The following is a 54762-nucleotide window of genomic DNA, read 5'->3' on the forward strand; positions in this document are numbered from 1 at the left end:
GATGGACGCGGTTCTGGCGCACCGGCTCTATGGCGCGTGGCTGGGCCTGCCGCCGCTGGTCCATCACGAAGACGGCTTCAACGAGGATGAGGCAGGCGGCCTCAAGCCCTCGCGCAACGGGTTCCGGCGGATTGCTCTGGCGCGCGCTTCGGCGCTGGTGGTGCCTTCGCAGCGGCTGGAGGCGATTGCGCTGCAGGCCTGGCACCAGCCGCGCGCCCGGGTGCGGCTGATCATCAACGGCATCGATACGGCGGCTTGCAGGGGCGTGCCTTCGCCCGATGCGGTGCCCGGCCTGGTGAAGGCGCCGGGCGGGAAATGGGTTGGCACGCTCGCGGGCCTGCGCGCGGTGAAGAACCTGCCCCGGCTGGTGCGCGCCTTCGCCGCGCTGCCGGACGATTGGCGCCTCGTAATTCTGGGCGAGGGGCCGGAGCGCGGCACGATCGAGGCGCAGGCGGAAGCCTGCGGGATCGCAGAGCGCGTGCATTTGCCCGGTTTCGTATCCGCGCCGTCGCGGGTGGTGGGGCTGTTCGATATTTTCGCGCTCTCTTCAGACAGTGAGCAGTTTCCGATCTCGGTGGTCGAGGCGATGGCGGCGGGTGTGCCCATTGCCTCGCCCGCGGTTGGCGACGTGGCGGAGATGGTTCCGGTGGAAAACCGGCCTTTCGTCACGCCCGCGGGAGACGAGGCGGCGCTGGCGGATTCGCTGGCCCGGCTGGCGGCGGACGAAGCGCTGCGGGCCTCCATCGGGGCCGCGAATCAGGGGCGGGCGATGGCGGACTACGACGAAGGCACGATGATCCGCGCTTATCGGGAGACTTATGCCCGGGCGATGGGCCGCTCTGCCTTTCCTTAGCCGCATTCTCCGTTCAGGCGTGCTTCACGGCGGGGCATGCAGCGATCATCCCCGTTGAAAAGCCCTGTTCATACGTTAAACAGCCCCGCAACCCTTCAGACTACTGCGGAAAGCGCCCAAATTGGCCCTGCCTCCTGACAAGACCTCGAAAGCCGATGACAAGAAAGCCGCGCAGACGGCCGCCCAGCAGGACGTGTTCCTGCGAGAGGTGGACGATGCCTTGCGGCAGGATCAGGTCGAAAGCTTCATGACCAACTACGGCAAGCCGCTGCTGGCCGTGATCGTGCTCGGCCTCGCTGGCTTCGGCGGGTGGATCTATTGGGACCACCGCCAGACCCAGGAACTGGAAGGCCGCACCGAAACCTTCGTGCAGGCGCTGGACAGCGTGAAGGCCAGCAACTGGGACGATGCCAAGACCAAGCTGGAGCCGCTGGCGGCCAAGGGCACCGATGGCAACGCCGTTTCCGCCCGGCTGATGCTGGCCGCGATCGCGATGGAAAAGGACGATAAGGCCGGGGCGCTCAAGCTCTACCGGCAGGTTTCGTCCGACGCCAAGGTGCCGCAACCGCTGCGCGATATGGCGAAAGTGCGCGCCGTGGCCGCCGATTTCGATGCGATGAAACCGCAGGATGTGGTGACGCAGCTCAAGCCGCTGGCAGCGCCCGGCAATCCCTGGTTCGGGGTGGCCGGTGAACTGGTGGGCATGGCCTACCTCAAGCAGGGCAAGAAGGATCAGGCGGGCCCGCTGTTCAGCGCCATCGCCAAGGACGAAGGCGTCAACGAAGGCCTGCGCAGCCGTGCCCGCCAGCTCGCGGCCGTGCTGGGTGTGGACCCGCTGGCCAGCGTCGTCGACGATCAGGGCGAACCGCTGGACAAGCCGATCGTGAAAGTGATCAAGCCTGCGGATGCCGGTAAGAAATGAATATGTCTTGTGAGGATCTGCGTATGAAGGCACCTGCCTCGAACACCTGCCGCCCTGCCGTCCGAACGCCCGGCGCACGCAAGGTCGTGCCTTTGCTCGCCATGGCTCTGCTGATGGGCCTGTCGGGCTGCAAGCTGTTTGGCGGCGGGGGCAAGGGCGGCCCCAAGACGCCGACCGTGGGCGAACGCGTTCCGATCCTCTCGCGCATCGAAAGCGGGGCCAAGGTCGATCCGACGCTGGCCTCTATGGCGGTGATCCTGCCGCCCGAACAGGTCAATGCCGATTGGGCGCAGGGCGGCGGCACGGCCAACAAGGCCTATGGCCACCTGGCCCTGGCGGCCAATCCCACCCGCGTCTGGACCGCGCAGATCAAGGGATCGTCCAAACGCGCGCGCCTTGCCGCGGCGCCGGTGATCGGGGATGGCCGTCTCTACGTGATGGATACCGATGGCGTAGTGCACGCCTTCGACGCGCAGAGCGGCGCGCACCTGTGGACCAAGAGCTTCGCCGTGAAGGGCGATGGCTCCAGTTCGGTGTTCGGCGGCGGCGTCAGCTATGACAACGGCCATGTCTACGTCACCACCGGTCTGGGCGAAGTGGCCGCGCTGGAAGCGGATACGGGCAACCAGATCTGGACCAACAAGCCCGCAGGGCCGCTGCGCGGCGCGCCCACCGTGGCATTCAACGCCGTCTACGTGATGACGCAGGACAACCAGATCTTCGCGCTCGACGTGGCGGACGGCAAGCTGATCTGGAACGAATCGGGCTCGCTCACGCAGTCGGGCGTGTTCGGCGTGGCGGCTCCGGCTGCCGGGCAGGGCACGGTGATCGCCGGGTATTCCTCGGGCGAACTGGTCGCCTACCGTTACGAGAACGGCCGCCAGCTGTGGTCCGACGCGCTGGCGCGCACCTCGATTTCCACCGAGGTCGGCAGCCTGACAGACGTCGATGCCGATCCCATCATCGACCGGGGCCGCGTCTACGCACTGGGCCAGGGCGGCCGTATGGCGGCTTACGAGCTGGTGACCGGGCAGCGCATCTGGGAACTCAACCTCGCGGGTATTTCCACGCCTTCCGTCGCGGGCGACTGGGTGTTCACGCTGGACGATCACGCCGAGATTCTCGCGATTGCGCGCGAGACCGGCCGCGTGCGCTGGCTGACGCAGCTTACCCGCTACAAGAACGAGAAGAAGCGCAAGCATCCCTTCTTCTGGGTCGGGCCGGTGCTGGCCGGTGGCAAGCTGTGGGTGGCGAATTCGCACGGCGGCGTCGGCACGGTCGATCCGGCGACGGGCACGTACACGCCGTTCACCGAGCTCAAGGACGGCGTGATGCTGGAGCCGGTGGTGGCCAACAAGACGCTTTACATCCTCGACAATTCGGGGCGGATCTCGGCTTTTCGGTAATCGGGCCGGTAACCGGGACGCTAAGCGGAGCTGTGAAAGGGACGGGGCGCGGGCGCGCCTCGTTTCCGGCGCCTTAACCATTTGCGGCTAGGGCCTTGGGCATGAGCAATGCCCAGACCGCCGCGCGCGCCCGGCCCGCAAGTGACGTCTCGGCAGGCGTTGGCCTGTCGGGCGTGGCAGCCCTCTTCGTGTGGATCATGATCTGCCGCAACTGGGCATCGATTGCCGATGCCTTTGCGCTGCCCGGTCCCCACGCGCCGATGAGCGGGCCTTATGCCTCCGTTGCCACGCTGCTGGTCACAGGCACGGCCATGGGCTTGTGGTCGGTACTGGCGGACAAAGTGCACTTGCGCCCTTCCACCGGGATCGACTGGAGCCTTGCCCGCCCGCTGTCGCAGACGCTCGATATCTCGATCACCAAGATCGCGGGCCTCTGGGCGACATGGGCGGCGATCGGCCTCTTCTACTGCATCGCCCGCTGGTATTGGGAAGGGCAGTACCTGTTCGCGATGGACGTGATTTCCGCCGCTGCGCTGCCGCTGTTCCTGCTCTCGATCCCTTACGTGCTCTGGCTGGACCGCTACCTGAAAGAACCGCGCGATCATGCCTGGCACTTCGGCGCGATGTTGATCGGGCGGGAGGCCTGGGACGGCGGTGAAGTGAAGAAGCACTGGCGCGCCTGGGCCATCAAGGGCTTCTTCGGCGCTTTCATGCTCTCGATCCTGCCGCCGGGCTTCGCGCAAGTGGTGAACGCCGATTTCGGGGCGATGGAATACAACCCGGTCGCGCTCGGCTCGACGCTGATCGCGGGGCTTTTCGTGATCGACGTGCAGATCGGCACCGTCGGCTATCTGCTGACGTTCCGCCCGCTCGATGCCCATATCCGCAGCGGAAATCCGTTCCTGGCGGGCTGGGTGGCGGCGCTGATCTGCTATCCGCCGTTCGTGTGGGGCACGATGGGCCGCGCCGACGTGCTGGGCTATGAAGTCAACACGTTCGGCTGGGCCAATGTCCTCTCGACCCATCCCGCGCTGCTGTGGCTCTGGGCCGCCATGATGGTGTTCCTGACGGGCGTCTATGCCTGGGCGACATTCTCCTTCGGCATCCGCTTTTCCAACCTGACCTATCGCGGTGTGCTCACCAATGGGCCTTACCGTTTCACGCGCCATCCGGCCTATCTGTCGAAGAACCTGTTCTGGTGGATGTCCACCTTGCCGTTTCTGGTGCGCGATGGTTCGCTGACCGATGCGATCCGCAACACGGTGCTGTTAAGCGTGGTGAGTGCGATCTATTATTGGCGGGCCCGCACCGAGGAAGCGCACATGCTGGCGGAAGACCCCAAGTACCGCGAATATTACGAGTGGATGGGCGAGAATGCGCTGATCACGCGCACGCTTTCGCGGGTGGGCAAGCACTTGCGTCCGCAAAATCCGCCGTTGCAGCCAGCGGAATAGCGGCTCCGCTCAGAGCGGTTCGCTGGCCGAGACTTCGTGAAGTTCGATGCGCCGGCCGGTCAGCCCCAGTGCCGCGCGTTCTTCCTGCCAGCGCTTCATGTGCGGCCGTTCGAAGTGGGCTGAAAGCGCGGCGCGGTCGCGCCAGGCCTCGCTGACGCGGATGAGGCCCGGTTCCAGCACGTCGTGGGCATAGGTGTAGGACAGGCACCCGTCCTCAGCGCGGCTGGCTGCGATCACGCGCTCCATGGCTTCGCGCGCTTGCGCCAGCGCGGCCACGGGCATGCGGAATTCGCCGGTGACGACGATCATCTCAGAAGCTTTTCACGCCATAGATGCGCGAAATGTCGCCGCCCCATTCGCCGTGATAGAGATCGAGCAGATGCTGCGCGGGGACTTTGCCCGATGCCACGATTTCGGCCAGCGGTTCGAGGAAGCCGGTCTCGTTATCGCCGCTGGTGTTGAGCCGCCCGCGCGCCGCCAGTCCCGAACGGGCGATATCCAGCACTTCCCCGGCGATGTCGCGCAGCGTGCCGCCGCCCGGAACCGGTGCATCGAGTCCAAGCTTGGGCACCGAACCGCGCAGCAGCTCGCGCCCTTCCATGTCCCAGTCCTTGACCAGATCCCAGGCGGCATCGAGCGCACCCTGATCGTAGAGCAGGCCCACCCACAGCGCGGGCAGCGCACAGATCCGGCCCCAGGGCCCGCCATCGGCCCCGCGCATTTCGAGGAAGGACTTCAGGCGCACTTCGGGAAAGGCAGTGGAGAGGTGATCGTTCCAGTCGCTGAGGCGCGGCCGCTCACCGGGCAGGGCGGGCAGTTCGCCTTTCAGGAAGTCGCGGAACGATTGCCCGGCGGCGTCGATATATTTCCCATCGCGGAACACGAAGTACATCGGCACGTCGAGCATGTAGTCCACATAGCGCTCGTAGCCGAAACCCTGCTCGAACACGAAAGGCAGCATGCCGGTGCGCGCGGGATCGGTGTCCGACCAGATGTGGCTGCGGTACGAGAGATAGCCGTTGGGCTTGCCCTCGGTGAAGGGCGAATTGGCGAAGAGCGCGGTCGCCAGCGGCTGCAGGGCGAGCGAGACGCGGAACTTCTGCACCATGTCGGCCTCGCTCGCATAGTCGAGGTTGACCTGGATGGTGCAGGTGCGCAGCATCATGTCGAGCCCCATGGAGCCCACGCGCGGCATGTGCTGCAGCATGATCGCATAGCGCCCCTTGGGCATGACCGGCAGCGCCTCGCGCGTCTTGTCCGGCCACATGCCGAGGCCGAGATAGCCCTTGCCGATGCGGTCGCCGATGGTCTTCACTTGCGCCAGGTGGCGGCCGGTCTCGTTGCAGGTCTCGTGCAGGTTTTCGAGCGGCGCGCCCGAGAGTTCGAGCTGGCCCGCCGGTTCCAGGCTGACGGTGCCGTCTGCGCCTTTCATGGCGATGACTTTCCCGCCTTCCTCGATCGGCTCCCAGCCGAATTCGGTAAGGGCCATCAGCAAGTCGCGGATACCGCCGGGCTCGTCATAGGACGGCGCGTGGTGATCGGCGAGATCGTAGACGAACTTTTCGTGTTCGGTGCCGATCCGCCATTTTGCGCGCGGCTTTTCCCCCGCGGCCATCGGCGCGGCGAGTTGGTCCAGGCTCTCTACGATCGGATCGTCGCGATCCGACACCTCCCTTGTGCTCATGCGCCGGGAATTAGGGATGCGCAGGAGCGGATACCAGCAATATTTCGTTTGGGATGGTCAATTTCCAGCGGCGGACCAATCACCTGCCACGGCCATCCACAGCGCCGTGGCGGCAATGCTGGCGGTCTCCCCGCGCAGAATCCGCGGGCCGAGCGAGATTGGGCGTGCCTGCGGGTGGGCGCGGATCGCCGCGCGTTCCTCATCGTCGAATCCCCCTTCGGGGCCGGTGAGCAGAGCCGCCGGGCCTTTCGCGGCGGCAAAGGCGGCGGCGGCCGGTTCGCCGCCCTGTTCGTCGGCAAAGAACAGCACGCGGTCCTCGGGCCAGTCCCGCAGCAGGGCATCGAGCCGTTCGGCCGGGGCCAGTTCGGGCAGGGCGGTGCGCGCGCATTGTTCGGCCGCTTCGGTCACGATGGTCAGCGCGCGGTCCGGATTGAGCTTGTCCGCCACGCAGCGCCGGGTCACGATGGGCTGGATGCGGCGCACGCCCAGTTCGGTCGCCTTTTCGAGCACGAGATCGAAATTCGGCTTCTTGAGCAGCGCGGCGCAGAGCCGGAAATCGGGAACCTGCTCGCGTTCGCGCAAGCGCTCGCGCGGTTCCAGAACAAGGTCGCGTTTGCCCGTGGCGGTGACTTCGCAGGCCCATTCGCCGGTCCGGTCGTCGCACAGAACCACCGCATCGCCGCATGCGGCGCGCATGACCTTGAGCAGATAGTGCGCCTGTCCCCCGGCGATCGTCACGGGTTCTCCCGCGCTGAGCGGACCGGGTACGAAAAGGCGCGGGGCCGAGCGTGGCGGCCAGGCTGGGGTTGCTCCCATGGGCAGTGGTTTCCGTCAAGAATGGGTGGCCGGAACGGCGATGGCGGCCTTGTCGCGTGATCGTTTGCCCGGCGCAATGGGCAATCGCAGGCAGCGGCCGGATGCCTTCACCCATGACATGGAAGCCGCAATCGATTAGATAAGGGGGCGTGAATGAACCATCCTCTCTTGCGGACCTCGGCGTTCCCGATACTCAGCATCGCGGTCTGGTGTCCCTTTTGCCGGAGCCTTACCGCTCCTATGCCATGCTGGCGCGGTTCGACCGGCCGATCGGCTGGTGGCTGCTGTTCTGGCCTTGCGCATGGGGCGTGCTGCTGGCCGGGGGTGAGGAGCGCTGGGGTCTGGTGTTCTGGCTGCTGCCGGGCGCGATCGCGATGCGCGGCGCGGGCTGCGTGCTCAACGATATCGTCGATGCCGATCTGGACCGCAAGGTCGCGCGCACGGCCAACCGCCCCATCGCCAGCGGCCGGGTGAGCGTGCAGGCGGCCTGGCTCTGGCTGGGCGCGCTGTGCCTGGCGGGGCTCGTGGTGCTGCTGCATCTGCGCTGGCAGGCGCAGCTCGTGGCGCTGGGCAGTCTGGCGCTGGTGGCGGCCTATCCCTTCATGAAGCGCATTACCTGGTGGCCGCAGGCCTGGCTGGGGCTGGTCTTTACCTGGGGCGCGCTGGTCGGCTGGGTGGAGATTCGCGGCGATCATCTCGAAGCGCTTGCCGCGCTCTATGCGGGCTGCATCGTGTGGTGCATGGGGTACGACACGATCTATGCCCTGCAGGACCGGGAGGACGATGCGCTGGTCGGCGTCCGCTCCTCGGCCTTGCGGCTGGGATCACACGTGCGCGCGGGCGTGGGCGTGTTCTACGTGCTGGCCGTGGCGTTCTGGGCCCTGGCGTTCTGGGCCCTGCGGCCGGACTGGGTGGCGCTCGTCGCGCTCGCCCCCGTGGCCCTGCATCTCGGCTTTCAGGTCGTGACGCTGGATACGGATAGCGGGGAGAACGCGCTTGCCCGTTTCCGCTCCAACCGCGATCTTGGCCTTGTCATGGCGCTGGCCTGCTGGGTTGTCGGCAACGCCGGCGTGATCTGAGGCCGGGCGTGATCGGGGATACCGGGGGCGGCGGTGCCACGCCCCGGTCCAGGTGATGAGCGGCTCATTCATAGCTCACCACCTCGAATTCGATACCGTCCCAGTCGAAGAAATAGAACCGCCGGCCCGGATCGTAGTCGGCATGGTTCATCGGTTCGAGCCCGGCGCCGATCACGACCTGCTCGGCCGCATCGAGATCGTCGACAAGCAGCCCGACATGGTTGAGCGGAGCCCCCTTGGCGAAACGGTCATGCACCTTGTGGTCGGTGTAGACGGCGATGTAGCTGAACTCCTCGCCGACATGGATGGACTCGCCGCCGCTCTGCGCGGGGCCGCGCCAGCGCTCTTCCCAGCCCAGCAGATCCTGCAGTAGTTTCGACGAACGCTCGACGTCGCTCACAGTGATGTTCGCGTGTTCGAGGCGGCCTTTGGGTTTGGCTGGCGTAGCCATGATTTCAACTCCCTTGCTGTCCCGGCGAATCGACCGGCTTGGCAAGGATGCAATCTCAAGTTAGCTTGAGATCAAGAACAAAAAAGAGCCCCCCACTCGATGTCCAACGATCGTCTCATTTCCATCGGCTACCTTTCGCGCCGGACCGGCGTCGCTGTTTCTGCGATCCGGTTCTACGAGGAAAAGGGCCTGCTCACCGCGCTGCGCACCAGCGGCAACCAGCGCCGGTTCCTGCGTTCGGACATCCGCCGCGTCAGCTTCATCCTGATCGCGCAGAAGCTGGGTCTTGCCCTTGCCGATATCGAGCGGGAGCTGTCCACCCTGCCGCAAGGCCGCACGCCGACGCAGGCGGACTGGGAGCGGATCAGCCTGTCTATGCGCGAATCGATCGACGGTCAGATCGCGCTCCTGCAACGCACCCGCCGCAAGCTGGAGGAATGCATCGGCTGCGGCTGCCTCAGCCTCGCGCGGTGCCAGCTCTACAATGCGGGGGATGCCGCCGGTACGGAGGGAACGGGCCCGCGCTTCGTGCTGAAGAACTGACTCAGCCTCCGGACGGGCGGCAGTGCCGTTTGGAAATCCGGTTGAGCGAGAAAAGCGCCGCTACAAGCGGAATGATGGCCAGGTGGGCTATCCATCCCTGTCGGAAATGGCTGGCAGCAAGATTCGGCAGGCTTACCATGGTAAGGACAGCGGCAATGTGCAGGATTACGATGGCCCAGCCTTTCCAGTGGCAGGGCATGTAGCTCCACAGCCATTGCTCGAACCAGATTTCGGTTTCGGTCGGTCCCGTCATTCCGCCGCCAGCAGTTCTTCGGCGCCGACAAGATCGACGCTGACCAGCCGCGACACGCCTTTTTCGACCATGGTCACGCCGAACAGGCGGTGCATGCGGCTCATCGTCACCGCATTGTGGGTGACGATCAGGTAGCGGGTGTCGGTTTCCCCGGTCATCGCTTCCAGCAGGTCGCAGAAGCGCTCGATATTGGCATCGTCGAGCGGGGCGTCGACTTCGTCGAGCACGCAGATCGGGGCGGGGTTGGTGAGGAACAGGCCGAAGATCAGCGCCACCGCCGTCAGCGCCTGTTCGCCGCCCGAAAGCAGCGTGAGCGATTGCAGGCGTTTGCCCGGCGGCTGGGCGTAGATTTCGAGGCCCGCTTCCAGCGGATCGTCCGAATCGACCAGCGCCAGATGCGCCTTGCCGCCCTGGAAGAGCTGCTGGAACAGCCGTTGGAAATGGCCGTCCACCGCCTCGAATGCGGCGCGCAGGCGTTCGCGCCCTTCGCGGTTGAGATTGCCGATGGAACCGCGCAGCCGGTTCACCGCTTCGGCGAGTTCGGCCTGCTCGGTGACGCTGGTGCCCAGTTGCGCTTCGGCCTCGGCCAATTCGTCCGCCGCGACGAGATTGACCGGGCCGATGCGTTCGCGGTCGGCCACCAGCTTGTCCATGGCGGCACTTTCCGCATCCGCGCGGCCCACGTCTGCGGAGGCGAAGGCAAAGCGTTCGGGCAGGACCGGCGGCGGGCACTGGAAGCGCTCGCCGGAAACGCGCGTCATTTCCACGCGGCGTTCGTCCTCGTTCTCGGCGCGGGCGGCGGCGCCGGCGCGGCTTTCGCGGGCGCTGGCGAGCGTTTCCTGCGCGGCGGCGAGCGCGGCATCGGCCTTGCGCGCGTTTTCGGCGGTGGTGGTGACGGCGGCCTCGGCCTTGGTCAGCTCTTCGGCGAGGCGCTGGCGGACCGCTTCGCCTTGTTCGATCTGCTCCATCAGTGATGCGGGCTTGGCGGCGATCACGGCGCGTTCGGTCTCGATCTCCTCCAGCCGCCCGGCCATCTGTGCCAGCCGGTTGGTGGCATCGCCCGCGCGCGCCTGCCAGTTCTGGATATCGCCGCGCTGCGAGGCGGTGCGTTCGCGCGCGACGGCCAGCGCCTGATCGTGCGCGGCCAGCGTGGCGGTGGCGGCCTGCAACTTCGCCTTGGCGGCCTCGTTCTTCGCCTTGGCCGCTTCCAGCCCCGCGCGCCCGGCTTCCGGATCGGGCAGGGCGGCGCGCTTGGCCTCGGCGGCGGTCAGATCCTCTGCGGCGCCCTGGCTCTGTTCGGAAAGATCCTGCGCGCTGCGGTCCAGTTCGGCGCGGCGGGCCTGATGGCGGGCCTTGGTATCCTCGGCCTGATCGGCGGCGCGCAGGGCATTGCGTTCGGCATTGGCGGCATCGGCAATGGCGCGCTCGGCGGCGATGATCGCGGCGGAGAGGGCGGCCAGTTCCTGCTGCACATGGGCCTGCCGCGCTTCGGCGGCGCTGACCGCCTCGCGCAGCGGGGGAAGCTGGGCGTCCAGCTCGGCAAAGCGGTTTTCCGCTTCCAGCCGCGCCGCTTCCGCCGCGCCTTCGCCGCGCGCGACAAAGCCGTCCCAGCGGCGCAGCACGCCGCCTGTCGTGACCAGCCATTCGCCGGGTTTCAGCGCGCGTCCATCGTCTTCCGAGACGGCATGGACCAGCGCCAGCCGCGCGGCGAGTTCGGGCGGGCCCTGCGTGACATGTGCGGCCAGGCTTTCAGGCACGGAGGAAGGAGCTTCGGCCCCGGTCCAGAACCGCCCATCCGCATTCGCCACGCTGCCAAGCGGCGCCTTGGCGTCGCGCCCGAGCACGGCGGCCAGCGCGCGCTCATAGCCCGGCGCGGCGCGCACCGCATCGATGGCCGCCGTCAGCCCATGCGCGGCCTTGGCCCCTTTGGCGCGGGCCTCCCGGTCACGCAGCAGGGCGGCGTGCTCGCGTTCGATGCCGGTCAGATCGGCGCGGGCCCCGGCCAGTGCGGATGCCGCCGTATCGCGCTCGCCCATGAGTTCGCTCTTGCGCGCCTGCTGCGCATCGAGCCCTTCGCGTGCCCTGGCGAGCGCGGCGGTGGCGGTTTCGGCCTCGCTGCGGGCCTGCGCGATCGCGGCATCCAGATCGTCGATCGCGGGCAGGGCGGAAAGCTGCGCTTCCAGCCGCGCACTTTCCGCGTTCAGCCGGTCGAGACGACTCCGCGCCTGCGTCCGCTCAGCCTCGGCAATGCGCCATTCGGCCTCGACCCCGGCCTGTGCGGCGGTGGCCTGCGCCAGATCGAGTTCGGCGGCGCGCGCGGCCCGCTCCGCGCCTTCCAGCGTATTGGCGAGGCGGGGGCGCTCCGCCTCGTCCCGTTCGAGCTGTCTGGCGCCGTCCGCCAGTTCGCGTTCGAGCCGCGCCAGTGCCTCGGCGGCATCGCGGGTCATGCGGTCGGCGTCGCTGCGGTCTTCCTCCAGCCGGGTGCGCTGGCGTTCGAGGTCTTTGAGGCGCTGTTCGGCCGCTTCGAGCTGGCTGGTGAGCGTGGCCATGCGGTGGCCGTGCGCAGTGGCATCGTCGCGCCGGTCCGCCTGCTCGTCGCGCGCCGCGATCAGCGCTTCGGCAGCGGCGGCCTGCGCCTCCTGCGCGGCTTTTGCCGCATCCTGCGCTTCGCTTACGCGCGCCTCGGCGGCCTGCGCTTCCTTTTTCGCGGCTTCCGCGGCAGCGGCGGCATCGCGCCAGCGCGCGAAGACGAGGCGCGCTTCGGCCAGCCGGATCTGGTCGGACAGCGCCTTGTACCGCTCGGCGGCCTTGGCCTGCCGCCGCAGCGCCGCGACCTGCTTGTCGAGCCCGGCCATGATGTCGTCCAGCCGGGCGAGATTGCTTTCGGTGGCGCGCAGTTTCTGCTCGGCGTCCTTGCGCCGCACGTGGAGCCCGGCAATGCCCGCCGCCTCTTCCAGCATGGCGCGGCGTTCGGCGGGCTTGGCGGCGATGACGGCGGCGATGCGCCCCTGGCTGACGAGCGCCGGGCTATGCGCGCCGGTGGCGGCATCGGCGAACGTCAGCGCCACGTCCTTGGCGCGCACGTCGCGCCCGTTGATGCGGTAGGCACTGCCCGCGCCGCGCTCGATGCGGCGCACCACTTCCAGCTCCTCGCGCGTGCCATCCTCGCGCGGGGCGGTGTCGGCCTGCAGCACCACTTCGGCGAAAGCGCGCGGCGGGCGGCCCGCGGTGCCCGCGAAGATCACGTCCTCCATGCCGCCGCCGCGCATCGACTTGGGCGAGCTTTCGCCCATGACCCAGCGGATCGCTTCGAGCAGGTTGGACTTGCCGCAGCCGTTGGGGCCGACGACGCCGGTCAGCCCCGGTTCGATGCGCAGTTCGGCGGGCTCTACGAAGCTCTTGAATCCACTGAGCTTGAGCCGCCTTATGCGCATCGCGTGACCTTAGCGGAGCAGGCGCATCAGCGTGCGCCCGCTTCCTGCAGCTTGGCCTCGATTTCCTTCCACACAGCCGAGCCGATCTTCGAACCGTTGAGGAAGAAGGTCGGCGTACCGGTGATATCGTATTCGCTGCTGGCCTTCTCGGTCTGGTCGGCCAGTGCCTTGGCCTTGGCCGTATCGGCGAGGCAAGCCTTGGCCTGATCGCGCGAGATCCCGCGCGAGGAATAGAATTCGGTCATGCCCGACAGATCGGCGATGGCGCTGATCTGCTGTTCCTTGGGCATTTCGCCCAGAGCCTTGAGCTTGGCATCGCCTGCGGCCTGCACATTCGCGAACATGTTGGGCTGCCAGGCCCAGAACTGCTCGCTGAGCGGGATCACCGCCTCGGTCGACCCGCAAGTGGCGAGCAGCGAGGCAGGGATGTCATAGGGATTGAGCATGAAATAGCGCAATTCATAGCTGACGCGGCCACTGGCGATGTAATCGTCGCGCAGCTTTTCGAAGCTTTCCTTGGCGAATTCGGCGCAGTGCGAGCAGCTCAGCGCGCCATATTCCACCAGCTTGATCGGCGCCTTGGGATTGCCCATGCGATAGCCGCCCTCGGGCGTCTTTTCGACGACATCGGCCCAGGCCTTGCCTGCGGGAGGCGCGATCTTGGCGATCGGTTCGCTGGATTTGGGCGCGCCGTCGTCAGCCTTCTTGTCACAGGCGGCAAGGCCAAGCGCGAGGGGCAGGGCCAGCATGCCAAGGGCGAACTGACGGATGGGCGTGCGGGTCATCGTGGCGAATCCTTTGCGAAGAGGGGAAAAGCTAGCTCAGGGCTGGGATGGAACAAAGCGGGGGAGGGGGAAGCCGGGGATTCTCTCCACAGCTAAACCGCCAGATTCCGGGGTTTCAGATGGCTCCGGCGCGTTCTTCGGCGATTTTGCCGGTGATGGCCTGAGAGACGGAAGCCCAGTCATGGCCATCCAGCACTTCGCCATTGAGCGTGAAGCTGGGCGTGCTGCGGATGCCGAGGTCAGCCGATTCCTTCTGCTGAACCTTCAGCTTTTCGAGCATCGCGGTGTCGGCAAGGCAGGTATTGGCCTGGGCGCGGGTGATGCCCCAGGTGGACATCTGGTCATAGAAGCCAAGGTCGCTGGCGATCGCGCGCATGCGTTCGGGCAATTCGCCCTGATTCCAGCGCTGCAACTGGGCCGGGGTCATTTTCTCGGCCTTGGCGAGCCATTTTTCCTGCGTGGCGAAAAAGGCATTGTGCCGCACGAAGAAGCGCTTGGGATCGCCGCAATTGGTGAGCATCGCCAAGGTCAGGTCGACCGGGTTGCGCAGCAGGTTGGTCACGGTGACCGAAACCTGCCCCTTGGGAACCACGGTGAGGCGCAGGACCGGGGCCGATTCCTTCTGATAATGGGCGCAATGCGGGCAGGTATAGCTGACATATTCGGTCAGCTTGACCGGTGCTTCGGGGTTGCCGAAGCGGTGGCTGCCATTGGCGGTTACGGCGATCGTGCCGTTCCAGTTGCCCGCCGGGGTTTCCAGGCTCTTGCCCGGTTTTCCGGTGGCGGCGATGCACAGGGCGGCTCCGGCGGCGAGGGCAAGCGGCGCCAGTGCGCGCCGCGCGGTGTTCATTCTGGGGGGCTTCATTACTGCTCGTCCTGATTGCTCTTTGCGCTCATGCTGCGCGCCAGCGATTCGAGCACGGCACGAAGTTCGGGATCGCCGATATCACGCAGCGATTCCCCCAGTTCCATCGGTACCGGCTTGAGCGAAGGCGGAGCAGCCTGCGGCTTTGAAGCAGCAGGCGCCTTAACCGCACCTTGCCGGATCTTCACTTTGCCCACGGCATTGTAGCCGAAGAAGCGGTTCACCCGGTCGATGATTTCGGGGATCACGTGCTGGATCATCGGCGCATGCGCGGCGACGACGACGAGCTGGAGAATGCCCTCGCTCTTTTCTCCGGGCGGGAAGCGGATCGATTCGGGGCTGCAGATGCGGGCATGGCGGGCCCCGACGATTTCCGGCCAGCGGGTGACGACGCTCGACTGCACGAAGCCGAAACGGCGAAAGGCCGTGCGCCCCACTTCGGGCATGAGGTCCGAAATCGCGCGGGCCTGCCCGCCGCGCGGGCGCTCGTAGCGCTTGAGGCCGGAGGGGGCACTTTTTTTGGTGCCCGATTGTTTGCGATCGTCCCGTTTCATTACCGGCGCTGCAATGCCATAGGCGCGGCATGGATGCCAGTTCGGATACCGGTTGTGATGCCGTTGGGCACGATCTTCTTGCCTGGTACGATGCCCATGCGCGCGTCTTGCCGTGGCGGTCTCCGCCCCATACTCCCGCGCCCGAGCCGTACCGGGTGTGGCTGTCCGAAGTGATGCTGCAACAGACCACCGTGGCGGCGGTGAAGGACTATTTCGCAAAGTTCATCGCGCGCTGGCCCACAGTAGACGCGCTCGCCGCCGCTGCCGATGAAGAGGTCATGGCCGCATGGGCGGGGCTGGGCTATTACGCCCGCGCCCGCAACCTGCTGGCCTGCGCGCGCGCGGTCGCGGCGCGGGGCGGGCGCTTTCCCGATACAGAGGAAGAGCTGCGCGCGCTGCCGGGGCTGGGCGCCTATACGGCGGCGGCCGTGGCCGCGATCGCTTTCGGGCGGCGCGCGGTGGTGGTCGATGCCAATGTGGAGCGCGTGGTGGCGCGCCTCTTCGCGATCGAAGAGGCGCTGCCGGGCGCGCGCGGAACCATCCGCGAAAAGGCGGATGGGATCACTCCCGAGGCGCGCAGCGGAGACTTTGCGCAGGCGATGATGGATCTGGGCGCGACCGTGTGCACCAGCCGCGCCCCGCGCTGCCTGCTGTGCCCGCTCTCCGCCCACTGCGCGGCGCGGGCCATGGGCGCGCCCGAGCGCTTTCCGGTCAAGGCGCCGAAGAAGGCCAAACCCGCCCGAAAGGGGCAGGCTTTCTGGATCGAGCGCGGCGATGCGGTCTGGCTGGTGCGCCGCCCCGGCAAGGGCATGCTGGGTGGCATGCGCGCGCTGCCCGACGATGGCTGGTCCGCGCGCGCGGATGGTTCGGGCGAGGGGCCGCTGGCCGGGCCATGGGAAAGCGCGGGCAAAGTCACGCACACCTTCACCCATTTCGGGCTCGACCTGCATCTGTCGGTTTACCTCGGGGCGGATTGGACTAGGTTGCCGCCCGGCGGCGGCGAGTGGTGGCCGCTGGACCGGCTGGACGAAGCCGGATTGCCCACGCTTTTCGCCAAGGCGGCGAGCCTGGCGCTGGCCGGAACCGGAGACTGACCTAATGATCGAATCGCGTGCGGCGCTGGAACGGGTTCTCGACCGGCGCATGCTGCTCAGGCTCGGGGCTTTCGCGGGGGTGAGCGCCGCGCTGATGCCACGGCTCGCTTTCGCGGCGGCGGAGCCGGAACTGCTCCCCCATGTCCGCACGCTGGTCGACAAGTGGGTGGGGCCGGGCAAGTTTCCCGGCATGGTCGCCTCGCTCGGCCTGCCCGGCAAGGAGCCTGAATACGTCGCCAAAGGCACCGAAGGGTTCCTCAACCTCGATCCGATGTCGGACGGCAGCCTGTTCCGCATCTATTCGATGACCAAGCCGGTCACCGGCATGGCGGCGATGCAGCTCATCGCGCAGGGCAAGATGGCGCTGGACCAGCCGCTCTACGATATCCTGCCGCGCTACCGGCACATGCAGGTGCAGAATACTTATGACGGCTCGATCACCGATCTGCATCCGGCCAGGAGCCCGATCACCATCCGCCATCTGCTCACGCATACGGCGGGGCTGGGCTATGCGATCATCCAGAAAGGGCCGATCCGCGATCTGCTCAACAAGAAAGGCCTGACCGGCGGGCAAGTGAGCCGGATGCCGCTGCCCGATATCTACAGCGGCCCGCAGGCGCCCAGTCTGGAGGCCTTTGCCGACCGGCTGGCCGAAGTGCCGCTGGTCTACGATCCGGGCACCAAGTGGAGTTATTCGCTGGGGCTCGATCTGATGGGCCGGGTGATCGAGGTCGTCTCCGGCAAGCCGTTCGATGCGTATCTGAAGGAAACGATTTTCGAGCCTTGCGGGATGACGAGAACGTTCTTTCAGGTGCCCGCCGCCGATGCCGGTGACTTGACGACCAACTATGGTGTGATGGGCGGTGTCTTCATCCCGATCGACAAGGGGGAAAATTCGGTGTTCCTCGATCCGCCGCCGTTCCCGATGGGCGGTTCGGGGCTGGTCAGCTCGCCGCGCGATTACGACCGTTTCCTGCGGATGCTGGCGCAGTACGGCACGATCGGCGGCACCCGCGTGCTGGACGAGGCGGCCGTGCGGCAGGGCACCAGCAACTTGCTGCCGCCGGGCGTCGCGGGCCCGGCGATGGATGCGGCCCCGGCGGATTTCGGCGCGGGCGGGCGCGTGGGTATCGGGCCGGAAGCGGGGATTTACGGCTGGGCCGGAGCGGCGGGCACGATCGGCATGGTGGACATGGCCCATGCCTTGCGCTCACAGCTTTTCGTGCAGTTCATGCCGCCCCAGTCGCTCGATCTGCTGCCCGAATTCCAGACCGCGCTCAAAGCCGATGTCCTCTCGCTGCTACAGGTGAAACCCGCATGAATTCCGCCGCTATCGCTTTTTCCGGTTCGCATATCGACCGCGCCGATCTGGTCCGCAACGACCCGGCGGCGCTCGAAGCGCTCAAGACATGGCAGGCGCGGCTGCTGCGCATGGACGGGCTCGATCCGGTGCTGACGCCGGACAACACGCTTGACTGGGGCAGCCTCTCCGATGCGGCGCCGGACAGCGAACTGGTGTTCCTCGGCCTTGACGGGGAACGCGGCTGCTTCGCCGAAGTGCGCCCCGCCTATCCCTCGGGCAGCCCGCATGCGGGCCCTGCGAGCTGGAATGCCATGGCCGTGCTGGAAGCGGGGGAACTGGCCGCCTACGGCGGTGCCCGCTCGCTGGTGAACTGGCACGCGCGGCACCGTTTCTGCGCCGTGTGCGGCAGCGCGACCATGCTTGCCAAGGGCGGCTGGCAGCGTACCTGCACGAACGAGGCCTGCAAGTCCGAACACTTCCCGCGCGTCGATCCGGTCACGATCATGACGGTGGAATACGATGGCAAGCTGCTTCTCGGCCGCCAGCCGCGCTTTCCGGCTGGGCGCTATTCGGCGCTGGCCGGTTTCGTGGAGCCGGGCGAGACGATCGAGGAAGCCGTGGCGCGCGAAGTCTTCGAGGAAGCCGGCGTGCGCGCCCGCGACGTGGAATACGTGGTCAGCCAGCCCTGGCCGTTCCCGTCCTCGCTGATGATCGGTTGCCACGCCTTTGCCGACGATCCCGCCATCGTGATGGATGAAACCGAGATGGAAGACGTGCGCTGGTTCACCCGCGAAGAGGTGACAGAAGCGGTGGAGGCGGCGGAGCGCGGCGAACAGGGCCGCGCTTTCGGGGCTCCGCCGAAGACGGCTGTGGCCCACGCCCTGCTGCGCTGGTGGGTGGAACGGGGCGCTTAAGCGGGGCCCGGCACATAAATTCCTCCCTGTTCCGCTTGCGGAATGGGGAGGTGGCAGTCGCCGCAGGCCGCTGACGGAGGGGTTTCTCCCCCTCCACCACCCGCTTCGCGGGCGGTCCCCCTCCCCATCGCTGCGCGACAGGGAGGAGTGGAAATGGCAGCTTGGTCAGGCCTGACCGGTACGTTCCTTCCTTATTGATCAGCAGACGTTGCGGCCTGCGCTGGTGCCAGCGTCCGGGTGAAGAAGGCGGTCACGTCCGCATCGAAGCTGCGATGGAAGGCGGCGCGGTCGAAGCCGGGGGCGCTGGTGCACAGGGCGGGGATGGATACCGGGCCGTCGCAGGGGGCCAGGAAGTCGAAGTGTCCAGCATGGGGCACGGTGTGGAATTCCGGCGCGGAAGGCAGGGCATCGCGCACGGCGTCGGCGTATTCGGCGGGGGGCAGGACCTTGTCGTCATCCGCACGCCAGAGTTGCACGGGCATGCGCACGGCATCGAGACCGCCATCGGCGAACGTGAAGCCCAGTGCGGGGGCGGCAACCGCCAGCGCCTTGATCCGCGCGTCGCGGCGGGCGGGCCAGGACTTCGGGGCCTTGGCGGGGGCGTCGCCGGGATGCTTGGCGATCAGCTGGCAATCGAAGCGGCCGGGATGGGCGGCGCAGTGAGCGCGGATCAGCGAGAGATCGGGAATGCCCCCGGCGGCCGTCAGTACGGTGAAACCGCCCGATGAGAATCCGAAAGCGCCGATCCGGCTGGCGTCGATGGCCGAATGGCCGCTCCAGCCGCCGAGCATGAAGTCGATCAGGCGGGAAAGCGCTGCGGGGCGGTTCGCGATTTCGGTGGCCTTGCTCTGATCCTTCCAGTTGTCGCCCGGATGGGTGAGCGCCGCCACGACGAAACCGGCCTTGGCCAAGGCGACGGCCGTATCGGCATGACCGGCGAAGGAGCCGCCTGTCCCGTGCGACATCACCACCAGCGGCAACCGCTCTCCGCTGACGGGGCCGCCCGGGATGACCTGTTGACGGTTGAGCCCCAGCGGGATGTCCCGCTCCTCACCTTGCGAGGGATACCAGACCCCCACTTCCACGCCATCGGGCGTGGTGAGGCGCTGGAACCCGGCATGGCCAGTTCCGGAAGCGGCATAGGCCGGGCTGACAAGGCAGATCAGAATGGCCGCGAACAGGGCCTGAAAGAAACGCATGATCAGAAACTCCATTGACGATGTGAGGCCTGTCTTTCCGCGGTTTCCGGGGGTGGCCAAGGGCCCATTCGCGAATGGGCGAACGGGTACGCGGCCCGGCAAGCGGCCCATTCTGCCGGGCGGCGCTTCACACTCGCGCGCGGCGGCGATAGAGACCGAAGGGATGAACCGGGACTGGACTTTCTTTGTGCGCGCCATCGTTCTGGCCACATGCGGAGGCCTTGCGCTGGCTTTGCTGGGGCCGTTCGGCACCTACCTCAACGGGCCCTTGCCGGAGCGGCTGCTGTTCTGGATGACGACGTGCTGGGCCGGGCTGCTGCTCTATGGCCTGACCGTGCATTTCCTGCTGGTGCGCTGGCGCGGCACGGTGGTGGACTGGCTGGCGCTGTTCTTCGGCGTGCTGCTGGCCAGCGCACCGGAAGCGTGGATCTCCCGCACGCTGGCCCTGTATCTGTGGCCGCACCTGGAGACGAAGTTTCCGGCCATGCCGCTCTGGTATGGCCAGACGGCGGTTCTGGGCTGTGTGTTCACCCTCATCGGCGTGCAATGGCGGCTGCGGCGCCAGCGCGCGGGAAAGGCCGCGGCACCGGCAGCAGAGCCCGCGCCGCCTGAGCCGGAAGGCGCCTTTGCCGATCCCCGGACGATCATCGCCTTGCAGATAGAGGATCACTATGTGCGGGTGCACCGCGCGGAAGGCTCGCAGATGGTGCTCATGCCGCTCAAGCACGCGATCGGAGCGATGGACGGGGTGGAGGGTTTGCAGACGCACCGCAGCTGGTGGGTCGCCCGGGCCGCCGTCTCCGAAGTGCAGGGCACGGCGCGTTCGATGCAGTTGCGCCTTTCGAACGGGCTGCAGGTGCCGGTGGCGCGTTCGGCCGTGATTACCCTGCGGTCGGCAGGCTGGCTTCCCGATTGAGCATTCGCGCCCATGGTACAGGAGTGAGTACGGATCAGGTGCGGGCGGTATCGCTGCCTGCGGCGATATGGCGCAGCTTGTCCGGGTTGCGGACGATATAGACCGCGACGACTTTGCCGCCGCGCAGGTCTACGGCCGTCGTTTGCAGGTTCCCGTCGTAGTCCCGGCTGATGAAGCCGGGCAGTCCGTCTATCCAGGTGCGCTGTACCAGTTCGCCGCCGCCGAACTTGCGGGCGATGCCGGTCAGCAGGCGCAGGGCGCGGCCGGCGCCGCGGATCGTGTTGGGGAAAGCGATCACCTTGCCGCCGCCGTCGGCCTGCAGCATCACGTCTTCGGCCAGCAGGGTGGAAAGCGTGGCAGTGTCCCCCTCCTGCACGGCGGTGAAGAAGGCGGTAACGATGCGTTCCGCCTCGGTGCGTTCCACGGCATGGCGCTTTTGGCTGACCTGCACGCGTTTGCGCGCGCGTGAGGCAAGCTGGCGGACGGCGGCAGGCTTGCGCTCCAGGCTTTCGGCCACTTCGGTCAGCGGCACGCCAAAGACGTCGTGCAGCAGGAACGCGGCCCGCTCCAGAGGCGAAAGGCGTTCCAGCGCGAGCATCAGCGAATAGGTCACGTCGCTGGCGAGCGTGTCTTCGGGGCTGGCGGCTTCGATCAGCGGATCGGGCAGCCATGATCCGAAATAGGTCTCGCGCCGGGCGCGGGCCGATTTCATCCGGTCCAGGCACAGGCGCGTCACCACGCGGTGCAGCCAGGCGGCAGGTTCGGCGATTGCGGCCGTGGAGGCGGACCAGCGCAGCCAGGCATCCTGCACCACGTCCTCCGCCTCGCTCACCGAGCCGAGCATGCGGTAGGCGAGACGCTGCAGCCGGGGACGCAGCGCCTCGAATGCATGGGTATCGCGGTCAGGCCGCGGCACGCAGTTCAGTCTCTGGATGCGGCTGGCGAAAGCCCGCCATCAGCCGGTTCCAGGTGTTGATTGCGCCAATGGCCATCGTCAGCCAGACCTGTTCGCTCTCGTTGAACTGTTCGGCCAGCGGGGCATAGACGGCATCGGGGGCGTGGGTATCGGCCAGCCGCGTCAGCGATTCCGCCCAGCCGAGTGCGGCGCGCTCGCGCGGCGAATAGAGCGAGGCTTCGCGCCAGGCGGGCAGCATGGCCAGGCGCAGTTCGCTTTCGCCATGGCTGCGCAGGTCCGCCGAATGCATGTGGATGCAAAAGGCGCAGCCGTTCATCTGCGAGATGCGCAGCTTCACCAGTTCCAGCAGGGTATGGCTGAGGCCCGACTGGGCAAGGCTGGATTCCAGCGCGGTCATGGCCGCCGTGGCTTCGGGGGCGAGGGTGAGCGGGTCTTTGATACGGGGGTCGAACATGCCGTGTCTCCATGCGCGCACCATGCGCGCTTGCAGGCATGACGAGCCGGACATGCCGGGTGTGACATCGTCATGGAAAAAATGTTTGCTCAGACCGTTACACCAGCCCCAGCTTCATCAGTTCGCGCGCCAGCTTAGGGGGCATCACGTCGCCGCTGCTTTCGCCGTCGCCCAGATCGCGCGGGGCGTCTTCCTCCTTGAGGTAGCGCCAGCCCTGATGCGCGCGTTTGGGCTTGGTGACGACGGGGATCAGTTTGGGCGCCAGATGGATGTGCCAGCGCCCGTCGTCGCGCTGGGTGAAGCGCAGGATGGGCGAGCGGCCGATCAGCGCATGCTCGAAAATCCAGTAGAGCGAGCCGCCCACCATCTCCTCATGCCGCTTGGGCAGATAGCGGGTGGTCATCAGCGCCTCGTCCGGGTGGCTTTCCAGCCAGGCGCGCAAGCTGGCCGGGCTTTCGGCGGAATAGGCGATCTTGGTCATGTGCAGCGGCATGCAGCGAAGATAGGCAATCGCACAGGCTGGGGAAAGGGTGGCGATAGTCAGCTTGTTCTTTCTGATCTTGTCCTGTTAGTCCTTGACCACGATGGAATTTCTCTTCGAACTCCTGTTCCAGTTCTTGGGCGAACTGCTGTTGCAGTTCCTGGTCGAACTGTTCGCCGAAATGGGAATGCACGCGATGGGGCAGGTCTTTTCGAGGAGGCCCAGTCCCCGTCTTGCCGTCGCGGGGTTCACGTTGTGGGGAATTGTCGCGGGCGCGATCAGCCTTGTGGTCTTTCCCCATTCGGCCATTCACAATCCGGCGCTCCGGCTGGCCAACCTCTTTCTCACGCCCTTGCTGGCGGGCGGGGGGATGCTACTGTTGGGGCGTCTGCGTGCAAAGAAGGGGCAGGATCTCGTGCGGCTCGACCGCTTTGGCTACGCGTTCCTGTTTGCCTTCACGATGGCGCTGATGCGTTACAACTGGGCGGGCTGAACCGGCCTGTCAGGCCAGTCCGGTAAGGACCGCGAGGCCCAGGAACGAGAAGAAGCCCATCACGTCGGTGGCCGTCGTCACAAACACGGCCGAGGACACGGCCGGATCGACCTTGAACCGGGTGAGCGTGACCGGCACGAGAATGCCCGCGAGCCCGGCGACGAGGTTGTTCACGACCATGGCCGCCGCGATCACCGCGCCGAGGTGCGGGTTGGCGAACAGCAGTCCGGTGCCAAGCCCGGTCAGCATGCCGAGCGCGGCGCCGTTGGCCAGCGCGATGCGGAATTCGCGCAGGATCATCCGCACGGTGTTCGAATCGGTCAGCTGGTTGGTGGCGATCGCGCGCACCACCACCGCGAGCGTCTGGGTGCCGGCATTGCCGCCCATGCCCGAAACGATCGGCATCAACACTGCGAGCAGAGCGAACTTCGCGATCGCGCCCTGGAACAGGCCGACCACGGAGGAAGCGAGAATGGCGGTCGCGAGGTTGACGACCAGCCAGGTCAGGCGGGCGCGCACCGTCAGCAGGATCGGCTCGTTGATGTCGCCGTCACCTGCACCCGAGAGCAGCAGGGTATCCTCGCCCGCTTCTTCCTGAATGATGTGGACGATGTCGTCGACGGTGATCTGGCCGATCAGGCGGCCCGAATCGTCGGTCACGGCGGCGGAGATCAGTGCGTATTTCTGGAAGCGCAGCGCGACTTCCTCCTGATCCATGCCGACGGGGATCAGGGTTTGGTCGCGCTTCATCACGTCGTAGAGCGGGATGTTGCGCGGACAGCGCAGGATCCACGACAGCGCGCATGTGCCGACCGGGTGATGCAGCGCGTCGACGCAGAACACTTCCCAGAATTCGGTGGGCAGTTCGCGGTGTTCGCGCAGGAAGTCTATCAGGTCGCCGACCGTCATCGTTTCGGGCACCGCGACGAATTCGCGGCTCATCAGGCGCCCGGCGGATTCCTCGGGATAGGCCAGCGCCGATTCGATGGCGGCGCGGTCTTCCGGCTCCATTTCGGCGAGGACGGCCTGCTGGTCGTCCTCGTCGAGGTCCTCCAGCATGGCGACGGCGTCGTCGGTTTCGAGCTGTTCGGCGATGTCGGCGACGACATCGGCGGGCAGCGCCTCGACCAGCAGTTCGCGAACCCAGTCGTTGAGTTCGGCAATGACCTCGACGCCCATGAGGTCGCGGATAGCCCGTGCGAGGGGCAGGCGTTCGTCGGCGTCGACCAGCTCGAACAGGTCGGCGATGTCGGCGGGGTGCAGCGGTTCGACGAGGTCGTAGGCGCGGTCGAAGTCTTCCTCGTCCAGCGCGTCCTTCACGGCGCGGACGAATTCGCCCTTCAGCCGGTTTTCCTCGTCGTGGCTTTCGCTTTCGGCTTCGCTGTCCGGACCGGGCTCGGCGCCGTGTCCGGACGCGGCGCGGGTGGCCTCGTCTTCGATCACGTCATCCTTGAGGTCCGCATCGCCCATAGCAGCCGGTCTACGCAGCAATTTCGCAATTGCAACAGCGGGACGGCGCGCAGTGGAAATGGTCCGGGGGATTTCCGCCGGGAGTGAGGGCGGGGCCTATCGAAAACGTGACATTGGCGGCATGGGCCCTATATCGGGCGCCAAGACGATCCGCGCCCCTGGCCGGGGGCAGGCAACAGGAGATATATGATGGCCGACGAATTTCTGACGCTCACCCTCGACACCGGCGAAAGCCAGGGCGACGTCAAGATCAAGCTGCGCCCCGATCTGGCCCCCGGCCATGTCGAGCGGATCAAGGAACTGGCAGGCGAAGGCTTCTACAACGGTGTGAAGTTCCACCGCGTGATCCCCGGCTTCATGGCGCAGGGCGGCTGCCCGCACGGCACCGGCACCGGCGGTTCGGACAAGCCCGACCTGCAGGCCGAATTCAACGCCGAGCCGCATGTGCGCGGCGTGTGCTCGATGGCCCGCACCAGCGCGCCGCACTCGGCCAACAGCCAGTTCTTCATCGTGTTCGACGACGCTACGTTCCTCGACAAGCAGTACACCGTCTGGGGCCAGGTGGTCGAAGGCATGGAACTGGTCGACGCGCTGCCCAAGGGCGAGCCGCCGCGCGAGCCGGGCACGATCGTCAAAGCGACCGTTTCGGAAGGCTGATCCCTTTCGCAGGCGAACAGAAAAGGGCGGTCCGCAAGGGCCGCCCTTTTTCATGATGCGGGTTTCGTGGCCGGGGACTTACTGCCCCCTGGCCGCTTCCTGCTTTTCCAGCTCGGTTTCGGAAAGGCCGAGGATTTTGGCCAGCTTCGTCTTTTCCGCTTTGCTGAGATCAGCGAACTTGCGCGGTTTGGGCAGGTCGGCGGTGGCGGTTTTCACCTTTTCCATGATCGCGGGCATCTGCTTCATCATCTTCGGCATGAAGGCCTGCATCTTTGCCATGACCTGCGGCGACATCATGATCAGATAGGAATCGGCGGCATATTCCTTGCCCGTGGGTGTGGCGAAAAAGGCATTGAGTTCGCCGAGCTGCTTCACGTCGAACTTCTCGGCATAGGCCTGGGCGAGCCCGTCGCGGATGTCCGGCTCGAACTCGGTCATGATCCCGGCCATCTGGGACATCATCGTATGCGTGATGATGCTTGTCCGCTCCTTGTAGGAGGGATCGTAGATCTCCATGATTTCCGCCATCGAGGCCGAGCTGAGCTTGCTGGTATCGACACCGCCGATCCCGGCCAGATCCTTGAGTGGCATCTTGAGCATGGAATCCATGATGGAATCCATGATCTTGTCCATCGTGCCGTTCATGATCCGGGCGTAGGTTCCTGCGGGGAAGACATAGTCGACCGTCTGCCGCGCGGCGGCGAGGCGTGCCGGATCGGCCGGAACTTCACTGACTGTGGCAGGGGCTGTGGCAGGAGCCGCTTCGGCAGCGAGGGCAGGAGCGGCCGCAAGCAGGGCGGGCACAGAAAGAGCAGCGAAGAGCCGGGACATGGTAATTCTCCAAGGGGGCAGGGGAGCCTCGATTGGCGGGGGATACTATCAATTCATTGTAAAACTGCGACAATCTTCCCGGTCAGAGAGCGGCCTGCAGCAGCCACTCGTGGAAGATCCGCACGGGGCGGGATTCCAGCGCCTTGGGCTTGCAGATGAACCAGTAGCGGTAGGGGCTTTCGATATCGATATCGAACAGGCGGGCCAGCCGGTTGTCGTGCGACCGGCGAAAGTGATCGTCGTGCATGATCGCGATGCCGAGGCCCTGTGCCGCCGCTTCCAGCACCAGCTGGCCGGAATCGAACTTGTCGATCGCGGCGGGCTCCAGGCCGGGCATGCCGATGGCCTTCTTCCAGGCATCGAGGCTTTCGGGCAGGTCCTGATGGATCAGGAAGGTCTGCTTCGACAGCGATTTCTCATCCGGCACCGGGCCGATCTCGGCGGCCATGTCGGGCGAGACGATGCCGTAGACTTTGTTGTGATCGAGCTGGATGCGGTAGAACGCGGGATCGGGTTCCTTGGACAGCACGATTGCCGCGTCCAGCGTGTCGCCCACGCGGTCTTCCGAATGGGCGGCAGTGTCGATGTCGATGTGCAGGCGCGGGTGCAGCTTGCGCAGTTCGGGCAGGCGCGGGAACAGCCGCTGGCCGCCGAACAGCGAAGGCACGCCCAGATGCAGGCGCAGCACCTGCCCGCGGTCGATCTGGGCTTCCACCGCTTCGGCCAGCTCTTCCAGCTTGGGGCCGATGGCGTTGTAGAAGGCCTGGCCTTCGTCGGTCAGCTTCATCGACTGGTGCTGGCGCGTGAACAGGCGCTTTCCGGTGAAATCCTCCAGCGCGGCCACGCGGCGCGAAAGGGCGGAGGGGGACAGCGCCAGTTCATTGGCCGCGGCTTTGGCGGAACCGAGGCGGACAACACGCACGAAAGCTTCAAGCGCGCGCAGGGGGGGGAGTCGGCGTACAGGCAAGATTCGTCTTTTCGTCGGGGTTGCTGGATACGCAATCTGCGATGCAGATCATGCAACCATATGTGCGCTAATCCGCCGCGTTTTCCAAGTCCCACTGTGGCGGATGGAGGCGCAAACGCGTCACATGACGCTCATTCCCGTCGATAACTTCGATCTGCCAGCCGCTCTGGTGGGTGAGCACGGTGCCGACTTCGGGCACCTTTTCGGCCAGCACGAACGTCAGGCCGCCCAGAGTGTCGACCGATTCTTCCACTTCGGCAAGGCGCGGGTCGATTCGTTCGGCCACGTCTTCCAGCTCGGCACGGGCATCGGCTTCCCACACGCCGTCTTCCAGCGGGACCAGCAGGTCTTCCGGCGCATCGTCGTGCTCGTCCTCGATCTCGCCGACGATTTCCTCGACCAGATCCTCGATGGTGATGATGCCGTCGGTGCCGGTATATTCGTCGATCACCACGGCGAGGTGCACGCGCTGGGCGCGCATGTCGGCCAGCACGTCGAGCGCGCCGCGCGATTGCGGCACATAGAGCGGCTGGCGCAGCAGCGTGATCCAGTCATCCGGCCGGGTACCGCGCGCGAGGTGCGAGAACACGTCCTTGATGTGGAGCATGCCCTTCACGTCATCCAGCGATTCGCCGTAGACCGGCATGCGCGAATGGCCATGCTCGGCAAAGGCCTCGACGACGTCTTCCCACGAAGCGGAGGCAGGCAGCGCGATGATCTCACCGCGCGGGATCGCCACGTCGTCGGCATCGTGCTCGCTGAAATGCAGCAGGTTGCGCAGCATCTGGCGTTCGAGCGGCGAAAGGTCGCCGTTGGCGGGGCTTTCGCCGTCCGCCTCGCCTTCGTGCTCGTTGATGACATCCTCGATCTGCGCGCGCAGCGACTGATCGCCTTCGGGATGGAACAGTCTCTTGATGACACGCAAAAGCGTGCCGCTACTGTCGCCTTCTCCCGAGCCGGTCTCGGTGTGGCGGCCATTGTCGGCCATCGTATCTGGTTATCCCCTGAAGTCTAAGTTCGGTCCCCATATGGGTCGGCAATGCCCAGAATCGCAAGAGCCTTTGTTTCAAGTGCTTCCATTGCCTCGGCATCGGCATCGGAAATCTCGTGATCGTGGCCGGCCAGATGGAGCAATCCGTGGACGATCAGGTGGGCAGCGTGGTGCTCCACGCAAACGCCCTTTTCCGCCGCCTCGCGCGTGCAAGTCTCATGCGCCAGGGCAATATCGCCCAGCATTTCCGGCGGCCCGTCGGGGGCTAGATCGAGCAGGTCCGCGCGTTCCAGCATGGGGAAGGAAAGCACGTTGGTGGGCTTGTCCTTGGCCCGCCATTCGCGGTTGAGGACGTGCACTTCCGCGTCCGAAGTGAACAGCACGCTGGCGATCAGGCGCGGATTGCCGAGTTCGGGGGCGGCCTGCTGGAGCGCTTCGAGTGCACCTTCGGCAAGGTCGGCCCAGTCGGTCCCAGCGGGCCAAGGGGCTTCGATATCGATTTCGAGGGTCATCGGGGATGGCTTTACTCATGCGGCAGGGAGAAGAGAAGCGGGATCCCCGCCTTCGCGGGGATGACGGTGAATTAATTTGCCGACAAAGGCTTCCCATCCGCAAAACACCTCCGTCGCCCCCGCGAAGGCGGGGGCCCCGCTTTTCTTCAGGACGATGCAGTGCCCAAAGGCGGCTGGCTATACATGACGAGCGACCGCTATCGTGGCGGCATCTACACCGGCGTCACCGCGCATCTGCAACGCCGCATCTGGCAACATCGGGAGGGCACTGGCTCCCGGTTCGTGCGCCAGTACGGCTTCACCCGCCTTGTCTATGCGGAACGGTATGACGAAATCGAAGATGCGATCCGGAGGGAAAAGGCGATCAAGAAATGGCGGCGCGACTGGAAAATCCGGCTGATCGAGACGATGAACCCGGATTGGGAGGATATGTTCGAGTGTCTCGGAGGCGTTGTGTAAGGCGCAAGGAAACGGGCCCCGATTCCGCAATGTGACGACGAAGTTTTTGAATTCGTCTGCCTTCGTATCCCCCGCGCCCGGATGCCTCGCCCGTCAGTCGGGCTTCAGCGCTTCCTCGATTTCAGCGGCCCATTTCTGGGCCAGCATTTCGATTTCGTCCGGGTTGAGAACCCACGTGCGGGTCTTCTGGCCCGGCCGGAAAGCCGGACGGGTCAGCAGCACGCGCGCCTGCGCTTTGGCGAAGGGCTTGAACAGGGAGAAGTGCGTGGCGCAATCGAAGATCGTGCCGATGATCGGTGTCTTGCCGTCCAGATCGATCAGCGTCGCGGGCTGATCCCAGGGGATGTTCATCATCAGACGCGCCTATCGTGCGATGACCGCAATGCAAAGCATGAAAGGGCAAGATAGCGAATGCAGGCCCGGGAAGCGCCGTTTCAGCCGCGACTACTCCGCCTTGCTCTCATACGCCTCGACGATCCGCCCCACGATCGGATGGCGCACCACGTCGGCGGCGGTGAAGCGGGTGACGGCGATGTCTTCCACGCCTTCCAGCCGTTCCACCGCGTCGGCAAGGCCGCTCATGCGGTCGCCGCCGGGGATGTCGACCTGCCGCGGGTCGCCGCAGATCACCATGCGGCTGTTCTGGCCGAAGCGGGTGAGGAACATCTTCATCTGTTCGCGCGTGGTGTTCTGCGCTTCGTCGAGGATGACGAAGGCATCGGCCAGCGTGCGGCCGCGCATGAAGGCAATGGGCGCGATCTCGATTTCGCCCGCCGCCAGGCGGCGCTCCACCTGTTCGGGCGGCATGCAATCATAGAGAGCGTCATAGAGCGGGCGCAGGTAAGGATCGACCTTGTCCTTCATGTCGCCGGGCAGGAAGCCCAGCTTCTCGCCCGCTTCCACGGCCGGGCGCGAGAGGATCAGGCGCTGCACCGATCCGGTCATCAATTGCGAAACCGCTTGGGCCACGGCGAGGTAGGTCTTGCCGGTGCCCGCCGGGCCGAGCGCGAAGATCACGTCGGCCTTGGCCAGCGCGCGCATATATTCGATCTGCGTGGCCGAGCGCGGCACGATCGTTTTCTTGCGCGTGCGGATCATGATCGGCGGCGCGCCCGCATCGCCGGAAATGATGCCTTCCAGTGTGGGTTCGGAGGACATGGCGATCAGCGATTCGATGGCGCCGGAATCAAGATCCTGCCCCATTTCCAGCCGGTGATACATGCCTTTGAGCGTGTCGCGAGTGCGGGCCACGGCATCCTCGGGCCCTTCCACCTGGATCTTGTTGCCACGCGCGGAAATATAGACGCCGAGCCGGTTTTCCACTTGCACGAGATTGGAGTCGAACTGGCCGAACAGGGCCCCCAGCAGTGTCGGTTCGTCGAACTCAACCTCGACACGCGCCCGGCGATGGGTCTCGGGGCGGAACTGCGCCGTATTATCGGCACGGGCTGCTTTTCGGGCCATGTGCTCCTTTCGAAACGAAGGAATTGTTCCTGTATTTATAGATACGGTCATGGCTGGCGTGCGCAAGCCATACTACGGCGCGGGGCAGTGGATAAGTCTGGCGCGTCTCTGCGGGCCGGATCGGGGCCGGGCCGGGCTGCAACCGGGGCGGAACGTGGCGGCATGCGTCCATTTTCCTTGCGGTTTTCTGACGGGCAGGCCTAACCTGCTGGCATGATGAAGCGGCTGAATATCCTCGTTATGCCTCTGGCGGCGATCCTCGCGCTGGCAGGCTGCAAGAAGAGCGAACCGGATGCCGGGCCCACCGCCCAGCCCAGCGAAGAGCCGGTGAAGCAGAGCGCCGAAAACTGGATCAAGGCCAATTATCAGGACATGGGCAAGCTGCTCTATGCCCAGGCCGAGACCGACCTCGATGGCGACGGCACGCCGGAGGTTCTCGCTTATGTCGGCGGGCCGATGATGTGCGGGACGGGCGGCTGCAATCTCGTGGTGCTGAAGCGCGATGGCTTGCAGTTTCGCAAGGTCAGCGAACTCAGCGTGGTGCAGCTTCCGGTGGGCGTGCTGGACAGCAAGAGCAACGGCTGGCGCGACCTGGCCGTCACCATCGCGGGCGGCGGCGTGCCCGCGCATATCGTGCGCCTGGCGTTCGACGGCAGCGGTTATCCCGATAACCCCACCGTGTCGCCGGCAGAGGAAACCGATTCGATCGGGAGGGAACTGATCCCGCTCGAACCGCTCAAGCCAGTCGAATAGCGCAGGTCAGGCGGGCGCGGTTTCCAGCAGCTTCGCCGATATCGAATTCGGCCCCGCTTCGGTCAGTTCCACGCGCACGAGATCGCCCACTTGTGCCTCGCCGGTGAAGTGGACCGATTGCAGCCAGGGCGATTTGCCCAGCCACTGCCCGGGATGCTTGCCCTTGCGCTCCACCAGCACATCGCAGGTCTTGCCCACGCTGGCCGTGTTGAAAGCGAGCTGATCGCGGTTGAGCGCGGCCTGCAGGCGCTGCAGCCGCTCGTCCATCACGGCGGCCGAAATCTGCGCGTCCATCGCCGCGGCGGGCGTGCCGGGGCGCGGCGAATACTTGAAGCTGAAGCACTGGGCATAGCCCACGGCATCGACCAGTTTCAGCGTATCCTCGAACTCGGCATCGCTCTCGCCCGGGAAGCCGACGATGAAGTCGCCTGAAAGCGCGATATCGGGCCGCGCGGCGCGGACCTGCTCCAGAATGCGCAGATAGCTTTCCACCGTGTGGCTGCGGTTCATCGCATTCAGCACCCGGTCGTTGCCCGCCTGCACCGGCAGGTGGAGGAAGGGCATCAGCTTGGCCACTTCGCCATGGGCGGCGATCAGCCCCTCGGTCATGTCGTTGGGGTGGCTGGTCGTGTAACGGATGCGCGCCAGATCGGGAATTTCCGCCAGTTCGCGGATCAGCCCGTCTAGGCCGATGGCTTGCCCTTTCGCGTTCTCGCCAGTCCAGGCATTGACGTTCTGCCCCAGCAGCGTGATTTCGCGCGCGCCGCCATCGACGAGGCGTTTGGCTTCCTCGATCAGGTCCGCGTGCGGGCGCGAGACTTCGGCGCCGCGCGTATAGGGCACCACGCAATAGGTGCAGAACTTGTCGCACCCTTCCTGCACGGTGAGGAAGGCGGTGGGGCCCGAGCGGCGGCGTTTGGGCAGCGCGCCGAACTTGGTCTCGGCGGGCATGTCGGTATCAGTGACGCGCTGGCCGGCGGAGGCATCGCGGATCATCTCGGGCAGGCGGTGATAGGCCTGCGGGCCGACGACCATCTTCACCGATGGCGCGCGCGCCATGATCTCCTCGCCCTCCGCCTGCGCGACGCATCCGGCGACGGCGATCAGCGGGCTGGAGCCATCCTCGCGCCGCAAGCGGCCGATATCGGAATAGACCTTCTCGGCCGCCTTCTCGCGGATGTGGCAGGTGTTGAGCACCACGAGATCGGCATCCTCGCCCTCGGGGGCGGGCGCGATGCCCTGTTCGGCCAGCAGTTCGGCCATGCGATCGCCGTCATAGACGTTCATCTGGCAGCCGAAGCTCTTGACCCGGTAGGTCTTGGGAATCTGGTTAGGACGCATCGCGCGCCCGTACACGCGTTTGCGCCGGTTTTGAAGGGGCGGGGAACGGTCGGCATGTTCCCCGCCTTTGCCGGTCAGGCCTCGAACAGGAACTCCGGCTCATAGTGTACCGGAAAGTTCACCGATCGGGCGATGAAGCAGACGCCGTGGATCTTGTCATGCAGCGCGGTGGCGGCGGCGATATCCGTTCCGGGGCGAACCGTGATGCGCGGGTGCAGCGTCGCCGCGGTGAAGCGGCCCGCGCCGCTCTTTTCCACGATGCCGGTCCCGACGGGATTGTCCTCGTACCCGCTGACGACGATGCCCGCATCCGAGGCGAAGTGCAGATACCAGAGCATGTGACAGGCCGAGAGCGCGGAGAGCAGGAGGTCTTCGGGATTCATCTTGCCCGGATCGCCGCCCAGCAGGGGATCGTTCGAGCAATGAATGACCGGCTTGCCCGGAACCGCGACATCCCAGCTCCGGTCGTAGCTGCGGTAGCTGGCCGTGCCTTCGCCTCTGTTTCCTGTCCAGACGACGGCTGACACATAGTGGTGTTCCATGGGATTGCCTTCCTGCCTTGCGAGTAGTATACATGTATACACATCGAAAGGGGCAGGTGAAATGGATATTGCCGGGCAGCTTCGAGCGGCCATTCTCGGCGGGAAATACCCGCCCGGCACGCTGCTGCCGCAAACGGAACTGGCGCGGGAATTTTCCGTCAGCCGCATACCGGTCCGCGATGCGCTGCTCAGTCTTGCGGCGGACAGGCTGGTTGAAGTGGTTCCCGGCAAGGGGGCGCGGGTGATCCGCCTCTCTGCGAAGGAACTGGAGGAGGTGTTCGCGCTGCGCATCATGCTGGAGTGCGATCTTCTGCGGCGCGCCGTCCCGAACGCGGGCGATTCGGAGAAGGCGGAGGCCGAATATGTACTTCGCCGCTCTTCGCTGGAGGCCGGAAGGCCGGGCTGGCATGTCGGGGACCGGGATTTCCACCGCACGCTCTACAGCGCTGCGGACCGCCCTCGGCAGATGGCCATTGTCGACGAACTGCGCCAGATCTGCGTCATTCACGCCAGCGGATATCACGCGCTCGCCGCCGGCACGGCCCGATGGCTGGACGATCACGGCGCCATGACCCGGGCCTATGCCGACGGGCGCGCGGAGGAGGCCGCCGCCTTGCTGGCCGGGCATCTTGAGGCCGCGCGGGACAGCTTGTTGCGGCTCCATTCCGAGTGACGGGGGGCGGCAAACCGTTTTCCTACAGGGTGAGGCTTGCGGTACTGTCCGGGCATGGTTCCACGCCGCCGATCTCCTGCCGGTTGCGCCGCGCGCAAGGTGACACTTCCGCCACAAGGTGACACATCATGCGCAAGGTGACACATTTCCCTCAGGACCGTGTCACCCGTGTCAACCGAAGTGTCACCTTGCGCGATGACGGTGCCTGTTCCCCTTTCCCCCCACATCGGCTATCCGCGCGCCACTATGAGTGAGAACCAGACCCTTTACGCCGCCTTTGCAGGCCATCTTTCCGCCGCGCTCGATGCGCTGGAAGCAGCGGGCACGCTGCCGGGCGGGCTGAAGCGAAGCGCGGTCACGGTCGAGCCGCCGCGCGATCCTTCGCATGGCGATCTGGCGACCAATGCGGCGATGGTGCTGGCCAAGCCCGCCGGTATGAAGCCGCGCGATCTGGCCGAAGCGCTGGTGGCCGAGCTTTCGAAGCTCGACGAAGTGACTTCCGCCGAAATCGCCGGGCCGGGCTTCATCAACATGCGCCTTGCCCCTGCCGCATGGCTCACCGAACTGCGCGCGATTGCCGCGCTGGGCGGGGCCTATGGCCGTTCCGCGCTGGGCGGCGGCAAGACGGTGAATGTCGAATACGTCTCGGCCAATCCCACCGGGCCGATGCACATGGGCCACTGCCGCGGCGCCGTCGTCGGCGATGCGCTGGCGACGCTGCTCGAATTCGCCGGGCACAAGGTGACGCGCGAATACTACGTCAATGACGCGGGCGCGCAGGTGCAGGTGCTCGCCCGTTCGGTGCATATCCGCTACCGCGAGGCATTGGGCGAAGAAGTCGGCGCGATCCCCGAAGGGCTCTATCCGGGCGATTATCTGGTCCCGGTCGGCAAGGCGCTGGCCGAGGAATTCGGCGACACATACGCCAAGGCGCCCGAATCGGAATGGCTGGTGCTGTTCCGCGAAAAGGCAGTCGCGGCGATGATGGACATGATCCGCGCCGATCTCGCGCTGCTGGGTATCGAGCACGAAGTGTTCTCGTCCGAAGCCGAACTGCAGGCCTCGGGCAAGCCGGACGAGGCCGAGGCGTGGCTGCGTTCGAAGGGGCTGGTCTATGACGGCGTGCTCGAAGCGCCCAAGGGCAAGACGCCCGAGGACTGGGAGCCGGTGGAACTGCCGCTGTTCAAGTCCACCCAGTTCGGCGACGATCAGGACCGCCCGATCAAGAAGAGCGACGGCACCTGGACTTATTTCGGTGCCGACCTCGCCTATCACTACCAGAAGGCGCAGGAAGCCGATGCGCTGGTGGACATCTGGGGCGCGGACCATGCGGGCACGGTCAAGCGCATCAAGGCCGCCGTCGCCGCAATGACCGGTGCGGATGGCGAGCCGACACCGTTCGAAGTGAAGCTGGTGCAGATGGTCCAGCTTCTGAAAGGCGGCCAGCCGTTCAAGATGAGCAAGCGCGCGGGCACGTTCGTGACGCTGGCCGATGTCGTCGAGATGGTGGGCAAGGACGTGGTGCGCTTCACCATGCTCACCCGCAAGCCCGACGCGCAGATGGACTTCGATTTCGACAAGGTGGTCGAAGCCTCGAAGGACAATCCGGTGTTCTATGTGCAGTATGCGCATGCCCGCGTCTGCTCCACGCTGCGCAAGGCGGCGGCGGAAGGCTTCGCGCCTTCGGCGGAACATCTGGAGCTGCTGGGCGAGGAAGAGCTGGAGCTGGTGAAGCTGGGCGCCCAGTTCCCGCGCATCGTCGAGGCCGCGGCGGCCGCACGTGAGCCGCACCGTATTGCTTTCTTCCTCCACGATCTGGCCGCCGCGTTCCACGGCTACTGGAACCTGGGCAACGACCGCGTGGAGAAGCGGTTTATTAACCATGACGACGCTAACCAGACCGGCGCGCGGCTTTTCCTGGCCGTGCAAATCGGGCAACTTGTCCGCAACGGGCTGGCGCTGCTGGGCGTTGAGGCGGTGGAGGAAATGTAATTATGGCGATCTCGGACATGGGCCGGGAAGACCTTAACGGGGATCCCAATTCCGGCGGACAGGAAGGCACTGGCGAACGTCCGTTCGATGCGCCCGCGTCCGAAACGCCTGCCGCGCCCGGCGCGGACTTCGAACAGCCGCCGCAGCTCGAACTGGGCGACGACGATGTGCGCCTGCCCTGGCTGGAAGGCGACGACGAGGAATTCGAGGACGAGGGCGGCTCGGGCATCGGCCAGGGGCTGATGCTGGCCGTGCTGGGTCTTGTGGCCATTGGGCTGATCGTGGGCGGCCTGTTCTGGGTCATGCGGGACAAGCCGGACCAGCCGCTTGTGGCCGATGGCGGCGTGATCGCCGCACCCAAGGAACCTTACAAGACCAAGCCGGAAAATCCCGGCGGTGAAGTCGTGGCCGGAACCGGCGATACCAGTTTCGCGGTTGCCGAAGGGCAAACTCGCCCCCCTCAGATCGAGGACAAGGAAGAGCCCGCCAAGCCCGGGTTCGAATCGGTCGGGAAGACGGATAATTCCAAGCCCGCAGCCAAGCCTTCCACTGCATCTGCGCCTGCCGGGGTGGGCGTGCAGGTTGGCGCCTATTCGACGAAGAAGACGGCGGAGGCGGGCTGGCTTGCGCTCAAGTCGCAGTATCCGGCGCTCGCCGATGTGCCGCACCGTGTGCTGCAGGGGCAGGCCGATATCGGCACGGTCTACCGCTTGCAGGCGGTGCCGGGCGATCTCGCGGCGGCCAAGGCGCTGTGCAGCGGGATGAAGGATGCCGGGCTGAGCTGCCAGGTGAAACGCTGACCTGACGGGAAGGGGCTGCTGCGCCGGCCCCTTCGGGTTTTGCACACCCCATGCACCGGGGTTTCTTGCGGCTTTCGCGGGTTTCTGCGACGAATTTACGATGATACCCGCGATTTTCGGCCTTTCGGGCCTTACGCTGACAGACGATGAGCGCGCGTTCTTCCGTGACGCCGATCCGGCCGGATACGTCATCTTTGGCCGTAACGTGGAAAGCCGCGATCAGCTTCGCGCGCTGACGGACGATCTGAAGGCGATCCATGGGCGCGAGCGGCTCTATATCTGCATCGATCAGGAAGGCGGGCGCGTCGCGCGGATGAAGCCGCCGGTGTGGCCTGCCTATCCGGCGGGCGAGCCGTTCGACCGGCTTTATGACGTGGCGCCTGCTTCCGCGATCGAGGCGGTGCGTGCCAATGCCGAGGCGCTGGGGCTCGACCTCGCCGAGGCGGGAATTACCGCCGATCTCTATCCTTCGCTCGACCTGCGCCAGCCCGGCGCGCATGACGTGGTTGGCGACCGGGCCTTCGGCAGCGAACCGATGCGGGTCGCCGCGCTGGGCCGCGCCGCGCTGGCGGGGCTGGCGCGAGCAGGCGTCGCCGGCTGCATCAAGCACATGCCCGGTCACGGCCGCGCCATGGCGGACAGCCACAAGGAATTGCCTACCGTCACCGCCAGCGAGGAAGAGCTGGAGAGCGATCTGGCGCCCTTCCGCGCGCTGGCGGATGCCCCCGTGGGGATGACCGCGCATGTGCGCTACACCGCGTGGGATGCGGACTTGCCCGGCACGCTGTCTCCCTTCGTGGTCGGCGATGTGATCCGTAAGCGCATCGGTTTCACCGGGCTGCTGCTGACCGATGATCTCGACATGGAAGCGCTGTCCGGTTCTGTGCCTGAGCGGGCCGCGCGGGCGCTTGCCGCAGGCTGTGACATCGCGCTCAATTGCTGGGCGAAGATGGACGATATGGCAGGCATTGCCCGTGCCGCGCCGGTTATGCCCGAAGAGACGGCGCAGCGTCTCCAGCGCGCGCTGGAGGCGGCGGATGGCGCGTCCCCGGGCGATCAGGCGGAACTCGTGGCCCGGCGCGATGCGCTGCTGGCGCAGGGCGTGGCCTGAGCGATGGAGCAGACCGGGGCCCTTTCCGATCCTTCCGGCTTTGCCGGGGACGAATGGGAGGGAGCCGCTGCGGCCGAAGCGCGCAAGGAAGCGCTCTATCTGGAGATCGAGGGCTGGGAAGGCCCGCTCGATCTGCTGCTCGATCTGGCGCGGCGGCAGAAGGTCGATTTGCGCAAGATCTCGATCCTCGAACTGGTCGGCCAGTACCTTACGTACATCGAAGAGGCCGAAGCGCTGCGGCTGGAACTGGCGGCGGATTACCTCGTGATGGCGGCCTGGCTCGCCTATCTCAAATCCGCGCTGCTGCTGCCCAAGGACGAGCAGGAAGACCCCAGCCCCGAGGAATTGGCGCTGCGCCTGCAGCTGCGGCTGCAGCGTCTGGGCGCGATGCGCGAGGCGGCGGCGCGGCTGATGGGGCGCGACCGGCTGGGCCGCGATGTATTCCTGCGCGGTGCCCCTGAAGGGCTGCGGGTGGATCGCAAGCATGTGTGGCAGTGCCAGTGGTATGGTCTGGTCCGCGCCTATGGCGATGTGAAAGTGCGCAGCGAACCCGTCGTCCACATGGTGCGCGAGCGGATGGTGATGACGCTCGACAGTGCGATTCAGCGGGTCTCCTCGATGCTGGGCGTAGCGATCGACTGGATCGAGCTGCGCGATTTCCTGCCGCCTGCACAGGATAGCTGGGCCAATCCCCAGTTGAGGAAGTCCGCGCTGGCCTCCAGCTTTGTCGCCGCGCTGGAACTGGCGCGCACCGGCAAGGCGGAACTGGCGCAGGAAGAAACGTTCGGGCCGCTGCGCCTGAGGGCCGTGAAACCGTGACGCCGGAAGAAGAGCAGGCTCCCGGCGATCTCGTCCGTGCGGTGGAGGCGACGCTGTTCGCGGCGGAACAGCCAATGACGGTGGAGCAGATATCGGCGCATCTCGGGCAGGCGAGCGTGCGGCCTGCGCTGGCCGAATTGGAGCGGCACTATGCCAGGCGGGGCGTGCGTCTGGTCGAGCGGGGCAAGCGCTGGCACTTCGAAACCGCGCCCGATCTGGCCCACCTGCTGCGCCGGGAAAAGGAGGAGCCGCGCCGCCTGTCGCGCGCGGCCACCGAAGTGCTGGCCATCGTCGCTTATCACGAGCCGGTCAGCCGGGCCGAGATCGAAGCCATTCGCGGCGTGCAGACCGCCAAGGGCACGCTCGACGTGTTGATGGAGGCGGGCTGGGTGCGCGTGGCCGGACGGCGCGAAGTGCCCGGACGCCCGGTGATCTATGCGACGACACCTGAATTCCTGGCGCACTTCGGCCTGAAATCGCTGAAGGAACTGCCGGGCGTTGATGAACTACGTGCGGCCGGCCTGCTCGATCCGGTCGATGACGAGATGATCGAGTCCGCCCTGCGCCCTGGAAATACGGGCGGGGAAAACGAGGATGACAGCGATGCGACAGGTCAGGGTCTTAACGATGACGGACTGGCAAGTTCGGGGGAAAGCGCCTAGATGAACCGGGTGGCGCGCTGAATCGATTGGAATCGGCGCAACCAATTTGGAGTAGGGAATATGGGTAGCTTCTCGATCTGGCATTGGCTGATCGTTCTGGTGATCGTGCTCGTGCTGTTCGGGCGCGGCCGCGTTTCGGAAATCATGGGTGATTTCGGCAAGGGCATCAAAAGCTTCAAGGAAGGCATGAACGAGGACGAGAAGAAGGCGGCCGAAAAGGATTCCACGCCGCCCGCGCAGATCACCTCGCAGCAGGGCGATGCCAGCCCGGCGCCGTCCGAAACCAAGAACGAGCAGGCCTGAATCTGGCCCGGAATTTGACAAGGCCGCACACCGGCGATGTTTGACATCGGTGCATCCGAACTGCTGATGGTCGTCGTTGTGGCGGTCGTCGTCATTGGCCCCAAGGACATGCCGATGGCGATGCGCACGGCTGGGCGCTGGATTGGCAAGATGCGCAAGATCTCCGGCCATTTCCGCTCCGGCATCGATGCCATGGTCCGCGAGGCGGAGCTGGAGGAGATGGAGAAGAAGTGGCGCGAGCAGAACGAGGCGATCATGAAGGCCGCCCCGCAGCTCCCCACGGCCGAAGAGATGCAGGCGCCGGCATCTCCGGCCCCGGATTCCCCAGCTCCGGATTCTCAGGCCAGCAACGCCGCCGCCGCGCCCGAAGCCTCTTCACCGGAAGCGGCCGAAGCGGCTTCCGGGGCGGAAAGCGCCACTCCCGATGACACCCGGCAGGCGGAACTGAACCTTCCGCCGCCGCCGCCCTGACCGGTCCCGCATGGCATTCAGCATTCCCGATATCGACGAGACGCAGGCTCCGCTGCTCGAACACTTGATCGAGCTGCGTACCCGGCTGCTGCGGGCCTTCCTGGCTTTCGCGGTGGCCTTCGGTGTGTGCTTCTATTTCTCCAGCGACATCTTCAGTTTTCTGGTCCGCCCATTGACCGAGGCCTTTCCCGCCGGGCAGGGCAAACTGATCTACACCAAGCTTTACGAAGCCTTTTTCGTGGAAGTGAAAGTGGCGTTGTTCGCGGCTTTCTTCGTCAGCTTCCCGGTGATTGCGAACCAGATCTGGGCCTTTGTGGCACCGGGGCTCTACGCGAAGGAAAAGAAGGCCTTCCTGCCGTTCCTGATTGCAACGCCGGTGCTGTTCACGATGGGGGCGGCGCTGGCTTACTATGTGGTCATGCCCACGGCCTTCCATTTCTTCCTGGGCTTTCAGGGGGACAAGGGCGGGCTCAAGCTGGAAGCGCTGCCCGGCACCGGTGACTATCTGGCGCTGGTGATGCAGTTCATCCTGGCCTTCGGGATCAGCTTTCTGCTGCCGGTGCTGCTGATGCTGCTCAATCGCGCGGGAATCGTGAACCGGACCCAGGTCGCTGGAGCCCGGCGTTATGCCATTGTCGGCATCTTCATCGTCGCTGCGGTGGCGACGCCGCCGGACGTGATCTCGCAGCTCATGCTGGCTTTGCCGCTGATCGCGCTGTTTGAAGGCACGCTCGTGGTCATGTGGTTTACCGAAAAGCGCGATGCCGAAGCGAAAGCGGCGGAGCAGCAGACGGCGAACGAGCCCGCCGCCTGATCCGCAAGCAGCGCGGGAAAACCGGTGCTGGTGCCGCGTGGCGCTATGTGTTTGTACTTTGAAGCGTCATTGCGAGGCCCGCAGGGCCGTGGCAATCCAGAGCGTAGTGGCACCACTCTGGATTGCTTCGCTTCGCTCGCAATGACGCGTGTTTGTTCAAAGGTGATTACACTTCAACGCTGCCGGAACACGAGCAGCAGCCCGATCACGACCAGGCCCAGCCCGAAAATCGCCAGCACGGACATCGGATTGCCCAGCAGCAGCCAGTCCATGGCCGCGGTAACGCCCGGGACAAGATAGAACAGGCTCGTCACGTTCACGAGATTGCCGCCCGCGATCAGCCGGTAGAGCAGGAACGTGGTGCCCACGGAGATCACAAGGGCAAGCCACAGCACCGGCAATATGAAGCCGGGGTGCCATGAGGCGTGAAACGGCGCGAAAGGCGTCGCGGCGCCCGCCAGGGCAAGACCAACGGCGTATTGCGTGGGCAGCACGACCCACGGCGCCTGCGTTTCGCGCTTCTGGAGGATCGATCCGGCGGTGATTCCCAGCAGTGCCAGCCCGGCGAACAGCAGGCCAAGGGCATGGAACCGCATGGCCAGGAGGCCGTCCGACACCACCAGCGCTAGACCCAGAAGGGCGCAGACCAGCCCGCCAAGGCGCAGCAGCGTGACACGCCGTTCGGTGGCGAAGATGGTCAGGATCGGCTGCACGCCCAGCAAGGTCGCCAGCGCGCCGGGGGTTACGCCGTGGCTAAGCGCAAGCAGATAGCAGGTGGTGTAAAGACCCGCGATCGAAAAGCCGGTCAGGACCGCCCGGCCGCGCGTGCCGCGTTCGGGAAGCAGTTGCCGGTTCCATGCGGCAAAGCCTGCCAGCGCGATGAAGGCGATGATGTAGCGCAGGATCAGCACCGCGAAGGGAGAGCCGTGCCGGAGCGCGATTTCGGAAACGATGGCGCCGCTGCTCCACAGCAGGACGAAGGCAGTGGTCGGCACCAGCGCCGACAAATGACGATAAGTCATGAAATTTCACCTGAAAGAATGTCGTGTCGCCTGCGCCGATGACGCAGGAGCAAAGGCCAGCTGCTTAGCTGACGGTGCTGACAGGCGGAGGGGCTACTGCCCCTGCCAGCCCCAGCCTGACATTCAGGTGAGGAGGTGAAACGGCGAACGCGGCTGCAACCGAAGGAAGCAGCGGAAAAGACAGGAAAAGAGGATCGTTCGCAGTCACGGAAGGTTGGATAGTCCATTCACGCTGCGGCAGCAAGCCTTTGGTGAGGGCCGGGCGTTTTACTGTTCTCCGGGCTTGGCCTCTGCCGCTGGGCTGTCCTGCGCGGCGGCCCAGGCGCGCTGGCCGCCGATCCAGGTTTCCAGCACTTTCGTTTTGCGGATCTGGCCTGGCGTGGCCAGCATCGGGTCGGTGTCGACGAACAGGAAGTCCGCGTCATAGCCCTTGGCGATGCGCCCCAGCTTGTCTTCGGCGAACATCGCATAGGCTGCGCCGGTGGTGTAGGCGCCGAGCGCGGCTTCGCGGCTGAGCGCTTCCTGCGGCTGCCATCCGCCGAACGGCTGCCCGTCCGCCCCCTGCCGCGTGATGGCGACGGCAAGGCCTTCGAAAGGATGGGCAGGCTCGACCGGGGTGTCCGAACCGAAGGCCAGCGTGGCCCCGGCCGCCGCGAGCGACTTCCACGCATAGGCACCTGCCAGCCGGTCCGGCCCCAGCCGGGCTTCGGCCATCAGCCGGTCCGAGGCTTCGTGCTGTGGCTGCATCGAGGCGATGATCCCGTGTTCCCCGAAGCGGGGAATATCCGCCGGATCGACGATCTGGGCATGTTCGATGCGCCAGCGCCGGTCGCCCTTGTAGGTCTCGGACAGTTCGTCGATAGCATCGAGCACGGTGGCATTGGCCTTGTCGCCGATGGCGTGGACGGCAACCTGGAAGTTGTCGATCGCCGCCCGGCTCATCAGGTTGCCGAGCTGCGTCTGGTTCATCTGCGGCAGGCCGGAGGTTTTCGCATCGTCGGCATAGGGCGCTTTCAACCACGCCCCGCGCGATCCTAGCGCGCCATCGAGAAACAGCTTGAGGCCGTTCATCTTCAGCCGGTCGTGATAGAGCCACGGCGTCGGGCCGGGGCCGCCGATCAGGCTCATGTTCTCCACCCCATCGGCATAAGCGACGATGCGGATGCGCAGGTGGCCAAGATCGGCGGCGCGGCGGAAAGCCTGCCAGTCCTCGATCGAGGTGCCCATGTCGGCAATCGCGGTGACGCCTTGTGCCAGCAGCGCGATCTGCGCTTCGCCGAGCGCGGTGTCGCGGTCTTCCGGGCGGGGCTGGGGGCGCTTGCTTTCGATCAGCGCGGTGGCGGCATCGATGAAGACGCCTGCGGGTTTCTTTCCGCCCGCGATCCGCAGAATTTCGCCGCCTGCGGGATCGGGCGTGGCTGCGGAGATTCCGGCGGCCTCCATCGCGGCGCTATTGGCCCAGCCCGCGTGGCCGTCGATCCGTGTAAGCCAGGCAGGCTTGCCACCGGTCACAGCATCGAGTTCGGCGGCGGTGGGCATGCGGCCGAGCCCCCACTGCACCTGATTCCACCCCGTGCCGAGAATCCACGGCGCATCGGGATGCGCAGCGGCCCAGGCGGCAATGCGCGAGAGCGCTTCGTCCAGCGATGCCGTGGCCGAAAGGTCCAACGTCATTCTGGCGAAGCCCGTCGCCATGACATGCCCGTGCGCGTCGATCATGCCGGGCACGACCACGCGGCCTTTGCCGTCGAGCCGGTAATCCACCCGCTGCGGGCGCTTTTCGCCGCTGTGATAGACTTGCGCCACGTGCCCGTCAGGCGCGATCAGGAAGCCGTCGAAGTGCTCGATACCGCCCTTGCCGTCCGGCGTGAGGCCATCGACATTGTCGATCAGGGTTCCGGCAACGGCCGGTTCGGGTTCGGGCCGTTTCTTCTTTTTCGCCAGCGCCGGAGTGGCGGTGAGGGCGAAGGCCAGCGCGGCAGCCAGGGCTGCCCGGGTTGCAAACGTCACTTCCTGCCCTTCTTCGGGAGCCTCTTGATGATCGCGCTGGTGTCGAGACGGCCGCCGCCCATGGCCTGGATTTCGGCGAAGAACTGGTCGATCAGCGCGGCCACCGGCAGCGAGACGCCGAGCCCGCGCCCTTCGTCGAGGCTGAGGCCCAAGTCCTTGCGCATCCAGTCGATCGCGAAGCCGAAGTCGAAGCTGTCCTCGTCCATCGTCTGCCAGCGGTTGTCCATCTGCCAGGACTGCGCGGCGCCACCCGAGATCGCCTCGTAGACCTTGTCCATGTCGAGGTGCGAGGCCTGCGCGAAGCGCACCGCCTCTGCCAGCGCGGCGACATTGCCCGCGATGCAGATCTGGTTGGCCATCTTGGCGATCTGGCCCGATCCCGGCTTGCCGACATGGACGATGCGCTGCGAATAGGCCTCCATCACCGGGCGCGCGGCCTCAATGGCATCGTCCCGCCCGCCACACATTAGCGTGAGCGTGCCGTTCTCGGCCCCGATCTGCGATCCGGTCATCGGCGCATCGACGCAGTGGACCTGCAAGTCGCGCGCTTCCACCGAGATCTGCCGGGCAATGCGGGCGGAAACGGTGGTGTGATCGATGAACACGCCGCCCTTTTTCAGCATCCTGAACACACCGTTGGGGCCCAGCACGACATCCGCCAGATCGTCGTCATTGCCGACGCAAGTGATCACGACATCGGCATCTTGCGCTGCGTGCGCCGGATTGGCGGCGATGCGGTGGGCGAGGCCGGGATTGTCGTCGGACCATTTCTTCGCGCGTTCGGGCGTGCGGTTATAGATTGTCAGTTCGTGGCCTGCCTTGGCGATGTGCCGCGCGATTGCGCCGCCCATCACGCCCAGGCCGATGAAGGAAACCTTGCGGCGTTCGTTCTTGCTCTGACTCATGGGCAGACTTGTAGACGGTTTTGCGCGAATGCAAACAGCAAGAAGCGCCCTGTCATCAGTCTTTCCCCCCAAGTTCGCTTTCAATTTACCGCAGATTCCGGTACGCGCGCCTGCCTATGAACAAACCTGCACTCGATATCGCTCCCGGGGCCGATGACGCCCTGCTGACCGCAGCCGACGTACGCGCGGCGGCGGAGCGAATTAAGGGTGCCGTGGTCCGGACGCCGACGCAATACAGCACCACGCTGAGCGCGATTACCGGCGCGGATATCTGGTTCAAGTTCGAAAACCTGCAGTTTACCGCCGCCTACAAGGAGCGCGGCGCGCTCAATGCCCTTCTCCAGCTTGACGCGGAACGCAAGGCGCGCGGCGTGATCGCGGCGTCCGCCGGCAACCATGCGCAGGGGCTCAGCTATCACGGCACCCGGCTGGGTGTGCCGGTGACCATCGTCATGCCCAAGACGACGCCGTTGGTGAAGGTCATGCAGACCGAAAGCGTGGGCGGCACGGTCGTGCTCGAAGGCGAGAGCTTCGATGAGGCCTATGCCCATGCCCTCAAGCTGGAACAGGAGCTGGGGCTCACCTTCATTCATCCGTTCGATGATCCGCACGTGGCGGCCGGGCAGGGTACCGTGGCGCTCGAATTGCTGGAGGACGTGCCGGAGATCGATACGCTGGTCCTGCCGGTCGGCGGGGGCGGGCTCGGGTCCGGCATGGGCACGATCGCGCGCGACATCCGCCCCGATATCAAGCTGATCGGCGTCGAGGCGCAGCTCTATCCCTCGATGTACAACCTGCTCAAGGGCACCAGCCTGCCGATTGGCGGGGATACGCTGGCAGAAGGCATCGCCGTTTTCGCGCCGGGGAAGTTCACATCGAAAGTGCTGCGCGGCCTGCTCGACGAGTTCCTGCTGGTCAGCGAGCCGAAGATCGAAAGCGCGCTGGCCCTGCTGCTCCAGATCGAAAAGACGCTGGTCGAAGGCGCAGGCGCCACGGGGCTGGCCGCGGTGATGGATAACCCGGACCTCTTCAAGGGGCGCAAGATCGGCATCGTGCTGTCCGGCGGCAATATCGATACGCGTCTGCTGGCCAATGTGCTGCTGCGCGATCTGGCGCGCGCGGGCCGTCTGGCGCGGCTCAAGATCGGCTTGCAGGACCGTGCGGGTGCGCTGTTCAAGGTCGCCAAGGTGTTCCACGAGCACAATGTGAACATCATCGAGGTGTTCCATCAGCGCATCTTCACGCACTTGCCCGCCAAGGGTCTCGTCACCGAGATCGAGTGCGAGGCGCGCGACCGCGAACAGCTTGAAACGCTTGTCGCGGCCCTGCGGCGCGAAGGCTACGAAGTGAAGCAGGTCGAAACCGACTAGGCGGGGACGGCGCGGGCTGTTTGCCCGAGTCTTCCGGCGGGAAGACCTGCTGCGACGGCGGGGATGCCGTTCCGCTGGAAAGGATGCTCTCGGCAAGTGCTCCGAATTGGCACGTTGGCAACCGATTGCATCGCCGCATGCGCGTTTTCGCCCCGCCTTGGCCGCATTTCGTAGTTAAAAGACTTTGAAGGTTCGGGGGTGCCGTGCATATTTGAAGGCAGACGCACAGACGGCATTGCAAGAGAAAGAGGAAGTTTCAGCTCCGTGACGGCCCAGGTTCGCTTTCCCCGGTTTTTCGTGACGAGCCCCGCGCCGTGTCCCTATCTGCCGGGGCGCAACGAGCGCAAGGTCTTTACCGAGCTGAAGGGCCCTCACGCGGATTCGCTCAACGATGCGCTGGGCCGCATTGGCTTTCGCCGCAGCCAGACCGTCGCCTACCGTCCTTCCTGCCTCGATTGCGCCGCCTGCGTTTCGGTGCGCGTGGCGGCAGAGGAATTCGTGCCCTCCGGTTCGCAGAAGCGCGCGCTCAAGGCCAACGCCGATCTGATCGCCACTGTCTGCCGCCCGTGGTCGACCAGCGAGCAGTTCGAACTGCTGCAAAGCTATCTTTCCGTGCGCCATCCCGAAGGCGGGATGACGACGATGGACGAGACCGATTTCGCGGACATGGTCGAGCATACGCCCGTTACCAGCTATATCATCGAATACCGTGAGCCTTCGGCCGATGGCGTAACGCCCGGCCGCCTGATCGGCGCCTGCCTGACCGACAAGCAGTGCGATGGCCTGTCGATGATCTACAGCTTCTATGATCCGCACCATGAAACGCGCGGCGGACTGGGCAATTATATCATCCTTGATCACATTCGCCGGGCACAGGATCTGGGGCTGCCCTATGTCTATCTCGGCTACTGGGTCGAGGGCTCCGCGCGCATGCAGTACAAGGTGCGCTACCGGCCGCTGGAAAAGCTGGGGCGCACCGGCTGGGAACGCCTGGATGCGAAGGAACAGGACCGGCTGATCGCCGCCGCTGCCGCCAATCCACGCAGCCGCGCCGAGGCCGGGCAGAAGACCGGCGGCAAGGACGGCTTGCCCTCCATCGCCAAGGTCTGACGGTACGAACAACGGTACCGGCTCTTCCCGGAAGGGGACTTGACCTGCACGGCGGCGCACGGGACTCTCTGCGGCAACACTGCCGATGGGGGAGTTCATGACGCTGGAAGACATGCTCGCCCGTGAGGCGATCCGCGATACCTTGGCGAAATACACCATGGCGGGTGACCGGTTGCGCATCGGCGATTTCGTTTCGTGCTTCACCGAAGATGCGGTGATCGAAAGCGAGCGTGTGCCGGCCGATCGCCTGTTTCGCTACGAAGGGCGCGCGGCGATCCAGGCGTGGCAGGAACGCTGGCTGCGCGGAGAAGGCGGCACGCATGGCGCCACGTTCGTGCGGCATCACTTGTCCACGTCGCGGATCGTCCTGGAGGGCCCGGATAGCGCCAGTGCGCGCACGTACTGGGCCGCCTGGACCGACATCGGCCCCGATCACGCCGGGTATTATCTCGATACCTTCCGCAAGGCCGGGGAGGACTGGCTGATCGCTCATCGCCGCGTGCGGATGGACTGGGAGGCGGAAAACAGCCTGTTCAGGAAAGCCGTGCCGAATTCGAAGGGGTGAGGTTCGTGTCCGGCATGCTGGTCAACTCCCCGGAGCAGCGGCGCGGTGCATCAATTCTAAGCCGGATCGCATGGCACGATGGATGCTGAAACAAGTTCAGCATAACGTGTAAAAACGCGCTGCCGTGGCAGTGTCGCGTAGTGTCACCGCCCCGGCGTTGTGAGGGGCATTTACGTGTTACGCCGTAGTCCGCGATGATCCCGGGTAAACGGATATTACCGTACTTGAAAAGGCATAAGACAAGCCGCGAAAGGCGGAAGGGAGAACGTCAGATTTCTGACCGCGGATGATCCTGCAGGCATAGTGACCAAGAACAAGCCGCACGGGGAGTACTATGCAGGATCAAATCATCGATCTGGCGCTTGAACTGACGACAGTGACCAAGGCCAAGATCGCCGATCTCGATCAGATCATGTTGCGCACGCAGATGCTGTCCATGAATGCCCGGCTCGAAGCGGCCCGTGCCGGCGAGGCGGGCAAGAGTTTTGCTGTCGTCGCGCAGGAAATGGGTTCCGTTTCGCAGGAGGTGACAGCGCTCTCCGCCTCGCTCAATTCGGCGATTACCGAGAATGCGAACCGGATTCAGGATGCCGGGCAGGAGATGTCGCTCAGTTTCAGGGGCAGCCGTTATGCCGATCTGGCGCGCAATGCCGTGGAGATCATGGACCGCAATCTCTACGAGCGCTCTTGCGACGTGCGCTGGTGGGCGACGGACAGTGCCGTTGTCGATGCGGCCGAAAATCCGGGCGCCGAAGCCCTTCGCCACGCGACATCGCGGCTCGCCACGATCCTGCGTTCCTATACCGTGTATCTCGATCTCTGGATCGCCGACCGCTCCGGCCGGGTCATCGCCAATGGCCGGCCCGGGCGTTACGGGAATGCCGTTGGAGCCGACGTGTCGCGGGAGGAATGGTTCCGGCAGGGCATGAAGACGGCCGATGGCGACAGCTTCGTGGTGTGCGACGTGGAGACCGCCCCGCGTCTGCAGGGCGCGCAAGTCGCAACATATGCCACGGCGATCCGCGAAGGCGGGGCCGCACAGGGCAGGCCGGTTGGCGTGCTGGGCATCTTCTTCGACTGGGAGCCGCAGGCGCAGGCCATCGTTGAGGGCATTTCGCTTTCCGAGGAAGAGCGCAGCCACAGCAGAGTCATGCTGCTCGATTCCCGTTTCCGGGTGATCGCGTCGAGCGAGAAGGGGGCATTCGGCAAGAGCTATCCGCTGCAGGCAGACAATCCCTGGGGCTATTCGCTGCAGGATGGCAAGATCGTGGCCTATGGACTGACGCCGGGCTATGAGACCTATCGCGGGCTGGGCTGGTTCGGCTGCATCGAAAGCGCGGCGGGGGCGGGCTGAACACCGCCGGGTTTTGTTCCAATAGGAAGTATTGCAAGAATAAGTATTTTGGACTCGAAGTACTGTTCCTGTTCCGGGCGGCTTTCAGGATGCCGCGGAACTATGCAGACGGCGGCCAGTCATGACTCCAGCGGAATCCCGGGTGGTCTGACGTTGCACTGTGCCTGTTGCCGCTGTGCGCCGATCTTGATGCCGCGTTTCAGAGGTATACTCTCCCAAACTGAGAACGATGTTTCCATATTTTAATCAGTGGATTTCATCGCAAATGAGGGAGAGATCTGATGAATTCCGCGTCCATCCGAATCCTGCTGTGCGCGACGTCCGCGCTTGCCTTTGCAGTACCCGCCTATGCCCAGGATTCGGCCCAGGCCACCGTCGGCACCAATGACATCATCGTGACGGCCCGCCGCAGCGAGGAACGCCTGCAGGACGTGCCGATCTCGATCACGGTCTTCAATCAGGAACAGCTGTCCGACAAGAACGTCGTTAATGCCAACGATCTTGCGACGTACACGCCTTCGCTTTCTTCGAACACGAACTTCGGTTCGGAAAACACGACATTCGCCATTCGCGGCTTTGCGCAGGATATCGGCACGCTGCCGTCGGTCGGCACGTATTTCGCCGAAGTCGTGACGCCGCGCGGTGCCTCCAACGGCCTGCCGACCGGAGACGGCGTGCTGCCGGGCAACTTCTTCGATCTCCAGAACGTCCAGGTGCTCAAGGGGCCGCAGGGCACACTGTTCGGCCGCAATACCACGGGCGGCGCCGTCCTGCTCGTTCCGCAGAAGCCGACCGACCTGCTCGAAGGCTATATTGAAGGGTCCTACGGCAATTACGACATGCGCCGCCTGCAGGGGGCGATCAATATTCCGCTGGCCGATACCTTCAAGGTCCGCCTTGCCGGAGACCGCATGCTGCGCGACGGCTATCTCAAGAACCAGAGCGGCATCGGCCCGAAGGACTTCAACGATGTCGATTACACGGCGCTGCGCCTCAGCGTGGTGGCGGACCTGACGCCCGATCTGGAGAACTACCTGATCGCGTCCTACATCCATTCGGATACCAACGGCCCGCTGACGAAGCTCGTCGCCGCCGATCCTGCAGAAGGCCTCGGCGGCATCTTCGCCGGGCAGCTCGCGCAGCAGGGCACCGGCTTCTACAACGTCATGAACCCGCTGGAGAAATCCTATTCGAAGATCGACCAGTGGCAGGTGATCAACACCACGACCTGGCTCACGTCGGATAATCTCACGGTCAAGAACATCGCCAGCTATGCCGAATACAAACAGACCATTCATGCCGGTCAGTTCGGCACCAATGCCACGATCGATTTCGATGCGCTGACCGGCGGCGCGCTGCCGATCGGATCCTACGACGTCAATTTCACCCAGATATCACCGCCGCCGGGCCTCAAGACCGCGGACCAGTACACGTTTACCGAGGAGTTGCAGCTCCAGGGCAAGGCCTTGGACAACCGGCTGGACTGGCAGGCCGGCGGGTATGCCGAAATCAGCCGCCCGCTCGGCTATGCCGGCAGCCAGTCGCCGTTCCTGGCATCGTGCACCGATGCAGGCGCCGATTTCCAGTGCTCCGATCCGATCGGCTTCCTGACGTATCTGGGTGCGGTGCAGCAAGTGATGGCGGCGGGCGGCGATCCCTCCACCGTGCCGCCGATCCATGTCGGCTCGGTGAACTACACGGTCGGCAAGACCTACTTCCAGGACTTCGGCCTTTACGCACAGGCGACTTATGCGCTGACGGACCAGCTCAAGCTGACCGGTGGCTTCCGTTATACCTGGGACAAGCAGCGCAACGAAAGCCTGCGTCAGACCTACACACTAATGTATCCGCCGTCCTACGGCCTGTTCCCGAGCCTGCCCGGCGCTCCGAACCCGCGCTGCACCGATCCCACGTCGGATGCGAACGGCTGTCTGGTGACGCTGCGCCAGAAGTCGAACAAGCCGACCTGGCTGATCGATCTCGATTACAACTTCACGCCCAATATGATGGCCTATGCCAAGTATGCGCGCGGCTATCGCGCGGCGACCATCGCGCCCAACGTGGCCGCGCCGCTGAACCTGGTGGGGGCCGAAAAGGTCGACAGCTACGAGATCGGCTTCAAGAGCAGTTTCCATGGCGCGGTGCCGGGCACCTTCAACATGGCCGCGTTCTACAACGACTTCTCGAACCAGCAGTTGCAGGTCGGCTTCAACGCCAGGGACGGGAGCGGCCAGGCATCGACGGCGGCGCCGGTGAATGCCGACAAGTCGGAGATCTACGGCTTCGAAGCCGAAGCCTCGATCACTCCGTTTGAAGGGCTGATGCTGGCGGGAAGCTACACCTATCTTCACACCGAGATCAAAAAGATCCCGGACTTTTCCGCCTTCAACGATCCCAACTTCATCCTGGCAGCGCCCTTCGATGTGGGTGATCCGGAAGTCCTTTCGCCCAAGCACAAGTTCACGGTTTCGGCCAAGTACACGCTGCCGCTGGATGAAAGCATCGGGAGGATCTCGTTCGGGGTGGACTACACCTACCGTTCGAAAATGCTGGTCAACTACATCGACCGCGAGAACCCGAATCCCGCCATCGCCGCGTTCAGCACGCTGCCTTCGCTGGGACTGCTGAATCTCAACTTCGGCTGGAATTCGATCGGCGGTTCCCCGGTCGACCTATCACTGTTCGCCACGAACGTGACCAAGGAGAAGTACTATACCTATGCGGCTGGTCTCGGCTCGCCCGAAGTCGGGTTCGAAACGGCATCGGTGGGCGAACCGCGGATGTACGGCCTGCGCCTGAAGGTCCATTTCGGCGGCTGATCTGGCTGGCTCTGCCCGCAGAAGGTGTGGGCCGCTAGGACGGATCGACATTCAGCCCTGACGGCCTGCAAATGGCGTTTTGCACGCTTCCGGTGCTCACGTACATGAAGTACGCTGCGCTCCGGCTCGCGCAAAATCACCATTTTCGACTCGCCATCTTCTGAATGTCGATCCGTCCTAGTTCGCAAAGAGGTCCGGCAGCCGCGGCATGCCGGGCTTTTTGCCTTTACAGCCCGGCGAGCACGTCCAGCATCGCGCTGGAGAACCGCGCGGTATAGGCCGTGTTGACCGCTGCGGGCTGGAAATCGGAGGCGTTCACCAGGAAGATCGCGTAGCCGAATGCCAGAAATGCCGCATATTGCCGCATCAGTTCGTCCAGAGGCGGCAGGCTGTGCCCTTCGGCCGCAATCGCGGCACGGTAGCGCGCCACCAGATCGCGTTCGCGGGTCTGCCGGTCCGCCATGTCGAGCGCGCAGGCCACATGATAGGCGACCTCGGCCATGACCGGGTCGAGGTGCGGCTGACTGTCGAAGAGCCCGGGTTCGCCATCGGTATCGATATAGAGATTGCCAAGGTGCGTATCGCCATGCAGCCGCGCCTGCGGCACCATCCGGCCGAAGCGTGAAAGCTTGCCGAGTGCGCCGAGAAACCAGTTCAGGTCATGGAACCGCACCGATGCCGCGGCACCCCGCGCGCTCCGAACAAACTCTTCCCAGACCGTCGGCGTCAGGATCGTTTCGCTGTAGCGGTGGAAGCCGTCGATCAGGCTGCCTGCCCATCCGAACCGCGCGTGCGGCGCAAAGTCCTGCGATCGTCCCAGCGTCATGGCATGGTGCCGGGCCAGCATTTCGAGCCTTCACGCAACCTCTTCCGGCGGGCGGGGGGCGGGTGCAGGAACGTCACATCGTGCGCCACCAGGTGTTCCATGATCACGATGCCCTGCCGCCGCTCCGCATCGAACCCGGCGAAGAAACACTGCGGCTGGCGCAAGGGCGAGAACGGCGCGACATCAGCATAGGCGTGGACTTAGTTGGCATGCATGTAGTCCATCATCCGGCTGTGCGGTTCGAAGCCGCCTTTCAGGATCACGGTGGCCGGGATCGCCGGGTTGTCCGTTTCCAGCGCCAGACGGATCTTGGTGCACGTGCCGTTGTTCACGCCGGTGATATGCGCGGAAGAAACCGTGCAGCCCAACGCTGCCGAAAGCCAGGCTTCGGTGATGCCGCTGGTCTCCACCGGCAGCGGCGTTGCTTGGGGCATGTCCGCCTCTCGTCCCTCTCCACCGGTCCTACGCCCCGGCAAGCGTATGTGGAGCATGGCGAAACGGCATGGGCACGCAACTGGTGAAACTGGAACACGATGCGATATTGACGTGAGGCAGAAATACCCTAAATGCCCGGTTTCCGGCATGCCGGGCGGTTAGCTCAGTTGGTAGAGCATCTCGTTTACACCGAGAGGGTCGGGGGTTCGAGCCCCTCACCGCCCACCACGGATTACACCTCATCACATCTCACTGAGCGTTGTAGCCCGCAGAAAACTGTGGTATTTACAGGGTCTGCACGTGCTCAGCACGTCCGAACCGATCTCATGGTTGCCCACCTGTTGGGGGTCTCGCCGAGTCCAATTCGGAAAAAGGCCCCCAATCATGTCTCTCGCGGACTTTACGATCAAAATGCTAGGCCGAAAGCCAAGGCATACAAGCTCGGCGACGGAGGCGGTCTTTATCTCCAGGTCAATCCGTCCGGAACCAAGCTATGGCGGATGAAGTATTGTAATCGGCGTGCGAATGGTGCCCCCTCCCTGGCTCGGTGATCGGCGCCCAATCGGGGAGTACTCCCCAGGTCATCTATTGTCGCTTGCGATGGAGGCAGGCGACGAGGCGGAGGAAGGCAAGTTCAGTTACGATCGCAAGGTTCAGCCGAAGCCCAAGCTCGGTCCCCACATTACCGAACTCAAGCGGTTACTGGTGGAGAACGAACGCAAGCCGCGCCGCGCCCACTACCGCACGACGAATTGGAAATCCTACAACGCAGCATTGGCGCAGAGAGGTTCGCTTCAGGTCTGGTTTTATCCCGGGATGCAATGGCTGTCCGCGCCGACGGGCAAGCGCGGGCGCCAACCTGTCTTTTCGGACGCCGCGATCCAGGCCTGCCTGACGCTGAAGGGAGTGTTCAAGCTTCCCTTGCGCCAGACCACCGGCATGGTCGCCAGCCTTCTCGAGATGGCAGGGCTTGATTGGCCGGTGCCGGATTTCAACACCCTGAGCCGGAGGCAGAAGACTTTGCTTGTCGAGATACCCTGTCAGCCCAGTCCCGGACCGTTGCGCCTGCTGATCGACAGCACGGGTATCAAGGCCGTTGGAGACGGGGAATGGTGCAGGCGCAAGCATGGTCCGTCCAAGCGCCGTCAATGGCGAAAGGTCCACCTGGGTGTGGATGCCGGATCGTTGGAAATCCGGGCCATCGAAGTGACCGGAAGCCGGGTTGGCGATGCCCCATGCTCCCCGAACTGCTGGAGCAGATCCCACACGATCACGCCGTCGCGATCGTCAGTGCCGACGGCGCTTTTGACACCAGGGCCTGTCACGAAGCCATCGCCGCGCGTGATGTCTGCGCCGTCATACCCGCTCGCTGTAATGCAAAAGCTTGGCCCGAGGGCACGCCGGGCGTTGCGGCCCGCAATGAAATTGTTCGCTCAAGCCAACGGTTTGGCAGGGCGATCTGGAAACGATAGAGCGGTTATCACCAGCGCAGCCTGGCCGAAACAAAAATGCATTGCTTCAAGCTGCTGGGCGAACGCGTCATGGCACGTGACTTCGATCGCCAGGTCGCCGAACTGCAAATCCGTGCAGCCATCCTCAACCGTTTCACCGCACTCGGAAGGCCTCAAACGCAGCGTGTCGTGTAACCGAATGCCCTCAAAGTCCGACTGCTGCCCTGCGACCGATTTGCGCAACAAAGCCTCTGCAAACGGTCCGACAATTGCGATTGAGTCAAAGTAAGATCTGCAACTTCGGTCCATCGAGAATATTTCAACTGCATGCCGATCAAGAAAAACCAGTTCGCCATGATAACTGGGGTACTTCTTGCCTGCAGCGTTGCAAATG

At 65.2% G+C, this 54762-nt stretch carries 56 protein-coding genes, 1 tRNA gene and 1 pseudogene (1 of these 58 only partly in view); 31 read left to right on the top strand and 27 right to left on the bottom strand.

The genetic code is table 11. The features are described 5' to 3' along the window. From MTR66_RS13150 to MTR66_RS13165, 4 genes are all read left to right on the top strand, one after another. Positions 1-853, top strand: the 3' portion of a protein-coding gene (locus MTR66_RS13150) for a glycosyltransferase (protein WP_268740490.1). The gene continues 275 nt to the left of window position 1, outside the view; 853 of the gene's 1128 nt are visible here — the last part of the coding sequence; its start codon lies off the left edge, out of view; the stop codon is at positions 851-853. A gap of 121 nt (positions 854-974) precedes the next feature. Further along, on the top strand, positions 975-1775 hold the full coding sequence (locus MTR66_RS13155; protein WP_243921769.1) for a tetratricopeptide repeat protein: 801 nt from the start codon (positions 975-977) through the stop codon (positions 1773-1775). 23 nt (positions 1776-1798) lie between these two features. Continuing rightward, positions 1799-3181 (top strand): outer membrane protein assembly factor BamB family protein, encoded by a 1383-nt coding sequence (locus tag MTR66_RS13160; RefSeq protein ID WP_243921770.1) that lies wholly within the window; start codon positions 1799-1801, stop codon positions 3179-3181. Between the two features lie 101 nt (positions 3182-3282). After that, positions 3283-4635 (top strand): methyltransferase family protein, encoded by a 1353-nt coding sequence (locus MTR66_RS13165; RefSeq protein WP_243921772.1) that lies wholly within the window; start codon positions 3283-3285, stop codon positions 4633-4635. Between the two features lie 9 nt (positions 4636-4644). Here MTR66_RS13165 and MTR66_RS13170 read toward each other — a convergent pair whose 3' ends face one another. The 3 genes from MTR66_RS13170 to MTR66_RS13180 are packed head-to-tail and all read right to left on the bottom strand — an operon-like array spanning position 4645 to position 7135. Then, positions 4645-4944 (bottom strand): putative quinol monooxygenase, encoded by a 300-nt coding sequence (locus MTR66_RS13170; RefSeq protein WP_243921775.1) that lies wholly within the window; start codon positions 4942-4944, stop codon positions 4645-4647. Position 4945: 1 nt separating this feature from the next. Then, positions 4946-6319 carry a glutamate--cysteine ligase gene (locus MTR66_RS13175; protein ID WP_243921777.1) on the bottom strand — a complete coding sequence of 458 codons (1374 nt, stop codon included), beginning with the start codon at positions 6317-6319 and terminating at the stop codon, positions 4946-4948. Between the two features lie 57 nt (positions 6320-6376). Continuing rightward, the gene (locus tag MTR66_RS13180) at positions 6377-7135 is read right to left on the bottom strand and encodes a 16S rRNA (uracil(1498)-N(3))-methyltransferase (RefSeq protein WP_243921779.1); all 759 of its coding nucleotides are present in this window, start codon (positions 7133-7135) and stop codon (positions 6377-6379) included. A 149-nt stretch (positions 7136-7284) separates the two neighbouring features. Here MTR66_RS13180 and ubiA point away from each other — a divergent pair, with 149 nt between their 5' ends. Then, on the top strand, positions 7285-8214 hold the full coding sequence (gene ubiA, locus MTR66_RS13185) for a 4-hydroxybenzoate octaprenyltransferase (RefSeq protein WP_243921781.1): 930 nt from the start codon (positions 7285-7287) through the stop codon (positions 8212-8214). A gap of 64 nt (positions 8215-8278) precedes the next feature. Here the strand turns inward: ubiA and MTR66_RS13190 are convergent, their stop codons facing one another. Further along, the gene (locus tag MTR66_RS13190) at positions 8279-8665 is read right to left on the bottom strand and encodes a VOC family protein (protein ID WP_243921784.1); all 387 of its coding nucleotides are present in this window, start codon (positions 8663-8665) and stop codon (positions 8279-8281) included. A 99-nt stretch (positions 8666-8764) separates the two neighbouring features. Here MTR66_RS13190 and soxR point away from each other — a divergent pair, with 99 nt between their 5' ends. Continuing rightward, a complete protein-coding gene (gene soxR, locus MTR66_RS13195) occupies positions 8765-9208 on the top strand; it encodes a redox-sensitive transcriptional activator SoxR (RefSeq protein ID WP_243921786.1) in 444 nt (147 codons plus the stop codon). Between the two features lies 1 nt (position 9209). On the opposite strand, the gene MTR66_RS13200 is transcribed toward soxR, so the two are convergent. The 5 genes from MTR66_RS13200 to MTR66_RS13220 all read right to left on the bottom strand — a co-directional run bounded on the left by MTR66_RS13200 (position 9210) and on the right by MTR66_RS13220 (position 15099). Beyond that, entirely contained in the window at positions 9210-9461 is a 252-nt protein-coding gene (locus MTR66_RS13200) for a hypothetical protein (protein ID WP_243921788.1), read from the bottom strand. After that, on the bottom strand, positions 9458-12895 hold the full coding sequence (locus MTR66_RS13205) for a chromosome segregation SMC family protein (RefSeq protein ID WP_243921790.1): 3438 nt from the start codon (positions 12893-12895) through the stop codon (positions 9458-9460). Before MTR66_RS13205 ends, MTR66_RS13200 begins: the two co-directional genes overlap by 4 nt. Before the next feature lie 26 nt (positions 12896-12921). Then, entirely contained in the window at positions 12922-13680 is a 759-nt protein-coding gene (locus MTR66_RS13210) for a DsbA family protein (protein WP_243921793.1), read from the bottom strand. A gap of 115 nt (positions 13681-13795) precedes the next feature. Further along, entirely contained in the window at positions 13796-14545 is a 750-nt protein-coding gene (locus MTR66_RS13215; RefSeq protein ID WP_243921795.1) for a DsbA family protein, read from the bottom strand. Then, positions 14545-15099, bottom strand: a complete 555-nt coding sequence (locus tag MTR66_RS13220) for a DUF721 domain-containing protein (protein WP_243921797.1) — start codon at positions 15097-15099, stop codon at positions 14545-14547. The genes MTR66_RS13215 and MTR66_RS13220 overlap by 1 nt, the downstream gene beginning before the upstream one ends. Positions 15100-15128: 29 nt before the next feature. On the opposite strand from MTR66_RS13220, the gene mutY reads away from it, so the two are divergent. The 3 genes from mutY to nudC are packed head-to-tail and all read left to right on the top strand — an operon-like array spanning position 15129 to position 18410. Next, on the top strand, positions 15129-16193 hold the full coding sequence (gene mutY, locus MTR66_RS13225) for an A/G-specific adenine glycosylase (RefSeq protein WP_243921799.1): 1065 nt from the start codon (positions 15129-15131) through the stop codon (positions 16191-16193). 4 nt (positions 16194-16197) lie between these two features. After that, positions 16198-17514, top strand: coding sequence for a serine hydrolase domain-containing protein (locus MTR66_RS13230; protein WP_243921802.1), 1317 nt, complete (start codon positions 16198-16200; stop codon positions 17512-17514). Then, entirely contained in the window at positions 17511-18410 is a 900-nt protein-coding gene (gene nudC / locus MTR66_RS13235) for an NAD(+) diphosphatase (RefSeq protein ID WP_243921804.1), read from the top strand. The genes MTR66_RS13230 and nudC overlap by 4 nt, the downstream gene beginning before the upstream one ends. 191 nt (positions 18411-18601) lie before the next feature. Here nudC and MTR66_RS13240 read toward each other — a convergent pair whose 3' ends face one another. Continuing rightward, entirely contained in the window at positions 18602-19609 is a 1008-nt protein-coding gene (locus MTR66_RS13240) for an alpha/beta hydrolase family protein (protein WP_243921806.1), read from the bottom strand. Positions 19610-19772: 163 nt separating this feature from the next. Between MTR66_RS13240 and MTR66_RS13245 the strand changes: the two genes are divergently transcribed. After that, complete coding sequence (locus tag MTR66_RS13245) at positions 19773-20525, top strand: LytTR family DNA-binding domain-containing protein (protein WP_243921808.1); 753 nt, start codon at positions 19773-19775, stop codon at positions 20523-20525. Positions 20526-20559: 34 nt separating this feature from the next. Here the strand turns inward: MTR66_RS13245 and MTR66_RS13250 are convergent, their stop codons facing one another. From MTR66_RS13250 to MTR66_RS13260, 3 genes are all read right to left on the bottom strand, one after another. Then, the gene (locus tag MTR66_RS13250; RefSeq protein ID WP_327194505.1) at positions 20560-21441 is read right to left on the bottom strand and encodes a sigma-70 family RNA polymerase sigma factor; all 882 of its coding nucleotides are present in this window, start codon (positions 21439-21441) and stop codon (positions 20560-20562) included. Then, on the bottom strand, positions 21428-21895 hold the full coding sequence (locus tag MTR66_RS13255) for a carboxymuconolactone decarboxylase family protein (RefSeq protein WP_243921810.1): 468 nt from the start codon (positions 21893-21895) through the stop codon (positions 21428-21430). The genes MTR66_RS13250 and MTR66_RS13255 overlap by 14 nt, the downstream gene beginning before the upstream one ends. A 97-nt stretch (positions 21896-21992) precedes the next feature. Then, positions 21993-22388: a DUF1489 family protein gene (locus MTR66_RS13260; protein ID WP_243921812.1), complete on the bottom strand. Its 396-nt coding sequence runs from the start codon at positions 22386-22388 to the stop codon at positions 21993-21995. 91 nt (positions 22389-22479) lie between these two features. On the opposite strand from MTR66_RS13260, the gene MTR66_RS13265 reads away from it, so the two are divergent. Continuing rightward, positions 22480-22869, top strand: coding sequence for a hypothetical protein (locus MTR66_RS13265; RefSeq protein WP_243921814.1), 390 nt, complete (start codon positions 22480-22482; stop codon positions 22867-22869). Between the two features lie 9 nt (positions 22870-22878). Here MTR66_RS13265 and mgtE read toward each other — a convergent pair whose 3' ends face one another. Next, complete coding sequence (gene mgtE / locus MTR66_RS13270; RefSeq protein WP_243921816.1) at positions 22879-24339, bottom strand: magnesium transporter; 1461 nt, start codon at positions 24337-24339, stop codon at positions 22879-22881. 189 nt (positions 24340-24528) lie between these two features. Here mgtE and MTR66_RS13275 point away from each other — a divergent pair, with 189 nt between their 5' ends. Next, positions 24529-24996, top strand: coding sequence for a peptidylprolyl isomerase (locus tag MTR66_RS13275; protein WP_243921818.1), 468 nt, complete (start codon positions 24529-24531; stop codon positions 24994-24996). A gap of 78 nt (positions 24997-25074) precedes the next feature. On the opposite strand, the gene MTR66_RS13280 is transcribed toward MTR66_RS13275, so the two are convergent. From MTR66_RS13280 to ybeY, 4 genes are all read right to left on the bottom strand, one after another. Next, positions 25075-25827, bottom strand: a complete 753-nt coding sequence (locus MTR66_RS13280; RefSeq protein ID WP_243921820.1) for a DUF2059 domain-containing protein — start codon at positions 25825-25827, stop codon at positions 25075-25077. Positions 25828-25909: 82 nt separating this feature from the next. Then, positions 25910-26794: a LysR substrate-binding domain-containing protein gene (locus tag MTR66_RS13285; protein WP_268740487.1), complete on the bottom strand. Its 885-nt coding sequence runs from the start codon at positions 26792-26794 to the stop codon at positions 25910-25912. Between the two features lie 67 nt (positions 26795-26861). Then, entirely contained in the window at positions 26862-27782 is a 921-nt protein-coding gene (locus tag MTR66_RS13290; protein WP_243921824.1) for a hemolysin family protein, read from the bottom strand. Positions 27783-27805: 23 nt separating this feature from the next. Beyond that, entirely contained in the window at positions 27806-28297 is a 492-nt protein-coding gene (gene ybeY, locus MTR66_RS13295; protein WP_243921826.1) for an rRNA maturation RNase YbeY, read from the bottom strand. A 183-nt stretch (positions 28298-28480) separates the two neighbouring features. On the opposite strand from ybeY, the gene MTR66_RS13300 reads away from it, so the two are divergent. Further along, positions 28481-28756, top strand: coding sequence for a GIY-YIG nuclease family protein (locus MTR66_RS13300; protein ID WP_243921828.1), 276 nt, complete (start codon positions 28481-28483; stop codon positions 28754-28756). Between the two features lie 93 nt (positions 28757-28849). Here MTR66_RS13300 and MTR66_RS13305 read toward each other — a convergent pair whose 3' ends face one another. Together MTR66_RS13305 and MTR66_RS13310 are read right to left on the bottom strand one after the other, a co-directional pair. Further along, complete coding sequence (locus tag MTR66_RS13305; RefSeq protein WP_243921830.1) at positions 28850-29110, bottom strand: hypothetical protein; 261 nt, start codon at positions 29108-29110, stop codon at positions 28850-28852. 90 nt (positions 29111-29200) lie between these two features. After that, complete coding sequence (locus MTR66_RS13310) at positions 29201-30220, bottom strand: PhoH family protein (protein WP_243921832.1); 1020 nt, start codon at positions 30218-30220, stop codon at positions 29201-29203. A 213-nt stretch (positions 30221-30433) separates the two neighbouring features. On the opposite strand from MTR66_RS13310, the gene MTR66_RS13315 reads away from it, so the two are divergent. After that, positions 30434-30973, top strand: coding sequence for a hypothetical protein (locus tag MTR66_RS13315; protein WP_243921834.1), 540 nt, complete (start codon positions 30434-30436; stop codon positions 30971-30973). A 6-nt stretch (positions 30974-30979) separates the two neighbouring features. Here MTR66_RS13315 and miaB read toward each other — a convergent pair whose 3' ends face one another. Beyond that, positions 30980-32314, bottom strand: coding sequence for a tRNA (N6-isopentenyl adenosine(37)-C2)-methylthiotransferase MiaB (miaB, locus tag MTR66_RS13320; protein ID WP_243921836.1), 1335 nt, complete (start codon positions 32312-32314; stop codon positions 30980-30982). A 74-nt stretch (positions 32315-32388) separates the two neighbouring features. Then, complete coding sequence (locus MTR66_RS13325; RefSeq protein ID WP_243921838.1) at positions 32389-32856, bottom strand: OsmC family protein; 468 nt, start codon at positions 32854-32856, stop codon at positions 32389-32391. A 61-nt stretch (positions 32857-32917) separates the two neighbouring features. Here MTR66_RS13325 and MTR66_RS13330 point away from each other — a divergent pair, with 61 nt between their 5' ends. The 9 genes from MTR66_RS13330 (at position 32918) to tatC (ending at position 40501) form a co-directional block, all read left to right on the top strand. Continuing rightward, the gene (locus MTR66_RS13330) at positions 32918-33529 is read left to right on the top strand and encodes a GntR family transcriptional regulator (protein ID WP_243921840.1); all 612 of its coding nucleotides are present in this window, start codon (positions 32918-32920) and stop codon (positions 33527-33529) included. A 246-nt stretch (positions 33530-33775) separates the two neighbouring features. Continuing rightward, positions 33776-35521 carry an arginine--tRNA ligase gene (gene argS / locus MTR66_RS13335; RefSeq protein WP_243921887.1) on the top strand — a complete coding sequence of 582 codons (1746 nt, stop codon included), beginning with the start codon at positions 33776-33778 and terminating at the stop codon, positions 35519-35521. A gap of 2 nt (positions 35522-35523) precedes the next feature. Next, positions 35524-36321, top strand: coding sequence for an SPOR domain-containing protein (locus MTR66_RS13340; RefSeq protein ID WP_243921842.1), 798 nt, complete (start codon positions 35524-35526; stop codon positions 36319-36321). Positions 36322-36421: 100 nt separating this feature from the next. Beyond that, positions 36422-37432, top strand: coding sequence for a beta-N-acetylhexosaminidase (gene nagZ / locus MTR66_RS13345; protein ID WP_243921844.1), 1011 nt, complete (start codon positions 36422-36424; stop codon positions 37430-37432). Between the two features lie 3 nt (positions 37433-37435). Next, on the top strand, positions 37436-38251 hold the full coding sequence (locus tag MTR66_RS13350; protein WP_243921846.1) for a segregation and condensation protein A: 816 nt from the start codon (positions 37436-37438) through the stop codon (positions 38249-38251). Next, a complete protein-coding gene (scpB, locus tag MTR66_RS13355; protein WP_327194506.1) occupies positions 38248-38913 on the top strand; it encodes an SMC-Scp complex subunit ScpB in 666 nt (221 codons plus the stop codon). The genes MTR66_RS13350 and scpB overlap by 4 nt, the downstream gene beginning before the upstream one ends. Positions 38914-38973: 60 nt before the next feature. Continuing rightward, positions 38974-39216, top strand: coding sequence for a twin-arginine translocase TatA/TatE family subunit (locus tag MTR66_RS13360; RefSeq protein ID WP_243921848.1), 243 nt, complete (start codon positions 38974-38976; stop codon positions 39214-39216). Between the two features lie 36 nt (positions 39217-39252). After that, entirely contained in the window at positions 39253-39687 is a 435-nt protein-coding gene (gene tatB / locus MTR66_RS13365) for a Sec-independent protein translocase protein TatB (protein ID WP_243921851.1), read from the top strand. A 10-nt stretch (positions 39688-39697) separates the two neighbouring features. Then, positions 39698-40501 (top strand): twin-arginine translocase subunit TatC, encoded by an 804-nt coding sequence (gene tatC, locus MTR66_RS13370; protein ID WP_243921853.1) that lies wholly within the window; start codon positions 39698-39700, stop codon positions 40499-40501. A gap of 173 nt (positions 40502-40674) precedes the next feature. On the opposite strand, the gene MTR66_RS13375 is transcribed toward tatC, so the two are convergent. The 3 genes from MTR66_RS13375 to MTR66_RS13385 form a co-directional block, all read right to left on the bottom strand. Further along, positions 40675-41523, bottom strand: coding sequence for a DMT family transporter (locus MTR66_RS13375; RefSeq protein ID WP_243921855.1), 849 nt, complete (start codon positions 41521-41523; stop codon positions 40675-40677). A gap of 267 nt (positions 41524-41790) precedes the next feature. Then, a complete protein-coding gene (locus tag MTR66_RS13380) occupies positions 41791-43467 on the bottom strand; it encodes an amidohydrolase (RefSeq protein WP_243921891.1) in 1677 nt (558 codons plus the stop codon). A 62-nt stretch (positions 43468-43529) separates the two neighbouring features. Next, a complete protein-coding gene (locus tag MTR66_RS13385) occupies positions 43530-44438 on the bottom strand; it encodes an NAD(P)-dependent oxidoreductase (protein ID WP_243921857.1) in 909 nt (302 codons plus the stop codon). Between the two features lie 116 nt (positions 44439-44554). Between MTR66_RS13385 and MTR66_RS13390 the strand changes: the two genes are divergently transcribed. From MTR66_RS13390 to MTR66_RS13410, 5 genes are all read left to right on the top strand, one after another. Further along, on the top strand, positions 44555-45808 hold the full coding sequence (locus tag MTR66_RS13390) for a threonine ammonia-lyase (protein ID WP_243921859.1): 1254 nt from the start codon (positions 44555-44557) through the stop codon (positions 45806-45808). 264 nt (positions 45809-46072) lie between these two features. Further along, positions 46073-46918, top strand: coding sequence for an arginyltransferase (locus tag MTR66_RS13395; RefSeq protein ID WP_243921861.1), 846 nt, complete (start codon positions 46073-46075; stop codon positions 46916-46918). Between the two features lie 97 nt (positions 46919-47015). Next, entirely contained in the window at positions 47016-47483 is a 468-nt protein-coding gene (locus tag MTR66_RS13400) for a nuclear transport factor 2 family protein (protein WP_243921863.1), read from the top strand. A 334-nt stretch (positions 47484-47817) separates the two neighbouring features. Further along, entirely contained in the window at positions 47818-48837 is a 1020-nt protein-coding gene (locus tag MTR66_RS13405) for a methyl-accepting chemotaxis protein (protein WP_243921865.1), read from the top strand. A 281-nt stretch (positions 48838-49118) separates the two neighbouring features. Further along, positions 49119-51656 (top strand): TonB-dependent receptor, encoded by a 2538-nt coding sequence (locus tag MTR66_RS13410; protein WP_243921867.1) that lies wholly within the window; start codon positions 49119-49121, stop codon positions 51654-51656. Positions 51657-51882: 226 nt separating this feature from the next. Here MTR66_RS13410 and MTR66_RS13415 read toward each other — a convergent pair whose 3' ends face one another. Beyond that, positions 51883-52503 (bottom strand): aminoglycoside phosphotransferase/kinase family protein, encoded by a 621-nt coding sequence (locus MTR66_RS13415; protein ID WP_243921869.1) that lies wholly within the window; start codon positions 52501-52503, stop codon positions 51883-51885. Between the two features lie 179 nt (positions 52504-52682). Then, a complete protein-coding gene (locus tag MTR66_RS13420) occupies positions 52683-52916 on the bottom strand; it encodes a hypothetical protein (protein WP_243921871.1) in 234 nt (77 codons plus the stop codon). A gap of 153 nt (positions 52917-53069) precedes the next feature. Here MTR66_RS13420 and MTR66_RS13425 point away from each other — a divergent pair. The 3 genes and pseudogenes from MTR66_RS13425 to MTR66_RS13430 all read left to right on the top strand — a co-directional run bounded on the left by MTR66_RS13425 (position 53070) and on the right by MTR66_RS13430 (position 54563). Next, positions 53070-53145: transfer RNA gene (locus tag MTR66_RS13425), tRNA-Val, on the top strand. Between the two features lie 98 nt (positions 53146-53243). Continuing rightward, complete coding sequence (locus MTR66_RS21440) at positions 53244-53468, top strand: Arm DNA-binding domain-containing protein (RefSeq protein WP_407673050.1); 225 nt, start codon at positions 53244-53246, stop codon at positions 53466-53468. 154 nt (positions 53469-53622) lie between these two features. Further along, a pseudogene (locus MTR66_RS13430) lies at positions 53623-54563 on the top strand (IS5 family transposase). The last annotated feature ends 199 nt before the right edge of the window (positions 54564-54762 follow it).

This window comes from Novosphingobium beihaiense, assembly GCF_022832375.1.
Taxonomy (GTDB): domain Bacteria; phylum Pseudomonadota; class Alphaproteobacteria; order Sphingomonadales; family Sphingomonadaceae; genus Novosphingobium; species Novosphingobium beihaiensis.

Coding starts and splice junctions, on each gene's coding strand:
- MTR66_RS13160 (WP_243921770.1), top strand. CDS start 1,799: ATGAAGGCACCTGCCTCGAACACCTGCCGCCCTGCCGTCCGAACGCCC.
- MTR66_RS13165 (WP_243921772.1), top strand. CDS start 3,283: ATGAGCAATGCCCAGACCGCCGCGCGCGCCCGGCCCGCAAGTGACGTC.
- MTR66_RS13170 (WP_243921775.1), bottom strand. CDS start 4,944: ATGATCGTCGTCACCGGCGAATTCCGCATGCCCGTGGCCGCGCTGGCG.
- MTR66_RS13175 (WP_243921777.1), bottom strand. CDS start 6,319: ATGAGCACAAGGGAGGTGTCGGATCGCGACGATCCGATCGTAGAGAGC.
- MTR66_RS13180 (WP_243921779.1), bottom strand. CDS start 7,135: ATGGGAGCAACCCCAGCCTGGCCGCCACGCTCGGCCCCGCGCCTTTTC.
- MTR66_RS13190 (WP_243921784.1), bottom strand. CDS start 8,665: ATGGCTACGCCAGCCAAACCCAAAGGCCGCCTCGAACACGCGAACATC.
- soxR (WP_243921786.1), top strand. CDS start 8,765: ATGTCCAACGATCGTCTCATTTCCATCGGCTACCTTTCGCGCCGGACC.
- MTR66_RS13200 (WP_243921788.1), bottom strand. CDS start 9,461: ATGACGGGACCGACCGAAACCGAAATCTGGTTCGAGCAATGGCTGTGG.
- MTR66_RS13205 (WP_243921790.1), bottom strand. CDS start 12,895: ATGCGCATAAGGCGGCTCAAGCTCAGTGGATTCAAGAGCTTCGTAGAG.
- MTR66_RS13210 (WP_243921793.1), bottom strand. CDS start 13,680: ATGACCCGCACGCCCATCCGTCAGTTCGCCCTTGGCATGCTGGCCCTG.
- MTR66_RS13215 (WP_243921795.1), bottom strand. CDS start 14,545: ATGAAGCCCCCCAGAATGAACACCGCGCGGCGCGCACTGGCGCCGCTT.
- MTR66_RS13220 (WP_243921797.1), bottom strand. CDS start 15,099: ATGAAACGGGACGATCGCAAACAATCGGGCACCAAAAAAAGTGCCCCC.
- mutY (WP_243921799.1), top strand. CDS start 15,129: ATGGATGCCAGTTCGGATACCGGTTGTGATGCCGTTGGGCACGATCTT.
- MTR66_RS13230 (WP_243921802.1), top strand. CDS start 16,198: ATGATCGAATCGCGTGCGGCGCTGGAACGGGTTCTCGACCGGCGCATG.
- nudC (WP_243921804.1), top strand. CDS start 17,511: ATGAATTCCGCCGCTATCGCTTTTTCCGGTTCGCATATCGACCGCGCC.
- MTR66_RS13240 (WP_243921806.1), bottom strand. CDS start 19,609: ATGCGTTTCTTTCAGGCCCTGTTCGCGGCCATTCTGATCTGCCTTGTC.
- MTR66_RS13245 (WP_243921808.1), top strand. CDS start 19,773: ATGAACCGGGACTGGACTTTCTTTGTGCGCGCCATCGTTCTGGCCACA.
- MTR66_RS13255 (WP_243921810.1), bottom strand. CDS start 21,895: ATGTTCGACCCCCGTATCAAAGACCCGCTCACCCTCGCCCCCGAAGCC.
- MTR66_RS13260 (WP_243921812.1), bottom strand. CDS start 22,388: ATGCCGCTGCACATGACCAAGATCGCCTATTCCGCCGAAAGCCCGGCC.
- MTR66_RS13265 (WP_243921814.1), top strand. CDS start 22,480: ATGGAATTTCTCTTCGAACTCCTGTTCCAGTTCTTGGGCGAACTGCTG.
- mgtE (WP_243921816.1), bottom strand. CDS start 24,339: ATGGGCGATGCGGACCTCAAGGATGACGTGATCGAAGACGAGGCCACC.
- MTR66_RS13275 (WP_243921818.1), top strand. CDS start 24,529: ATGGCCGACGAATTTCTGACGCTCACCCTCGACACCGGCGAAAGCCAG.
- MTR66_RS13280 (WP_243921820.1), bottom strand. CDS start 25,827: ATGTCCCGGCTCTTCGCTGCTCTTTCTGTGCCCGCCCTGCTTGCGGCC.
- MTR66_RS13290 (WP_243921824.1), bottom strand. CDS start 27,782: ATGGCCGACAATGGCCGCCACACCGAGACCGGCTCGGGAGAAGGCGAC.
- ybeY (WP_243921826.1), bottom strand. CDS start 28,297: ATGACCCTCGAAATCGATATCGAAGCCCCTTGGCCCGCTGGGACCGAC.
- MTR66_RS13300 (WP_243921828.1), top strand. CDS start 28,481: ATGACGAGCGACCGCTATCGTGGCGGCATCTACACCGGCGTCACCGCG.
- MTR66_RS13305 (WP_243921830.1), bottom strand. CDS start 29,110: ATGATGAACATCCCCTGGGATCAGCCCGCGACGCTGATCGATCTGGAC.
- MTR66_RS13310 (WP_243921832.1), bottom strand. CDS start 30,220: ATGGCCCGAAAAGCAGCCCGTGCCGATAATACGGCGCAGTTCCGCCCC.
- MTR66_RS13315 (WP_243921834.1), top strand. CDS start 30,434: ATGATGAAGCGGCTGAATATCCTCGTTATGCCTCTGGCGGCGATCCTC.
- miaB (WP_243921836.1), bottom strand. CDS start 32,314: ATGCGTCCTAACCAGATTCCCAAGACCTACCGGGTCAAGAGCTTCGGC.
- MTR66_RS13325 (WP_243921838.1), bottom strand. CDS start 32,856: ATGGAACACCACTATGTGTCAGCCGTCGTCTGGACAGGAAACAGAGGC.
- MTR66_RS13330 (WP_243921840.1), top strand. CDS start 32,918: ATGGATATTGCCGGGCAGCTTCGAGCGGCCATTCTCGGCGGGAAATAC.
- argS (WP_243921887.1), top strand. CDS start 33,776: ATGAGTGAGAACCAGACCCTTTACGCCGCCTTTGCAGGCCATCTTTCC.
- MTR66_RS13340 (WP_243921842.1), top strand. CDS start 35,524: ATGGCGATCTCGGACATGGGCCGGGAAGACCTTAACGGGGATCCCAAT.
- nagZ (WP_243921844.1), top strand. CDS start 36,422: ATGATACCCGCGATTTTCGGCCTTTCGGGCCTTACGCTGACAGACGAT.
- MTR66_RS13350 (WP_243921846.1), top strand. CDS start 37,436: ATGGAGCAGACCGGGGCCCTTTCCGATCCTTCCGGCTTTGCCGGGGAC.
- MTR66_RS13360 (WP_243921848.1), top strand. CDS start 38,974: ATGGGTAGCTTCTCGATCTGGCATTGGCTGATCGTTCTGGTGATCGTG.
- tatB (WP_243921851.1), top strand. CDS start 39,253: ATGTTTGACATCGGTGCATCCGAACTGCTGATGGTCGTCGTTGTGGCG.
- tatC (WP_243921853.1), top strand. CDS start 39,698: ATGGCATTCAGCATTCCCGATATCGACGAGACGCAGGCTCCGCTGCTC.
- MTR66_RS13375 (WP_243921855.1), bottom strand. CDS start 41,523: ATGACTTATCGTCATTTGTCGGCGCTGGTGCCGACCACTGCCTTCGTC.
- MTR66_RS13385 (WP_243921857.1), bottom strand. CDS start 44,438: ATGAGTCAGAGCAAGAACGAACGCCGCAAGGTTTCCTTCATCGGCCTG.
- MTR66_RS13390 (WP_243921859.1), top strand. CDS start 44,555: ATGAACAAACCTGCACTCGATATCGCTCCCGGGGCCGATGACGCCCTG.
- MTR66_RS13400 (WP_243921863.1), top strand. CDS start 47,016: ATGACGCTGGAAGACATGCTCGCCCGTGAGGCGATCCGCGATACCTTG.
- MTR66_RS13405 (WP_243921865.1), top strand. CDS start 47,818: ATGCAGGATCAAATCATCGATCTGGCGCTTGAACTGACGACAGTGACC.
- MTR66_RS13410 (WP_243921867.1), top strand. CDS start 49,119: ATGAATTCCGCGTCCATCCGAATCCTGCTGTGCGCGACGTCCGCGCTT.
- MTR66_RS13415 (WP_243921869.1), bottom strand. CDS start 52,503: ATGCTGGCCCGGCACCATGCCATGACGCTGGGACGATCGCAGGACTTT.
- MTR66_RS13420 (WP_243921871.1), bottom strand. CDS start 52,916: ATGCCCCAAGCAACGCCGCTGCCGGTGGAGACCAGCGGCATCACCGAA.
- MTR66_RS21440 (WP_407673050.1), top strand. CDS start 53,244: ATGGTTGCCCACCTGTTGGGGGTCTCGCCGAGTCCAATTCGGAAAAAG.